Source organism: Roseobacter sp. MH60115 (assembly GCF_015644665.1).
GTDB lineage: Bacteria > Pseudomonadota > Alphaproteobacteria > Rhodobacterales > Rhodobacteraceae > Roseobacter.
Genome location: NZ_JADOBQ010000007.1, coordinates 1 through 56,912, shown reverse-complemented (window position 1 = coordinate 56,912; position 56,912 = coordinate 1). Strand labels below are relative to the sequence as shown.

Below are 56,912 nucleotides of genomic sequence, written 5' to 3'. Positions count from 1 at the left end.
CCCGTTCAGGATGGTGTGGTGACCTACATCCGGCCACTGACCCGCAGTGCCTCTGGTGCCGAAATACCAGACAAACAGGCTCATCGAATAGCGCGTCCGCGCCAGACGTTTCGGCGTCCAGCGGCGTTTTTTGTGATTGCGCAGCAGCCTGTTGTAAGTGTGACCCGAATCCGCATTGGAAACGACCACATCGGCGCCCATTTCCAGACCGGAGGCCAGCCGCACGCCGGTCACGGCACCGTCGCGCACCACGATCTCATCCACCTCCGTCTCCATCAGCAGCGTGCCGCCCTGATCCTCAATCACATCCGCCATGGCGCGTGCCATGCCCGCCAGACCGCCCATGGCATAATGCACCCCGAATTCCTTTTCGAGATAGGCCACGAGGATATACATCGACGTGACATGCATCGGGTCACCGCCAATGAACAGCGGATGGAAACTCAGCGCCATGCGCAGTTTCTCATCCTTCACGCGCCGCGCCGCATGGGCGTAAACCGACCGATCCGCGCGCAGCATCGCAAAGGTGGGCAGCACCTTGAGCAGTTCCCAGAGCTGATGCATCGACCGGCGGCCCAGATCCTCGAACCCGAACCAGTAGCGCGCGGCACTGTCTTTCAGAAAACGGTCGAACCCGGCAACATCATGGGACGCAAGCTTTGCCACCTCGGCGCGCAGTTTGTCGGTGTTCTGCTGCGCGACGAACGTCGTGCCGTCCGGCCAGCGGATTTCGTAAAAGGGATCGAGCGATGTCAGCGTCACATCCGCATCGAAATCCCGCCCACAGGCCGCCCAAAGATCACGATAAAGCTGCGGCACGGTCACGATTGTTGGGCCCAGATCGAACCGATGTCCGTCCTGCCATATGGCCGACCCCCGCCCGCCGGGCACATCTAGTTTGTCGATCACCGTGACCCGGTAGCCCTTTGCCCCCAGCCGCATCGCCGCCGCCAGCCCGCCCAGGCCCGCACCGATCACAATCGCCCGGTTTCGTCCCGCCGTGGCGGCCTCAGCAGATTCGATGGGATCAACACGTGTCATCACATTCATACAGTAGATGTGTCTAGTTAACTTGACAATTGCGTTCTTCCAATTCGCGCTTTTGCGTGTCAGACTTACTTGACACTTGGGACAAATACCGCGCGCAATGACCGACACACCCATTGTATCTTTGAGCTTTTTTCGCTTTGCACGCCCAACCGCGCGGCTCTGGGCACTTGCGATGATGGGCTTTGCACGCTTTGCCCTGCCAAAGGTGCCGGGCATCGGTTTCTGGAAGCTCTGCGGCTCCGGTACGGGCGAAGGCTTCACGCCCCTGCCCAACACCGCCGTCTACGCGATTCTGGCCAGTTGGCCGGATGAGATGACGGCCCGCACCCAGATCGAAAGCGCCCGGATCTACACGCGCTATCGCCGTCGCGCGTCGGAAAACTGGACGATATTTTTGGAAACGACGTCAGCGCGGGGTCAGTGGTCGGGAAAAACGCCCTTTCATGCCACTGCGAAAACGCCCAAAGGCCCCCTCGCCGCCCTGACCCGCGCAACAATCAAGCCCGCCATCGCGCTCAACTTCTGGCGGCGTGTGCCGGATATCAGCCGGATGATCGGGGCAGACCGGAACGTCGCCTTCAAGATCGGTATTGGCGAGGTGCCGCTGTTGCACCAGATCACTTTCTCCATCTGGCCGGATGCCAGCGCCATGGCCGGATTTGCCCGCGAAAACGGGCCCCATGCGGCGGCCATTCGCGCCGTACGGGACGGGAACTGGTTTTCCGAAGAACTCTATGCCCGTTTCGCCATTCTCGGCGAGACCGGCTCCTGGGGCGGCAAAAGCCCGCTCGACACGTTGGATCTGCATCTATGAACACCCCCTTCCCTTTCTCTGCCATCGTCGGTCAGGAGGCCATGAAACAGGCCATGGTGCTGACGGCGGTTGATCCCGGCATCGGTGGTGTTCTGGTTTTTGGCGACCGGGGCACCGGCAAATCCACCGCCGTGCGGGCCCTGGCGGCCCTGCTGCCCCCCATCCGAGCCGTTGAAAGCTGCCCCGTCAACTCCGCCAAAAGCGCCGAATGCCCCGCATGGGCCGAGTTAGGGTCGAAAAAGCTGGTCTCCCGCCCGACGCCCGTCATCGACTTGCCGCTTGGCGCCACCGAAGACCGGGTGGTCGGCGCGCTGGACATCGAACGCGCCCTGACGCGCGGCGAGAAGGCGTTTGAACCCGGCCTGCTGGCGCGCGCCAATCGCGGCTATCTCTACATCGACGAGGTCAACCTGCTGGAGGATCACATCGTCGATCTGCTGCTGGACGTCGCGCAATCCGGCGAGAACGTCGTGGAACGCGAAGGGCTGTCGATCCGCCATGCCGCGCGTTTCGTGCTGGTCGGATCCGGCAATCCCGAAGAGGGCGAATTGCGCCCGCAACTGCTCGACCGGTTTGGCCTGTCCGTCGAAGTACGGTCCCCCAATGATGTGGCCGAACGGGTCGAGGTGATCAAACGCCGCGATTCCTTCGAGACCGATCACGCCGCGTTCATGGCCCACTATGGTGCCGAGGATGCAAAAATCCGCGACACGATCCTGAAGGCCCGCAAACGGCTGCCAAAAATCGCAACCCCTGAGCCTATTCTGGAGGATTGCGCCGCCCTTTGCATCGCTCTTGGCTCCGACGGGCTGCGTGGAGAATTGACGCTGCTGCGCACCGCCCGCGCACTGGCCGCCTATCAGGGAAAGCGGAAACTGAGCCGTGACCATTTGCGGGCCGTCGCCCCCTCTGCCCTCTCCCACCGCCTGCGCCGCGATCCGCTGGATGAAGCCGGATCCGGAACCCGCGTCCTGCGCACCGTCGACGAGGTTCTGGGGTGACGCCGGACGCGGACAGCTGGGCGCGCGCGGCGCTCTGCCTGCGCCTGCTGCTGTCCGCCCCCGGATACCTGGCGGGCGCGACCATCCGTATGCGTGCCAGCCCGGATCGCGACCGACTGCTCAACATCTTACAACCGCTGAACATGCGCAGAATCCATCCCTCTATTTCCGATGAACAACTGTTTGGAGGTGTCGACCTCAGCGCAACCTTGAACTCCATTCAAGTAATTGAAAATAAAGGAATATTATCTGATCCAAGCACGATGGTTGTCGGGATGGCCGAGCGCTGCGGCAGTGATCTGGCCGCCAAGCTGGCCCATCAGGTGGATCGCGATGTCGGTCATTGCCTCATCGCGCTGGACGAGGGGGCCGAGCCGGACGAAACCCTCCCCCCTGCACTCGCCGAACGCCTGCCGTTTCACATCGCGCCAGAGGGTCGTATGCCAAAAGACTGGCGGGTTGTCCCCGCGGGGACACTGTCGGTGACGCCCGCAGCGGTGACGGCCTCCGCGGCGGATGCAGAGACGCTGACCCTGCTGGCGGCCCAGTTTGGCATCGACAGCCTGCGCGCGCCGCTGATGGCCTTGCGTGTCGCCCGCGTGCACGCCGCCACCCATAAGCGCACATGTCTGGAACAGACGGATCTGGAGGTCGCGGCCCTTCTCGTGTTCCCGCACCGGGCAACACGCCTGCCGCAAGCCGAACCGGAAAACCAGGTGCCCCCACCCCCCAATCCCGAAACGAGCCAAGAAGCTGAAAGCGACGCGTCGTCCCCCATGCCAGAAGGCGACATGCTGGTTGAAGCGGTGCGGGCGCTTCTGCCGCCGGACCTTCTGGCCGGGCTTGTCCCCGCGGGGACAGGACGGCGCATGGGCGGAGACGGCGCGGGCCAAAAGCGCAAGGGCAATCGGCGGGGACGGCCCCTGCCCTCCCGGCCCGGCAGGCTGGACGGCCGCAGCCGGATCGATCTCATAGCGACCCTGCGCGCCGCCGCGCCGTGGCAGCCGATCCGACGCAAGGCCCAGCCGGATACGCCGGGATTGCTGATCCGCCCGTCTGATATCCGGCTGAAACGCTATGTCGAGCAGTCCGACCGGCTGTTGATCTTTGCCGTGGACGCCTCCGGCTCCGCCGCCGTATCCCGCCTGAACGAAGCCAAGGGCGCCGTTGAACTGCTGCTGGCACAGGCCTATGCGGCGCGTGATCACGTGGCGCTGATCTCTTTCAGAGGAACGACCGCCGACCTGCTGTTGCCGCCCACCCGATCCCTGGTGCAGACCAAACGGCGTCTGGCCAGCCTGCCCGGCGGCGGCGGCACGCCTTTGGCCACCGGGTTGCAGCAGGCGCTGGCGCTGGCCACACAGACACGCAGCAAGGGCCTCACACCCACATTGATCGTGCTGACCGACGGGCGCGCGAATATCGCGCTGGATGGCAGCAGGAACCGCACTCAAGCGATGGAGGACGCCGAACAGATGGCCCGTGTTTTTCGTGCTCACAGCATTCAGACGCTGGTCATCGACATGTCCGCGCGCCCACAGGCAGGCCTGAAGGCCCTGGCAGGCCAATTCGACGGTCAGTACCTCCCATTGCCCCGCGCAGACGCACAGGCGCTCACAGGCGCTGTGAGCGCCACTCTGCAGGGGTAGCGACCCATGCGTTGGCCACCCCCTCCAGATTGGCCGAATGCGGCGCTGTCACGCCAGGTGCTTGCCGCACCGCACAGATGGCACATTCAGGAAACCGGCGCAGGCCCGACGATGCTGATGCTGCACGGTGCCGGGGGCAGCACCCATTCCATGCGCGGGCTGATGGCCGAGCTTCGGGAAAGCTATCATATCGTTGCGCTCGACCTGCCCGGGCAAGGGTTCACGCAGCTGGGGGCCAGACATCGGTGCGGGCTGAACCCCATGGCCGAAGACATCAAGGCACTCTGCGATCAGGAAGACTGGCACCCCGACATCATCATCGGCCATTCCGCAGGCTGCGCGCTGGCGTTGCGACTGTCGCAATTGATGCTGTCCCCGCGGGGACAACCTCTCAGAATTGCCGGCATCAATCCCGCACTGGACACATTTGACGGCATCGCTGGCGTACTCTTTCCCGCGCTCGCCAAGATGCTGGCGGCCATTCCGTTCAGCGCCAGCCTGTTCTCGGCCACCGCCGCATCACCGGCGCGGATCAAGGCTCTAATAAGGGGTACAGGCTCTGAACTGGACGCGGAGGGCCTGGATCTTTATCGCCGCCTGGTGGCAGATCGTGATCATGTCGACGCCACATTGCTCATGATGTCGCAATGGTCCCTGACCCAATTGTCGCGCGCGCTGCCTGAGATTGCGAGCCAGGTGCTGTTCCTCGCAGGCGGCAAGGATGGCGCGGTCCCGGCAAAGGTCTCTCACGAAGCAGCAAAGCGCATGCGTGACGCACGCGTGATCGACCTGCCGCGCCTCGGCCATCTCGCTCATGAAGAAGCGCCGAAAGAAGTCGTGGCACACATCAGAGATTTCCTGGAAACCTAATCCTTGAGACTGTCCAGAAACGCGCGTGCGGCAGCCTCCAGCCGACGCGGCTCGATGGATCCGAAATCGTGATCCAGCGTCACCTCGAACCGACCAGAAGACGCGGTGCATTTCGCAACCCCCTCCGGACGGTTCAGTTTGATGGTGGTTTTGGCAGACGATCTGGGCGTCGGCGCCTTGGCTTTTTTCGGCTTAGCCTGCCCGCCACTGACGGCGCTGCGCAGCAAGGAGAGTTCCAGGGCGGCATCGCGGTCCGGTTGGCTGTTCAACACCGCGCGCACCTGTCCGGCAAAGCGCTGGTTTTCCTCCAGCAGTTTCACCAGGCTCAAGCCCGTGGCCCGGGGGATTCCCTCGGGGTGTTTCAAATCACCGCCCAGCACCGTCAGCAGCTGTGCAAAATGCCGGATGTAGCTGCGTTTCTGCCGTCCGGCAGAGGCATAGAGCGCCTCGATCGCCGACGCCACGCTTTGCCCGCTCCGGTTGGCATAGGACATGGCCAGCTGCGCCATCTCCGCAAAGGAGATATCGCGCCGCACGAGGTTCTCATCGACCATGCGCCGGTAGAGGTGATCGAGCTGCGCGCCGCGCGCCTGCAGCGTCGCTGGGATCTGCGCAAAACGCGCCTCACCGGTTTCGGCAAAAAGCTCGCGGTAGGCGCTGAGACGACGAAAGCCTTGAATAAGCTCATAGCCGTCGGCAACTTCCTCCACATGGATCGGATTGGACAGGCCCACGGCCAGAATGGAGGCTTTCAACTCGTCCAGATCAGGGTCGCGATCCGCCGACCGGTCGCGGATCAGTTTCACCGTCGTGATCTGGTCCAGCGCCACCATCCCGACAATCTGGCCGTTTTTCTTGAGCGCCACGTATTCATGGGCGAGCCGATCATTCTCGGCCCGGATCTCGGCCTCTGCCGCCTGGCGCGCGCTCAGAGCATCCGCGTTCTCGGAAATCGCCGCTGCCATGGGGCCACGGCGGGCAGGGGCCTCTTCCGTCCCCGCGGGGACAGCCGCCTCGTCGAAGTCGATGTCAAAGACGCGTCGCTTGCTCATGCCTCATCCTCCAATTGATCCCAGGCCGCGCAGAGATGTCTGTGAAACTCCCCGTAGGCCTGATCGAAACTCGCCCGGGCCCGCCGCCAGGTTTCGCGTGTCATGTCGCGGTAGTCGATCTCGTAGATCGAGGACAGGAACCGGCCCGATTGCTCCACCGCGCGGGTCATCTCAATCGGGTGTTCGGCCACTCTATCGCCCCAGACCTTGATGAAGGCCTGCTGCATCGCGCGGTGCAGGTCGTTGTTGGGCTCGAACCTAGTGAGCAGGAACCGCAGGTCCAGAAACGCCTTGGGCAGGTTCATTGTCCCCGCGGGGACAAGGCCGTTGAAGCGGCTGAGATCCTCCAACGCCTCGGACAGCTGACCGATGAATGACGTGGTGCTGTCGTACTCCCAATAGCCCGGACCAGAGGGGATGTAGAGCATGTCGGCGGCGAAGACCGCGTTCATCGACTGATACCCAATGGCGGGCGGGCAGTCGAACAGCACCAGATCATAGGCATCCGCAGGCAGTTGATCAAGGAAGCGCGAGACAGCAGCAAAGAACGACCATTCGGGGTTCAGATGCCGGTATTGGGCAGAGGCAAACTCCACAAAGGCCGCATTGGCGCAGGAGGGCACGATATCGATGGTCGGCCAGTTCGTGGGCTTGATGAAATCCGCCGCACGCAGGTCGGCAAGCCCCATGTCGGTGATGCTGGCGGGCAGGCGGCGTTGGGGAAGGGCGGTGCCGCTCTCCGCCCCTTGGCTGGCACGGTTCATCCGCTCCGTCTCGCTCGCCAGATCGCGCGCCATGATGCCCCAGACGGTGTACTCCTCGGCCACATCACTGAGGCCCATCGAATGGCTGAGCGTGGCCTGCGGGTCAAAATCCACGCAGAGTACGCGGTAGCCGTCCAGGGCCGCGGCATGGGCAAAGTGCAGGGCGACAGTGGACTTGCCCGCGCCGCCTTTGAAATTCGCGATGGCGGCGCGCATCGCCCGTTTGCCGTCCGGTCGGTAAGGCATCAGAGACTTGCGGTTCACCTTGAGACGGCGGCGCAGCTCGTTGATCTCTTCGAGGCTGTACCAATGCTGGCGGCCATCGGCCTCTACCGTGCCCTGGGGCAGGGTAGGGTCTGCTGCCAGCCGCCCCCGCATCGTGGACTGGTTCACCTTGAAGATCAGCTCGGCCACTTCCCAGCTGGAAAAGCGGCGCAGGGTCTTTTCGTTCTGCGGGCTATAGGTCTGCTGCCGAATGAACCCCTGCATCTTAAGCGATTGCGCCTGCAGCCGTGCCAGATCCGTATGTGTAAACATGGAATGCCTGTTATCTTCTGTCCCCGCGGGGACGCTAATTCTTGTTTTTTCCAGATTTACGCGGATTTGGAGAAAAATGCAAAAGCGAATATGGTCACAAGAGCAGATTTCCGCAGACACGGGCAACGTGGGAACAAAGGATGATATGCACTACAGCGGTGATTCCCTGCGGGAGACACTGCCCTCCGTGATAGGACGAGATATTGGGGGACAGTTTTTATCACACCACATCCTATTGGGGGACAAAACCATGGAAATAGGGGACATACTCAACGTCCCCCAATACCTTTAAACCAGTTTTTCTTTCTGATTATAGGGGCGACATCAGCGCTCAAATTACTTCAAGCTTGACAGAATCGTTCAATCGGACGCAAATCAGGGAACCACATTGAAAAGCGGCGGGTTTTCCAGACCGAGCCGAAAAGAGGCTGACACATCAGCCCGTTTCCGAGGCAGTACCGGCCAATGGCCGTACATCACATAAAATGAGGGCAGTTCCATGCTTTCCACGAAACCGGTAGGTCGTGGGGCGTCTGCACGTAAATACGATCTGCTGACCGCGCTCGGGGCTTTTGCCCTGTCGCAGGGCAAGCATGATCAGCGCAGAGCGCTCCGACTGATGACCCTGATCACAGCGCGCTACAACTGGGCCCGCGACGAGCTTGCCGTGGGGCAGCGCGAAATCGCGCGGCTGTGGTCCGTTGATGAACGCACTGTGAAACGCGAGATGGCGCAGTTGCGCGGGCGGGGCTGGCTGGTGGTGAAACGCCAGGGCGCGCGCGGGCGTGTCACGCAATACGGATTGGGCATCGAGCAACTGTTGACGGACACCGCCATCACATGGGCCTGTGTCGGCTCTGATTTCGAAATACGCATGGGGCAGGGGGAGGTGCTGCCTCAGCAGGTCGTGCCCTTGCCGGTGCGTGGGACGGTCGCCACGCCAGACACGTCCAGCGGCACGGAATGGGCGCTTGCCCGGCTGTTGTTGCACACGGAGGATACGGGCACCTATGCCAGCTGGATCGCGGCGCTGGAGCGTGTGGAGAGGGCAGGGGGGCGATTGACCCTGCGCGCCCCGTCGAAGTTTCATGCAGGTTACGTGCAGACACATCTGCAGCGGCGTCTGTTGGCGGCCTGTCAGGATGTGGATGCCGAGGTGTCAGAGGTGCGGATCACAACCTAGCCAGCCCACGACCCTGTTTGCGGGAGGTCACAGGCCGCGCCAGATGCATTTTTTATTTCATTGTTGCGATGATTGGATAAAATCCCTCCAATTTTAATGAAGACAGGAACAGATTCATGATCATTCAATCGACACGCCCCGTGACGAGTATTGTCCAGAACAAGCGCAACATCGAAGCACTGGCCGACGGCAACACCGTCACGCTTGATGCTGCCGCGGACGTCGATGCGGAAGCGCAGGCGGTTTTTGAGAACTATCAGGAACTGGACGACGCACAGAAGGAATTTGCCCGGAAGGTCGTTGAAAAGACCGATTTCAAACTGGGCGAGAAGGAGAGTTCAGAGTTTGTCACCGCCTTCATGTCCGGGCTCGGCGGGGCGGGCATCGCTGCGGTGTCGGGACGATCTGATCTGGTGTCCCTTGTCGGCGGGTTTGCCGTGGGCGCCGCGGCAGGCTGGGGGGGTCACAAGGTCGGAACTGCAGTTTGGTCCAAGATCGATACCGTCGAGTTGGAAGTCTTCGTCGAAAGCAAGAACGGCGGGTTGCCGTCCGTCAAGGGGACGATGAAAGCGTCTTCTTAGAATTCAGACCGGGAGTGCTCCGGGCCTACGGGCCCGCGCTTCAGGATCGCGTGCTTCTGAAATTCGTGCATATGACCGTGCAGCTGCGGCATACCGTATCGTGCACCGGCCAATAAAAAAAGCCGCCGCTCAACGGGTGAGCGGCGGCTTTTTGTCACCCATGGATCAGCTCTGAGGGCCGACCGACGCGAGATAGGCCGCGACGTCCTCGCCACCTGTCTTCAGCTTGAAGGCCATGCGCGATTTCGCTTTGGAATCATCAAGATAGGTGCGCAAGAATGCGCGCGGATCCGTAGTATATTCGGCCAGGGTTGTCTCGTCCCAGACGAGACCGGCCTCACCGGCGGCAACCAGATCATCACCATAGCGGAAGTCCGCCGTGCCAGCTTGACGGCCGATAATACCATAGAGGTTCGGGCCGGTTTTGCCGCCCTTCACAATCACTTCGCCGGCATCCGTCTCGATCATGTGGCAGGATTTGCACTTGTTGAACGTCTTCTCACCGGCGGCGGCGTCACCTGTCGAATGGCCATCGGCAAAGGCGGGTGCGGCGAAGCCGAGGGCGAGAATGGCTGCAAAGGTACGTGTCATCGTTATCTCCTAAGTTGCTCGCGGTACAACGTAGGAGATATCTATCAGAGTCAACAGTCACAATGTCGCGCGTTCAGGCCACTGCGTGGGAGATCGCGCATTGTTTCCAAAGCTCTTTCAGTGCCAGCACCAGCTTTTCGATATCCTCCGTGCTGTGCAGCGGGGAGGGTGTGAACCGCAGCCGTTCCGTGCCCTTGGGGACGGTCGGATAATTGATCGGCTGCACGTAGATCCCGTATTGCTGCATCAGGTAGTCGGCGATCATCCGGCATTTCACCGGGTCCTTGATCATCACCGGGATGATGTGGCTGGGGTTGTCCATATGCGGGATCCCTTCCATGTCCAGCCGTTTGCGCAGGTACGCCACGCGTTCGCGCTGCAGCTTGCGTTCCTGGTCGGACTGCTTGAGGTGCCGGATCGAGGTTTGCGCCGCCGCCGCCACAGCCGGGGGCAGGGCGGTCGTGAAGATAAATCCGGAGGCGAAGGACCGGATAAAGTCGCATAAGGCCTCAGAGCCCGTAATATAGCCGCCCACGACGCCATAGGCCTTGCCCAGGGTGCCTTCGATCAGGGTGATGCGGTCGGCAAGGCCCTCGCGTTCCGAAATGCCACCGCCGCGCGGCCCGTAGAGGCCCACGGCATGCACCTCGTCCAGATAGGTCATCGCGCCATGTTTCTCGGCGACCTCCACGATTTCCTGCATCGGGCAGATGTCGCCGTCCATCGAATAGACGCTCTCAAAGGCCACGATCTTCGGCGCATTGGCGGGCAGGGCGGTCAGCTTGCGGTCGAGGTCTTCGGGGTCGTTATGCCGCCACAGCACCTTGTTGGCGCGGGAATGCCGGATGCCTTCGATCATCGAGGCGTGGTTCAGCTCATCGCTGAGGATAACGCAGTCTGGGATGCGCGCGCCCAGCGTGCTCAGCGCCGCCCAGTTCGACACATAGCCCGAGGTAAAGAGCAGTGCCTCCTCCTTGCCATGCAGATCGGCCAGTTCCGCCTCCAACAGCTTGTGATTGTGGTTGGTGCCGGAGATGTTGCGCGTGCCGCCCGCGCCCGCGCCGCAATTGTCGATAGCTTCTTTCATCGCATTGATCACCGAGGGGTGCTGCCCCATGCCCAGGTAGTCGTTCGAGCACCAGACCGTCACCTCATTGGGGCTCTCCGCGTCATGGCATTTCGCGGTCGGAAACGACCCCGCCTTGCGTTCCAGTTCCGCGAAGATGCGGTAGTTGCCATCGTTCTTGAGCTCATCGAGCTGTGTCTGGAACAGTGCATCAAAGTCCATGATGTCCCCCCTTGATTTTAGCTGTCGGTAGTCTTTGTGTCGTGCGTTTGGTTTTGGTCGGTGTGTCGGTCGGTATCATCCAGCGCCAGAGCTTTTCGTCCGGGATCGGCAACACCATCATCCAGTGCTCGAAAAGCGCCAAGGCGGTGATGGCGGTCAGCAGGGTAAACCCCGCCACCGCTCCGGCGGTATCGGCGGCATGGAGCCGTTCGAGCCAGCAGGCGGCGGCAAAGGTCAGCGCCGTGATCGAGACCGGAAAGAACCAGTTCATGGCGCGGTGCCGGAAGTGGCTGGGCAAATGCGACAGGGCTTGCGGCAGGAATTCGATGTTGATCTTGGGCACGCCGAAAAAGAGGTTCAGCTTGGCTGAGAGACGCGCAAAGAACAGCACCGCAAAGGTCCAGGTGGTGAATTGGTTCGACGCGGCGAGGTTCCAGTCGATCAGCACCATGGCAATGAGCGTCGCAACCAGCAGCATCTCGTGATAGGCCAGCGTGCCCCAGGCGCGAATGAACCGCTCCCATTCCGGCACGTCTTCGGGCAGTTTGTGATTGTTGGGCCCGGTGATGATGCCGGTCAGGAAGGCCAGTTCGATCCAACCCCAAATGGCCAGCGCCGAAACAAAGCCGAGGTAGGCCCCAAAGGCGGAGGTGTCGTGCAGCGAGGCCCAGAAGCCCAGGCAACCGAGACCGAGGAAGGGCAGGCCTAGCAGCACCGCGCGTTTGCGGGCGGCAAACCCGCTCCGATCTGCGGACTTCACCACCCAGAGGATGGCGCCCGTGGAAAACCACCACAAAAACAGCGCAAAAAGGGCAGGCGTCCAGAGGCTCACGGGTCACGTCTCCCGCAAGGGAGACCGGGCGCGCAGGGCCTCGTATGGCCCCAGCGCCCGCGCCCCGTTGGGGCGCCACCGGTTATGCCGTGCCCCTGTCTCAATAGGCTGGCTCCAACCGGGTGGAGGCCGGCACCTGATGCTTGTTCGCGGGGATCGTGATCAGCGAAATGAACGCCGCCGCCGCTCGCGCTTGCGCGCCAAGCTTGGCAAAGAAACGACCCTCTTCCGTGGCTTTGGCGAGATCCGCATTGGCCTTCTGCAGCTTCTCCAGCGTCGGCTGCCAGCGCGGATGCTCGATGTCCAGCGTGATCGGAAAGATCTGCTCGCTGAGCTTCGAGGTCTTGGTAAAGACCTCATGCGCGTACCAGTCCGGATCGACGCCCAGAGCCTCGTGAAACGCCGGGCGCTGGTGGTCGCGGACATACATCGTGGCGTAGACCGCCGTCAGGAAGAACTTGATCCAGTAGACGTTGAATCCGGAGGTCAGCTTGGGGTCGGTTTTCATCAGCAAGGCAAAGGCTTCGCCGTGGCTGAACTCATCATTGCACCACTCGTGGAACCACTTGAAGATCGGATGGAAGCGATGTTCAGGATGTGCCTCCAGATGCCGGAAGATGGTGATGTAACGCGCATAACCGATCTTCTCACTGAGGTAGGTGGCATAGTAGATGAACTTGGGCCGGAAGTAGGTGTATTTCTTCTTCTGCGTCAGAAAGCCAAGGTTCACCGCCACACCCGCTTCGCGCAGCGCGTCGTTGATGAACCCCGCATGCCGCGCCTCATCCCGCGCCATCAGTTGAAAGAGCTGGGTGATGTCCTTGTTGGCACCCCGGCGTTTCATTTCCTTGTAAAGCACGCAGCCCGAAAACTCGGCGGTGCAGGAGCTGATCAGGAAGTCGATGAACTCCTTCTTCAGACCGGGCTCCATGTTCTCCCAATCCACGTGGTCCCAGTCTTCGGTCTTGCGGAAATGGCCCTTGTTGGGGTCGGACACCATCTGGTCGATCAGCTTGTCCCAGTCCTCGCGGACGGAACTGACATCAATCGCATCCAGCTCATCGAAATCGGTGGTGTAAAAGCGCGGCGTCAAAAGCGTGTTGCTCATCGCCACTTCGGTGGCGGATTTGCTGTCGAACTTGGCCTGTTCCTCCTGAATGGCGAGGCCTTCCTCGACCGTGGTGGCATCAGCGGTGTGTTTGGCCGTCTTCGGTGCCACATCAGAGGCACGGGGGGTCTGGACGTTCATAGCGTGACCTCCTCGGAGAAGGAAAATTCACAGAGCTCCATCACTTCGAAATCGCCCGTCAGGCGGGTCCAGAGCTGTTCGAGCTTGCTGGCGCGGATGATCGTGGCCTCGCGCTTCTCGGTGACGATCTCACCGAAAGGGGCCATGATCTCGTCGCCATGCACCTTTACCTCGTCGCCGGGGTAGATCACGGCGCCGTTGTCAAAGCGCACATGCGCATGCAGGCTCTCGAACTTGTGGCTGATTTCGACCGTGCAGGGGGCACGTTCAAAGTCTTTCGTCAGTAGTCCCATAGGTGGCTTCCTCCTAAGGTTCAGGGTTGGTCCAGCAATCTGGCGAAGATGCGGGAGTTGGATGCGCCAAAGCCCATGAGCTCGGCGGACCATCCGGTGGCGGGGTCATAGAGCGACAGGCGGTTGCCTGCGCGCAATTGCAAAAGGACGGGGGTGGCGGGGTCGATGCCCTGCAGACCACGGTTGCGGGCCAGAACGCGCTCGACGCCCGCAACAAATCCGCCCTTGTCAGAGGGGAAATCGGCGATCAGCGTGCCGTTGGTATCAAAGACCCGCGCAGCGCCCGAGGCATCCCCAGTCAGGATGATCGCGCGCTCCGCGATGATCGGGGCAACGGGGGGCGTGTTCTGCACCGGGCGTCCGGTGAGTGTGGCGAGGCTCACGATCACCAGCACGCAGGCGACCAGCCCGAACATGATGCGCACAAGGATGCGGGGCACCAGCTCTTCGGGCTTGGCATGGATGCGGGGGTGGGTGCGGGTGCTCATATCCGCTTACTCCGCCGCAACGGCTGTGCGGGGCAGGGCGCGGCTCACCTGCGGTACAGATACGCGCGCCTCGGCGGCCTCGGCCAGCAGGCGGGCGACCTTCTCCGCCTCGGGGATGCAGCGCAGCGCGGGCTGCGTATGTTTGATGTGCCAGGGGCGGACATGCGGCCAACAGACCAGATAGCTCAGCCTGGTCTCGCCGATGGTCTCCAGCGCGATGGTGCCGGTGCCACCCTTGCGCAGATCCAGCATGGCGTTGCCGACTTGCGTGTAGGGCAGGTTGAGCGTGATGGTGAGCGCGGCGCCAATCCGCATCACGACGCGGGCGTCAGTTACCGTGTAAACGGCGGCCCGCGCCTGCACATAGGCCACCAGCATCAGCAGCCCGCAGACCACCAGACCCAGCAGGACAAAGGGCACCGCCGATCCGATCGCCCGGCCCAGCGGCATCAGGTCGACACCGGAGAGAAATCGCCAGATCGCAAGCAGGGCAAAATAGCCCGCCACCCATTTCAGGCTGAGCGCCTCGATGCTGAGTCGCCACCAGTCGGGGCGGCCCTGCCAGAGGATCTGCTCTCCTCTGGGCGGCTCCTCGGGCAGCCCTTCCACGGGCTCGATCTCGAAATCATCATGGGACATGGCGAGTATCTCCATTTGCGGGTTGATGCGCGCGGGCCCTTGGCCACCCGCGCGCAGGTGGTCAGAGTTTCGGTTCGGCGCGGTTCCCGGCAAAGAGCTTGCCGCCGCCGTAGTAGCCCGAGATCTTGTCTTCCTCGAGCAGGGTCACCTGGCGCGGGCTGGCGATGGTGGGCACGGTGGCGAAATGCTTGCCGTGCAGGGCATGCACGCTCACGCGGTTCGACCGGATGCGGGCGAAGGTGATCGGCAGCAGGCGGTTGCCAGCGCCCCATTTGGCATCGAGCTCCAGCTCCAGATAGCGCACCAGTTGTTCCGGCTCGTCCAGCCACATGTCCACGATCTTGCCAACGATCTCGCCGTCTCCGGCGACAACGGGCAACCCGCGCGGGTCACGGCCTGCAGCGACATGGAAGCCTTCGGCACCGGACATCGGCACGATTTTCGGGTGCCCATGGCCGTCCAGTTCCGGCGCATCGCGGCGCGGGGCCCAGCTGGCGGGTCCAACCCCGTCCAGCATCGGATCACCCGTCGGCTCCAGCGGATAGCCATTGCCCGGCCCGACCCGTTTCAGCGCGATATCCGCCCGCTCCGGCGTCTGACCGCTCGGTACGGTGACCTCGCCGCGCCCGTGCGGCAGTTTGAAGGTCTTGTCCTCGGGCAGGGGCCACATGCTGGGGTTGGACGACTTGTTGCCCTCGTCATCTTCCAGCGGATAGCCCTCGCGCATGTTCTCACGCTGAATCCAGATGATCAGGATCGCGAAGAACACGTAAAAGAGCCAGAGCGAAAGGCTCGCCAGATCGAATTCGCCAAAGAATGTTCCAGTCATAGTGTTTCCTCCTGAAACGGGGTCATGTCGGGAAATCGGCCAGGCCCATGGGCCGGGTGCCGCTCTCCGTCGGGGTGAGGGGGCCGCTTTGGCGCACGAGCGGTCCCAGGATCACGAGCGTGGCAAACAAGAGGCCAATCTCGGTGTGGTAGACAAATGAATATCCGGTGGCGGGGCTATTCAGCACCTCGCCCAGCTGGCCGGAGGTGGTCGCGTGGTCCACCCAGTCGCGCAGGCCCCCGCCAATGGCGATGGAGACGCCCGCCGCCGTGGCCTGCGCCGCGCCCCAGGCCCCGAGGGCAAGACCGCGGCCCGCCTTGCCGGTCGCGGGCATGGTCATGGCGGCGGTCAGCGTGGCCACAGCGAAAAGCCCGCCGCCAAAGCCGATGACGCCCGCCCCTGCAAAGAACAGGGCGTTTGAATTCATCGGCGCGGCAAAGATCACCATGGAGAAGGCCCAGATGCCCGCCACGATCCCGGCGCCCGCCAAGCGGTAGGGGTTGGAGCCACCTGACAGCCGCCGCCCGGCCAGCGCAAACCCGATCAGCGCGCCTGCGGCCCAGAGGGCGGTGAGCAAGGTGGTGGCCGAGACGGACAGCCCCAGAATTTCGCCACCGTAGGGCTCCAGCAGCACGTCTTGCATGTTGAAGGCCATGGTGCCGACAAAGACGCAGGCCAGAAGCCGTCCGGCGCGCCCGCCCGTCATGAAATCGCGCCATGCCTCCGAGAAGGCCGGGCGCGGTTCTGCGCGCTCCGCGCGGCTCATCGGGCGCACATGTTCTTGTTTCCAAAGGGCAATCAGCACCAGCGCGATGCCCACGACGGCCGCACCCTGCACCACGCGGATCAGTTTCAGCGCGGTGAAATCAGTGAGCAGCACGCCCATGATCACCGCTGAAATTCCCATGCCCACCAGGAACATGACATAGAGCAGCGCCACCACCCGGGGGCGGGTTTCATCCGTGGCCCGGTCCGAGGCCAGCGCCAGCCCGGCGGTTTGCGTCATATGCATGCCAAGGCCGGTCATCAGGAAGGCAAGCGCGGCCAGCACCTCACCCGCAAAGGGAATATCGTGCACCACATCGCCGCCCAGCACCAAAAGCGCGAAAGGCATCACCGCCAGCCCGCCAAACTGCCACAGCGACCCGAACCAGATGTAGGGGATGCGTTTCCAGCCAATCGCGGATTTATGCGTATCCGACCGGAACCCCAGCAGGGCCCGGAAGGGTGCGATCAGCACCGGCAGGGCGATCATCAGCGCCACGATCATCGCGGGTACGCTGAGCTCCACGATCATCACCCGGTTGAGCGTGCCCAGCAGCAGTACCGACGCCATCCCCACCGAGACCTGAAACAGCGACAGACGCAAAAGCTGCCCCATCGGCAGATCGGCACTGGCCGCATCGGCAAAGGGCATGGCCTTGAGCGAGAGGGACTGCAGAGGCGACGTCATGTCCGCACCTCCATCGCCTGGGAGATGTAGAAACCGGAGGAGATACGCTCCACCGGGCGGATCATGCCGCTGACCCCTTCCGCGCGGGCGGCCCGTGCCAGCGGTTGATGCGCATGCGGGATCATGACCGGGCTGCGGTCCGACCGGGGAAACAGCTTGCCCGCATACCACATCGCCATCAGCAGGCGCGTGCGCGGGGCGACGGTGAACACAATCGTGCGGTCCGTCCGCTTTTCCAGCCCGGCCAGCGCTGTGCCGATGTCCTGTGCAGTGTAGTAGATCAGGCTGTCCATCGCGATCACATGGTCGAAACGGCCCAGGGCCGTGTCCAGCATGTCGCCGGAGGTGAAGGTGACCTGCTTGCGATACTCTTCCGGCAGGCGCAGCTCTGCGATATCCACAAGCTGCGGTGATATATCAATCGCCAGCACCTCGGCTCCGCGTGCCGCGAGTTCCGCCGTCATCTGCCCGGCACCACAGCCAGCATCCAACACACGGTGCCCGGTCAGGTCGGCGGGCAGACGGCTCAGCATCAGCGCCCGCATCCGGTCGCGCCCGGCCCGGACCGTCTCGCGAATTCGAGACACAGGCGCATCCGAGGTCAGCCGTTCCCATGTCTTGGTCGCAGTCTTGTCGAAATAGGTCTCGACCCGCCCCAGGGTCGCATCATACCCGGACCGCGTCTGCAACGCGGCCTCAGGCACAGCGGCCGGTGGGGTGAAAGGGGCGACATCCCGCATCAATCAAATCCCAAAAGTTCAAAAATATCGCGGTCCGGCAGCGGGGCAGGGGCCAGCGGCTCCGTGCCGTTCCACAGCGTTTCGGCAAGGCGGATGTATTCCTTGCGCACCTGCACGATCTCTTCATCATCCGGCATCTCGAAGAGCGTCTTTTTCTTCAGCCGCGACCGGCGAATGGCGTCCAGATCCGGCATATGCGCGATCCGGTTGAACCCCACGGTCTTGCAATACCGATCCACCTCATCGGTCTCGCGGCTGCGGTTGGCCACACATCCCGCCAGCCGCACCTTGTAATTGGCCGATTTCGCCTGCACGGCGGCAATGATCCGGTTCATCGCATAGATGCTGTCGAAATCATTCGCGGTGACGATCAACGCCCGGTCCGCATGTTGCAAAGGCGCTGCAAACCCGCCGCAGACCACATCGCCCAGCACGTCAAAGATCACCACGTCCGTGTCTTCCAGCAGATGATGCTGTTTCAACAGCTTCACGGTCTGGCCAACCACATAACCGCCACACCCGGTACCTGCGGGGGGGCCGCCGGCCTCGACGCATTTCACACCGTTGAAGCCGTCAAAAACAAAATCCTCCGCCCGCAGCTCCTCGGGGTGGAAATCCACCTCCTTCAGAATATCAATGACCGTGGGCACGAGGCTGCCGGTCAACGTAAACGTGCTGTCATGCTTCGGGTCACAGCCGATCTGCAATACTCGCTTGTCCAGCATGGAAAACGCCGCTGATAGGTTCGACGAGGTGGTCGACTTCCCGATCCCGCCCTTGCCATAAACGGAAAACACCTTGGCGCCCTCGATCTTGGCACTTTCATCCTGATGCACCTGCACCGAGCCTTCGCCGTCCTGACCCCGCAACAAGGGGGGTGTCCTGTCGAGTGGACTCATGTCACACGTCCTTTCAAAGGGGCGCACTCCCCTTCATTGTTCCAAAAATATGTCCGCCGGAGGCATCCTAGGTCGATGTCGGAGATCCGGATCATTGTGCTGCGATCCCTTCCAACTGGTCTTCAAGCGCATCTGCCGCATCCTGCAGCGCGGCCAATGTGTCCGCATCAGGCGACCAGTAGTTGCGATCATTGGCCTCCAGCAAACGGTTCGCCATGCGGCTGGAAGCGGTGGGGTTCAGATCGGCCAGGCGCTGGCGCATTTCGGCGTCCAGCACAAAAGTTTCGGAAATGCGCTGGTACACCCAGTCATCGACTTGCCCGGTGGTCGCCGACCAGCCCAATGTATTGGTCACATGCGCCTCGATCTGGCGTACCCCTTCGGGCCCGTGTTTCAGCAGACCCTCAAAAAACTTCGGGTTCAGACTGCGGGCGCGGGTCTCCAGCGCCACTTGATCCTTCAGCGTGCGGACCTTGCCCGCCCCGCGCGTTTGATCGCCGATATAGATCGCGGCATCCGATCCCTTGGCCCGCTTCACCGCCCGGGCGATGCCGCCCAGCGTGTCGAAATAGTGATCCACCGTCGTCACGCCCAGCTCAACGGATTCAAGGTTCTGATAGGCCACATCGACCTCGGCGAGCGTGGCCTGCAGCAGCGCCGCATTGGCAGCGGCCTTGCCGTCAGTGCCATAAGCAAAGCTCTTCCGGGCCTCATAGGCGTCGGCCAGCTCGTCTTCATCGCCAAAGGCGGAACTGTCCACCAGCCCGTTCACATTCGATCCATACGCCCCTTCGGCATTGGAAAAGACGCGCAACGCGGCTTCTTCCATGGCGCAGCCGGTCTTCTCGGCATAGGCCAGCGCGTGGGCGCGGATGTAGTTCTGCTCCAGCGGCTCCTCGGCTTTGGCACATTTCAGCGCCGCCTCGGCCAGCATCCGGGTTTGCAGCGGCAGCAAATCACGGAAGATACCCGAAAGGGTCATGATCACGTCGATGCGCGGGCGACCGAGGTCCTCCAGAGGGATCAGATCCGCCCCGGAAATCCGCCCGAAACTGTCAAAGCGCGGCGCACAGCCCATCAAGGCCAAAGCCTGCGCGATGGGCCCGCCGTCGGATTTGATGTTGTCGCTGCCCCAAAGCACCAGCGCCACGGTGCGCGGCAGAGTTTCATGCGTATCCAGCAGCAGTTGCGCCTGTTTCGCCCCGTCCTGACAGGCAAAGGCCGTGGGCATCCGGAAGGGGTCGAAGGCGTGGATGTTCCGCCCGGTCGGCAGAATCTCGGGTGAGCGGATCAGATCGCCACCCGCCACAGGCGCGGTGAAATGCCCCGCAAGGGCGGCCATCAGCGCGTCAAGTTCCGTTTCCTGTTGCAGCAGGTGATCAATGCGGGCCCGGGTCTCATTGTCCACATCCGGCAGGATGCGCAGATACTCCGCCCGCTCGGCATCGCTCAGCGGCTGGCCGACGACATGCAGACCTTCGGGGATCAGCGCGTCTTCGGTCTCGAGCAGCTTGATCCAAAGCTTTTCGGCAGGCACCCCGGCCATATCAACTGCCGCTGCCTGTTCGTCAATCAGCGCCTCAAGCTCTGCCCGTTCGGGCGCCGCAGGGTCGGTGCCACGCCAGCGGGTCAGGCTGTCTTTCAGTTCGGCCAGCCCCTTGTAGAGCCCGGCGGTCGCCAGGGGTGGGGTCAAATGGCTGACAGTGACGGCATTGCTGCGCCGCTTGGCCAGTGTCGCCTCAGACGGGTTGTTGGCGGCATAAAGATACACATTCGGCATATCGCCGATCAGACGGTCCGGCCAATCCGCACCGCAAGGCCCGGCCTGCTTGCCGGGCATGAACTCCAGCGCGCCATGCATTCCGAAATGCAGCAACACGTCGGCTTTCAGCGTGTTCTTGAGCCACAGATAGAAGGTTGTGAAGGCGTGTGTGGGGGCAAAGCCACGCTCAAAGAGCAGGCGCATCGGGTCGCCCTCATAGCCGAAACCCGGTTGCAGCCCGACAAAGACCTTGCCGAATTGCGCACCCAGGACGAAGACCCCGCGCCCGTCCGATTGGACGCGGCCCGGGGCCGGCCCCCACTGCGCCTCGATCTCGCTGAGCCACGGGGTGTTCGCGACGATCTCGTCCGCGCTGACATGCGCCGCAACATTGGCCTCTTGCCCATACTGCTGCGCGGTGCCGTGCAGGACCGCGGCACGCAGGGCGTCGACATTATCGGGGAGTTCGACGTCATATCCTTCAGCTTTCATGCGCCGCAAGGTGTTGAAAAGGCTTTCGAAAACACTGAGATAGGCTGCTGTACCGGCAGCGCCTGCATTCGGCGGGAAGCCAAAGAGCACAATGCCGACGGTCCGGTCAAAGGTAGCTGATGTCCGCAGCCGTGCCTGCCGTTCGGTTCGCGCGACCAGCGCCTCGATCCGCTCGGGGCAGGGGGCCATGGCCTTGCCCTGATGCGCCGCGCTGCAGGTCCGCGCACAGCCAGCGCAGCCCCTCTCGCCATGGCGTCCGGCAAAGACCGTGGGTGTTGTGGCGCCATCAAGCTCGGGCAGGGCGATCAGCATCGTGGTCTCGATCGGCCCCAGTCCCTGCGCCGAGGCGGACCATTGGTCGAGCGTCTGGAACTCCAGCGGATGGGCCGCAATATAGGGCACGTCGAGCGCGTTCAGCACCTGGATGGCTGCGGCATTGTCATTGTAGGCTGGCCCGCCGACCAGCGAAAACCCGGTCAGCGAGACCAATGCGTCGATCTTGACGTCTTCGCCATCGCGGAAATAGGCATCGATGGCCGGTCGCCCGTCCAGCCCGCCCGCAAATCCCGCGAGCACGCGGACGCCGCGCGCCTCGAAGGCGCGGATCACCGCGTCGTAATGCGCGGTATCGGACGAGAGCACGTAGGAGCGCATCATCAGCAGGCCCACGGTCATCCTGGCGCCCTTTGGCGCAGGCAGGCTGGCGGCATCTGTGGTGATCCGGCCCGGCAGATCGGGGTGATAAAGACCGGCATCCGGGTATTCGATGGGGGCTGCGGCCTCGGGGGCCTGCGTCCAGCCGGTATTGGTTGCATAGCGGTTGACCAGGAACCGCACCATCGCTTCGACATTGTCGTCCGACCCGCCCAGCCAGTACTGCATGGTCAGGAACCAGGCACGCAGATCCTGGCTCTTGCCGGGGATGAATTTGAGGATCTTGGGCAGGCGGCGCAGCAGCGTCATCTTCTGCGCCCCGGACGAGCTTGAGGGTTTTGACGACCCGCGCAGGCGCTTCATCAGCTTCATCGTGCCTGATTGCGGCGCCATCATGTCGAGCGCGCCCATGCGGGTCAGCTTCACGATGGCCGCATCGGCGATCACGCCGACCATCGCATCACAATGATCACGGCGGGCCTGCAGGGCGGGCAGGATGCGCAAGATATGTTCTTCGAGGAACAGCAGATTGGCGACGACAATGTCGCCGGTCTCCACCGCCGCCTGTGCGGCCTCGAAAGCGCCGGGCGTCTCACCCCATTCGGCGGCGGCGTGCACCGAGACGGAAAGGCCGGGGTAGTCGAGGCTCAGCCGGTCCATTGCGCGCAGGGCGGGGCCAGCCGCGTGGCTGTCCAGCGTTAGGATCACGACGCGGTAACCAGGCAGACGCCCGTTTATGCCCCGGTCATCGCGCATAATGGGCCTTGGCCTCGTAAAGCGTGTCGATGCCGATCTCGGAAACGCCGCGTTCGGTTGCGAAGGTTTCGGTATTGCGCCTTGCCTTGCCGCGCACAAAGAAGGGGATTTTTTTCAACTCGCGTTCGGCGTCGTCGAGCCAGATGACATCCGCGCCCTGCTTCTTCTGGCTTGAAATATCCCGGGGGGAAAGCGCAGCTTGGGGGGCTGGCCCCCCTTCCATATCAGGTTTCGGCGCGTGACCGCCGTGGTGCGAAGGTCCTGCAGCATCATGGAACTCGAAATCGTCGCGGAACATGTGCAAAAGATGTTCCTCCAGCCCCATGACCAGCGGGTGCACCCAGGTGTCGAAGATCACATTTGCGCCTTCGATCCCCATCTGGGGAGAGTAGCGCGCAGGGAAATCCTGCACATGCACCGGCGCGGAGATGACGGCGCAGGGAATGCCAAGCCGCTTGCCGATGTGACGTTCCATCTGCGTGCCGAGGATCATCTCGGGCTGCAGCGCTTCGATCACGCGTTCGACTTCTAGATAATCATCGGTGATCAGCGCCTCGACGCCGTAGTCCTTGGCCAGCGCCCGGATGGGCCGCGCCATTTCGCGGTTGTAGCAGCCCAGGCCCACCACCTCGAAGCCCATCTCGTCCCGCGCGATGCGGGCGGCGGCGGCCACATGGGTGCCGTCGCCAAAGAGAAAGACACGCTTACCGGTAAGATACGTACTGTCGACGGATTTCGAATACCACGGCAGGCGCAGGCGGCTGTCATCCAGATAGGGTTTCACGCCGGTGATTTCGGCCACTTCCTTGACGAAATCGCGGGTGGCACCGACGCCGATGGGCACGACCTTGGTGTAGGGCTGATTGAGCTCCCGTTCCATCCAGCGCGCGGCGGAGTCGGCGGTCTCGGGGTACATCAGAACATTGAAATGCGCAGCGCCCATGCGGGCGATGTCAGCGGGACGTGCGCTCATCGGGGCTACAACGTTCACGCTGATGCCCATATCCGACAGCAGCGAGGTCATCTCGGTGATGTCGTCGCGATGGCGAAAGCCGAGCGCGGTCGGGCCGATCAGATTGCAGCTGATCTGGGCGGTACGTTCCATAGGCTTTGCCAGCCTGCGCACGATCTGGAAGAAGGTTTCATCCGCGCCAAAGTTCTCTTTGCGCTGGTAGCTTGGCAGTTCCAAAGGGATCACCGGCACGGGGATATCCATCGTTTCGGCCATGCCGCCGGGGTCGTCCTGGATGAGTTCAGCGGTGCAGGAGGCGCCGACGATCAGCGCTTCCGGTTGAAACCGTGCATAGGCGTCCTGCAGCGAACTCTTGAAAAGGTTGGCCGTGTCGGAGCCCAGATCTCGGGCCTGGAAGGTCGTGTAGGTGACCGGCGGGCGGTGGTCGCGACGTTCGATCATCGTGAAGAGCAGGTCCGCATAGGTGTCGCCCTGCGGCGCGTGCAGGACATAGTGCAGCCCGGTCATGCCCGTGGCGACGCGCATGGCACCAACGTGGGGCGGGCCCTCATATGTCCAGACGGTGAGCTTCATGGCTCGCGGTGCTTTTGCATATTTTTGGAACAATGAAGGCTCATTCGGCAGCCTCCAGTTTGAGCAGGGTGGCGCGGCGCAGCGGACGGGAGAAGAGGCCCGCGAGATCGCCCGCCTGTTCGTAGAAATGCACCGGGGTGAAGACCAACTCGATGGCCCATTTGGTGGCCAGACCGTCGGCCTCCAGCGGATTGGCGAGGCCAAGGCCGCAGACCGTGAGATCGGGGCGGGCGGTTCGGCACCGGTCGAGTTGCAGGTCGACATCCTGTCCTTCGGACAAGGTCGGGCCCTGGGCGAGCATATCCAGATCAGGGCCGACGATGCCCTTGTGAATGAAGGGCGCGCCGACTTCGATCGCCTCCATGCCGCATTCCCGGGTCAGGAAACGGGCCAATGGGATTTCCAACTGGCTGTCGGGAAAGAAGAAGATGGATTTGCCGCGCAGCGCTTCGGACGCCTGTGCGATGGCTTTGCGGGCGCGGGCGCGGGGCGCTGCGGTGACACGTTCGAAGGTTTCCGCGTCGATGTCGAATTCATCGGCGATGGCGCGCAGCCATGCGGTTGTGCCTTCCTCGCCAAAGGGGAAGGGGGCAGGCAGGTGGCGTGCTCCGCGCCGTTCGAGCGCCGCATGTGTATCGCCCAGGAACGGTTGTGTGAGGGCAAAGACCGTGTTGGTGCCGATCCCCAGATCGGTGTCGGACCGGGGGGCGGGCAGCACCTTGATCGGCTGGATCCCCATAGCAGACAGCAGGGCTACGGCTTGCTCCTCCACCACGTCGGGCAGGGCGCCCACCAGCAGGAGCTGTCGTTCATCGCAAACCGGCAGGACCGGGACCATGGAGGCGAGGCAGGCATCTTCGCCCTGGGTAAAGGTCGTTTCAATGCCCGAGCCGGAGAAATTCAGCACCCGGACCGAGGGGGCGTATTTTTCTGTCATGCGCTCGGCGGCGCGGCTGAGGTCGAGCTTGATCACCTCTGAGGGGCAGGAACCGACGAGGAACAGCTGTTTGATGTCGGTGCGGCGTGCCAGCAGCTGATCGACGACCTTGTCGAGCTCGGTCTGCGCGTCCGCGAGCCCTGCAAGGTCGGTCTCTTCGAGAATCGCCGTTCCAAACCGCGGTTCGGCAAAAATCATCACACCTGCCGCAGATTGCAGTAGATGCGCGCAGGTCCGGCTGCCGATGACGAGAAAAAAGGCATCCTGCATTTTGCGGTGCAGCCAAATGATGCCGGTCAGGCCGCAAAAGACCTCCCGCTGGCCGCGCTGTTTCAGAATCGGTTCGCTGCGGCAACCACCAGATGTCGGAAGGCGTGGGACCTCGGTCATGCGATGAGTTCCTGCGCTGGATTTTGGGAGGTCCGGGCCTGCAATCTTGCCGCCCGGAGCTTGAGCACGAACTGGGTCGCATTGATCACGTAGGCCGCATAGGCGGCCAGGGCCAGCAGCATCAGCGGGACCGGGGCCAGGGCTGCGGTAAACAGTGCCCAGAGGTAGGCCGTGTGAAGGGCGATGACGGCGAAGGAAAAGACGTCTTCCCAGAAGAACGCGGCCGCGAAAAGATACTGACCGAAAACGATTTTCTCCCAAATCGCACCGGTGATCATGATCAGGTACAAAAGGGCTGTTTTCAGCAGGATCGAGACCGTTGCAACTTCATACCCGAGGCCCGTCCAAAGATAGCGCAGGACGAGGACCAGAGAGATCAGAAAAACCATGAATTGAAGAGGTGCGAGAATGCCCTGGATCAAGGTCCATACGGTTTGGTCGCGGCGGGCGCGTTCTTCGGCAGTATAGAGCCCTGTTGGAGCGGATTTTCGAGCCTTGTGGCTGTCCATCTTGTGGATGACCTCCCTCGATTTATACCCTCAACGGTAGCGGCAATTCCGGAAAAGTGTCAACTGAAACTTACACCGTCAAATCTCGATATTTACACTGTGGATCGGCCCGTTCGTGCTGAAAATCAATGCAATGCCCAGTAACCTTTGGGGTATGAGCGCGCTGGGGCGCCCAGTTTTAGCGGTGGAGATAGGCAGAATCTGTCAATTTGATTTGACATTAAGGCGGCCACGGCAGAAGCTTGATGCAGTCAGCGACTCCACGCGGGCCTGTGTCCGTGGGCGATATGCCCGGAGTCGGCCAAGGTGGTGCCATGTCGCAGGATGATCAATCACAGACGCGTGGCCTTCAACGCAACCGACCGGAATATGCCGGGACACTTGCGACAAAGGTCATTTCCGTATTGCGCGACCGTCAGGTTGTGTGTCGCGACGGGGTGCGCCAGTTCGTGCTGGATCATCTGGTGCGCGCAATTCTATCGCGCACCGTTTTCGACGCCGGGTTGCTGCTGGACGAGATGCGCGGTCACCGGCTGAGCGTGGATGCGGTCATCGACCTCTATATCCCGCAAGCGGCTTGCGTTCTGGGTCAAAGCTGGGTCGATGATGACATCAGTTTTGCCGACGTAACGGTCGGGGCGCTGCGATTGCAATCGCTGTTGGGCGAGGCATCGCGCCAGACCCTGATCGACCTGCCGACCGATGAAACGCGTTTGCAGGTTCTGGTTGTTCTGCCGCAGGGCGAACAGCATTTCCTGGGCATAAACGTCGTCGCGGCACAACTGCGTCGCATGGGCTGCGAGGTCTCGGTATCCTTTGACGAGACGCTGGGCAGCCTCAGCGCCCGCGTCCTCAAGGAGCTTCCCGATCTCGTGATGATCTCTTGTGCGCGGCGTGAAACCCTTGAAACCGTCATGGAGACTGTGCAAGTAGTTCGGACGGCTACCAACACGGGTCCCATCATTGCGCTTGGCGGCGCCGTTCTGGACGAGGCCGATGATCTGAAGAAAGTGACGGGCGTAGATATCGTGACCAAGACTGCCAAAGACGCCGTTACCTTCTGTACCAAAAGCGGCCGGATGCCGAACAGGAAATGACAACCAGCGCCAATACGTTCTGGAGCAGTGGCGCTGTGCCGCTGATCGAGCCTGAATTCCTGAGCAGCATCCTGGGGGCGGCCTCGGATATTGCGCTGGTGGTCTCTTCCGAAGGGATCATCCTGTCGGTCGTGCTGAACACGCACAGCGAATCCTTCGGCAATCTCAAACATTGGGAAGGTCGGCCGGTTGTCCAGTTCCTGACCCGCGAGACGGCGCCGAAGTTCGAGGCAGCACATGCCGCCTATCTGGACGGAGAAGTGCCGACCAAGCCGCTTGAGCTGAACCACAGTGACAACGCGGTCTGGCAGTATCCGGTGCGCTATACGTTCCACCGGTTCGGTCAGGAGAACGCGGCCCTGTTGCTGGGCCGTGATCTGCGCCCCATCGCCGAGACGCAGCAGCAGCTGGTACAGGCGCAGATCGCGCTGGAGCAGGGGTATGAAGCGCGCCGCGAATTTGACGCGCGGTTCCGTATTCTGCTGGCCAACACCGATCAGGCAATTGCCTTCGTTTCGGTGCAGTCGGGCCGGGTGGATGACGCCAATGAAGCGGCGGCGTCTCTTCTGGGGCTGAAGCTGGACTCGCTAAAAGGCAGTGCCTTTGCGCAGCAATTCGCGGACCGTTCTACCGTAGAGCTGACCGAAAGCCTGGTGAATGCCACCCTGGCGGAAGAAGGCGGTAAGGTCACATTGCGCGCCCAGCGGGGCGGACGTGCGTTGACTGTGCGTCCCGTCATCTTCCGCGCGGGCGGTCAGCGTGTTCTGCTCTGCCGGATCGAGGAGCAGAACGAAAAGGTGAAATCTTCCGATGCGGCGGCCACACAAGCCCTGTCGCTTTTCCGGTCGGGCAGCGACGCGATGTTGTTCATGACCGGCAAGGGTGTGATCGTGTCGGTGAACGAGAGCTTTCTCAATATCATAGGGGCCGCGCATCTGTCGGATGTCGTCGGACGCAGTTTTGCGGATTTCCTGGGGCGCGGACAGATCGATCTGGGTGTCCTGACGGACCAGCCTCAGCGGTCCGGGCAGATGCGTATCTACGCCACCAAACTGATCAACGAACTGGGTACACGGCTTTCGGTCGAGATCTCCGCGTCACATCTGGAAGAGACGGGTGAGGCCGTGATCGGCTGTGTCATTCGCGACGTGAGCCATGTGGAGGCCGGGCGCCAGCCCATGGGTGGCGGGTCTGCGCAGATGCCCGCAGAGCCTGCGCGCAATGTGATGGAGCTGGTGGGCTCCGCTTCGCTCAAGGACATCGTGGCCGAGACGACGGATGTCGTTGAAAAAATGTGTATCGAGACCGCGGTCGAATTGACCAGCAACAACCGTGTAGCGGCGGCGGAAATGCTGGGCCTGTCGCGCCAGAGCCTCTACGTGAAGCTGCGGAAATACGGTCTGCTCAGCAAGAACAGCTGAGCAACAACTCTCCCACCTTGTTCCTCTTGCGCCGACTCAAAGTGTCAGCCATAGTTTACACATGTCTGTCACTCAGGTCATACAGTCGCGCCGTTTTCCTGACCCTGCAGCGACGCTGCGATTGATCAAACCCATCACGTGGTTCCCGCCGATGTGGGCCTACCTGTGCGGGGTGATCTCCTCTGGCGCCTCACCGTCCGGGCAATGGTGGCTGGTAATCCTTGGGGTGATCCTCGCGGGCCCGATTGTCTGTGGTATGAGCCAGGCGGCGAACGACTGGTGCGACCGCCATGTCGACGCCATCAACGAGCCTGACCGGCCGATCCCCTCGGGACGCATTCCGGGCCGCTGGGGCTTGTGGATCGCGCTGGCGATGTCGGTGCTGTCCCTGATCGTGGGCTGGCAGTTCGGTCCCTGGGGGTTTGGGGCCACCATCGTCGGCGTGCTTGCGGCCTGGGCCTATTCGGCTGAGCCGGTGCGGTTGAAGCGTTCCGGTATCCTGGGGCCGGGGCTGGTGGGCCTGAGCTACGAAACCCTGCCCTGGTTCACCGGTGCCGCCATTCTGAGCGCGGGGGCGCCGAGCCTTCATGTCATCAGCGTGGCCCTGCTCTATGGTATCGGGGCGCATGGGATCATGACGCTGAACGATTTCAAGGCGCTGGAAGGGGACCGGCAAACCGGGGTTAACTCCCTGCCTGTAACCCTTGGGCCCGAACGCGCGGCCAACGTCGCCTGCACCGTGATGGCGGTGCCGCAGATGGTGGTGATTGCCTTGCTGTTCCTCTGGGACAAACCGCTGCATGCGCTCGGTGTCGCCGCCGTGTTGGGCGTGCAATTCTGGGCGATGACCGTGATGTTCAAGGATCCCAAGGCCAAGGCGCCTTGGTACAACGGCACTGGTGTTCTGCTCTATGTCAGCGGCATGATGATCACCGCTTTTGCGGTCCGGGGCCTGTCATGAGGCTGAGCTGGCTTTCCATCGTGCGGTTGGGTCTGGTGCAGATGTGTCTGGGCGCGATTGTTGTGCTCACCACCTCGACCCTGAACCGCCTGATGGTGGTGGAACTGGCCTTGCCTGCGGTGATGCCGGGCCTCTTGGTCGCCTTGCACTACGGCATTCAGATCACGCGCCCGAACTGGGGGTTTCTGTCAGACACAGGTGGCAACCGGACCCGGTGGATCATCCTCGGGATGGCGGCCCTGGCGGCCGGTGCCATGCTCGCCGCATATGGGGTTGTTGTGCTGGAGGCGCAGTTTGCCCTGGGGCTGGTGCTGTCGATCCTCGCCTATGCGTTGATTGGTCTCGGCGTCGGGGCCTCGGGCACGTCTCTCTTGGCTCTGCTTGCAACAGCCACCGCGCCCACCCGGCGCGCCGCGGCGGCAACGATCACATGGCTGATGATGATCGCAGGGATCGCGGTGACCGCTGGCGTTGTGGGCGCGCAGCTTGATCCCTATTCCGCCGGGCTGCTGTTGCGGATCGTGGCCTGCGTCACCGGGGGCGCCTTTGTCCTGACGTGCCTGGCTGTCTGGGGCGTCGAAGCCCGTGTGGATGCCGCCCCCGAAGCGGCACATGTGCCCTTCCGGGAAGGGCTGGCGGAGATCTGGGCGGAGCGTAAGGCGCGCAATTTCACCTTCTTCGTCTTCCTGTCGATGACGGCCTATTTCATGCAGGAGCTGATCCTGGAACCCTATGCGGGTCTGGTTTTCGACTACAGCCCCGGTCAGTCAACCACGCTGTCCGGTGCGCAAAACGGCGGCGTGTTTCTGGGTATGGTGGTCGTGGGCGTCATGGCCACAGGGTTCAAGCTGGGCAGCCTGCGCACCTGGGTGATCGGCGGCTGCCTTGGATCGGCAGCAATGCTGGGCGCCTTGACCATGCTGGGGCAGCTCGGTGCCGGGGCGCCTTTGACGCCTGCCGTGGTGGGTCTTGGATTTTTCAACGGCGTTTTTGCCGTCGGGGCGATCGGGTCGATGATGGCTCTGGCCGGGCAGGGCCGGCACGCGCGGGAAGGCACCCGCATGGGGCTCTGGGGCGCGGCACAGGCTTTGGCCGCAGGCTTCGGTGGGCTGATGGGCGCAGCGTTGGTGGATGTGATGCGCGCCGGTCTGGGCCGGGACGCCACGGCCTTCGGCACGGTTTTTCTGATCGAGGCGGCGCTTTTCGTGGCTGCCGCATATATGGCGCTGCGGGTGATGAACCGACCCGCCGTGCGGCATGAGGTTCTGGTTCCGGGAGAATGAGCCATGTATGATGTGTTTGTCGTGGGCGGTGGGCCCTCCGGGGCGACGGCGGCGCTGGATCTGGTCAACTCTGGCCACAAGGTCGCCCTGTTGGACCGCGAAGGGCGGATCAAGCCCTGCGGCGGGGCGATCCCGCCACGTCTGATGCAGGATTTCGACATCGCAGACGACCAGCTGGTGGCCAAGGTGAACACGGCGCGGATGATCTCGCCCACGGGGCGGCATGTGGATATTCCCATCGAAAACGGCTTTGTCGGCATGGTCGACCGCAAGGACTTCGACCCGTTCCTGCGCGCGCGGGCGGCGGCGGCCGGGGCCACGCTGCTGAGCGGCACCTTTGTGCGGATCGAGCGCGAGGATGCGGGTGTATTCGTTGTTTACCGGGACCGCGCCTCGGGCGAGGAGACGCGGGTGCAGACCCGGCTGGTGATCGGGGCGGATGGCGCGCGGTCCAAGGTGGGGCGGGCGGAAGTGCCGGGCGGCGATACGATCCCCTACGTGCTGGCCTACCACGAGATCATCAAGGCCCCCGCCAAGTCGGAGCTTTACGACCCGGTGCGCTGTGATGTGATCTATGACGGCGATATCTCCCCGGATTTCTACGGCTGGATTTTCCCGCATGGCGACAGCGCCAGCGTGGGCATGGGGACCGAAATCTCTTCCGTTGATCTCAAACAGTCCACCGCAGCGTTGCGCGCCAGCGCTGGTTTGGCAGACTGCGAGACCCTGCGGCGGGAAGGCGCGCCCATCCCGCTGAAACCGCTGGACCGTTGGGATAATGGCTGCGATGTGGTGCTTGCCGGGGATGCGGCGGGGGTCGTCGCGCCGTCATCTGGCGAAGGTATTTATTACGCGATGGTCGGGGGCAGGGTGGCTGCAACGGCCTGCGCGGCAACGCTGGCCTCCGGGCGGATAAAGGATTTGCGCCTGGCGCGCAGCCTCTTCATGAAGGAGCACAAGACGGTTTTCCGGGTCCTCGGCTCCATGCAGAATGCCTATTACCGCAGTGACGAACGCCGCGAACGCTTTGTCTCGCTCTGCCACGACATCGACGTGCAGCGTCTGACCTTCGAGGCCTATATGAACAAGCGTCTGGTGCGTGCGCGGCCCCTGGCGCATCTGAAAATCGGCCTCAAGAACCTTGCGCACCTCAGCGGACTTGTGGCACCGACGCGCGTATGACGATCATGATCCCGGCCTGGGTCAATGGCACGCTCACACCAGTGGAAAAACTCGAAGCGCACGTCAAGGGGTTGCGCCACAAGGCCGTATCGGTCTTTGTGCTGAACGGCGACGCGGTGCTGATGCAGCAACGTGCCATGGGGAAGTACCACACGCCGGGGCTTTGGGCGAACACCTGTTGCACGCACCCCGAATGGGACGAAGCGCCTTTGGACTGTGCCATGCGGCGGCTGGACGAAGAGATCGGCGTGACGGGCCTTGCCCCGCAGCACCGTCATCATCTGGAATATCGCGCGGATGTCGGCAATGGCCTGACCGAGCATGAGGTGGTGGATGTCTTTGTGGCGCAGGCCCCTACTGATCTACAGGTCATACTGAACCCGGATGAGGTCATGGCGGTCTCCTGGATGCCGTTCGAGACCCTACGAGCCGAAGTCGACGAAATGCCAGAGAAATTCACCCCCTGGCTGCGGATTTACATGCGGGATCATGGCGAGACGATCTTTGGCGATCTGGCGACCGCTTCCGTGACTTAAGGTCAGGATGACCAAAGGCGGCCTCAGGGTCACGATAAAGACGGACATCAGATCTGTATTTTTCCCAAAGACAAAATGCCGAGAACATTAGACGCAATGCGCGAGACTTTCGGCAGGAAATCCGCGTCGTAAATCTTTAAATGCTGGTCCAAAAGTCGAGCTTCTCTTGCCCGGGTCGGATGCCAGAGGCATTGTCCTTGGTCGGCGGTTTTGCGGGACAAAGCGAACCCTACTTGGACGCGCTTGAAGGTCCGGTTAGGCGCGGGAAAAGCATGGGTCTGTTGGGAAGCACATAATACAAGCCCGCAGGAACGGTTGACTTGTGTCGGTCTGCACTTCAAAAACTAAGTGTGGAGCTTTGGGATTTAAGCTGTGAAACTGGTTTGGCGGCTTTTTTCAGACAGGAATTCCAGATACAGGAATGTTTCAGTAGCCCTACGTACGCTGGTATTGGTTTTTGCATTTGCCACGACCGGTTTTGCGGAGATTACAGTTGATCGTACTTCGTCTTCTGCCTGGTACTATGAGAGATACGAGCCTAGGCTTGACCAAATTGTCGATTTAGCACCAGTACCAGCGCGAGTTTTGATTTTTGAAGACGTGCATTTCGCTATACCTCTTTATTCCGATGACGGCGAAGAGACCGGACATGCGGACGGATGGCGCATGGAGGTCGAAGTGTTTTTCTCTAAGAACCAGCTTCCATCTAACCCAGTAGCAGCAGCGACTAGCGCTATTAGGAAGTTGGGTGGCAATGTCGAATGCCCACCACTCGTACTTGAAGAGCACCCACATTATGTACGCATGGCAAGTGGTTGTTAACGGGTGCTGTACTGTCAGCGGTTTTTTTGCTGCGGATCAAATCGCGGTTAAAGCGATAACTTCAATATGAATCTGACGGTTTGAGTAGTCCTTTGCTGCCTTCAATTTGCAAAATTCCAAATTTGCTTCTGAATGGCAAAGCGGTCATTGCAGCGTGTTGCGGCATCGGTCACTCTGGGCTCTGAGCCGTCATCTGACTGTTTTGGTCGGTTGTCGGCAGGCAGCCCGAAACCGACATTGGATTTGCACGCCAAAGGTCGGGATCGCGGGACAAATCCACCCTTCCGTGCGTTATTATCAAGGACTGCTCCGTGCGGTTCGCGACTGCAGTGAAAACACAAAGGTCGAGAATGTGTCGATTGCCCCCCGTTCGGGAACCCGTGCAAGCGACAGCCCCGCCTCAGCAAAGCCTACCTCACACCACGCGAGTGCGCAATGAAAGTTTCAAGTAGACGGGCACCTGATAAAATGTAAATTTCCTGCAATATTAAATTTATGATTTTTCTGGGGAGAGGATCGTTTTAATGTTGAGATCTGCATTTTTTGCGGCAGCGCTTTCATATTTGGCGGGGGCCGCACTTGCGTCGCCGATTGCTCCGACGTTTACGTCATTTGAGAATTTGCCCGGCGCGACATTCGGAGGCTCCGGTATTCCGACGGAGCCAACGGCAATCACCCGTTTCACTGCGTCGTCAGGGGACAATATAACGCTGGGGCTCGCGGCAACGCCTCGATTTGACAGTGAGCCCCTCGGAAACGATGGAAATGGGACGTATTTTGCCAAGGCTGGCAGCAAAACCGTTGGTCCCAGCAACCTTTTGGGAGCGCTTTGGAACTTTAGTTTTTACATACACAGCGACGGTGCAGGCGGCGGAACTCTAGCGGATCTGGGGCTGCGCATTTTCTATGATTTCGATCCCGGCATCGGCACGAATATTCTGGAGTTGGGCATTCTTGGCGGACCCACGCCATCTGTTTCTTTGATCGAGGGGTCGGAAAACCTGCTGTTCGGCTTTTTGAATGACGACAGCCTTGCGCCTGCTGTCATCCCGCCGCTGTTTGACTCCTTTGATCCAAATGCTGCGGGTGAATACACATTTGCAATTGAATCCACGGCCGAAGACCAGCGTGTCGCGATCAATGTTGTCGTGTCGCCGGTCCCACTGCCCGCGGGACTTCCGCTGGTGCTGGGCGGGTTTGCCGCGTTGGGTCTGTTGGGGAGACGTAGACGTCGGCGAAGTTAGCTCTCTGCCGCATAGCAAGTCGACTACGGTGAAAGGCGGCAACGCGGGCTGCGACCGCAGCATCCCACCTCATCCGCAACCGCCTGTTTCGGCGGTTCCTTGCAAACTCCAGCGGCAGCATTGTACGCGTCACTGTAGCTTTTGCGACGCGCAGCATAATTAAAATGGGCTCTTTCCGGCTATTTGCTGCAGCTTGATCCAAGCGCTGCATGGCTGACTTAGGTCAGGCAATCACTTGGAGGTCAAAATCTACCTGATGTTCAATACCGACAATGAAGTGCGTGAAGGCGATTTCTTGTCCGCCGAGAAGCGTCATCAACGTCAGGCGGGTTGCAAAGCCATGCCAGAATCCCGAAAGTCCGTGAATAATCGCGAAAACGCGTATCTGGCTCCGTAGGTCAAGCTGCAGGGCCGTTGTAAGGGACAGATCGTATGAACCGAGCCAAGGGAACGCGCTCCGGACTGATCGTGCGCACCATGCGCATCTGGTCAGGACTATTCCTGCTGATATTCGTGACCAGCCATTTGCTGAACCTCAGCCTCGGCGTGATCTCACTCGAGGCGATGGACGCGGCCCGCCCTTACCTGTCCGAGATCTGGGCATCGCTGATGTTGGGTCCGCTGCTGCTGAGCGCCCTGGTGATCCATTTCTGTCTCGGGCTGTGGGCGATTTATCGACGCCCGACCCTGCGCACGAACCCGCAGGACCTGGTGCAGCTTCTCTCCGGTGTGATCGTGGTGCCGCTGCTGGCCACCCATGCGATTGGGGTTGCCTCCCTAAAAATCAACGGCGTGACCTTTGACTACGCCGCCGCCACCCGGTTTTTCTGGCTCGCGCAGCCCCAGATTGGATTGTTGCAGGTTGTCCTGCTCTCGGTCGTCTGGGTGCATGGCTGCGCCGGTCTCTTTACCTGGCTGCGGTCCAAGGAAAGCATGCGCAACATGCTCGGCTGGATCTATCCCATCGCTGTTGCGGTCCCGGTCTTGGCGCTCCTTGGCTTTGCGGAAGCCGGGCGAGGGGTGCTGGTAGACGCGCAAGCTGCGCAAAGGGCAAGTGCGCAGGCCTATACTGCGCCGACGGCAACGGCTGAGGCCCCACAGCCCGCGGCACCCGCGGTGCAAAGGGTGGCCTATCAGACTGTGAAAACCGCAACCAGTCAGGTGATCTGGTGGTCTCTTGTTCTGGCCGCACTGACCTTTGTTGCCAGGTCCATAAGACTGGCGCTGCAGCCGACACAGCTCGTCCTGCTGAAGCATGGTGATGCGCAGCCCATCACCACTCGATCAAATCTGAGCGTTTTGGACAGTTTCAAACAGAACCATAAACCCCACGCCAGTCTGTGCGAGGGGCGCGGGCGCTGCGGCACATGTGCGGTGCGTATCGTCTCGTCGGAATTCCCCCTGCCGGAGCCCACGGCGCTGGAGATGAAAACGCTGCGCCGCATCGGTGCCGCGGAAGATGTGCGCCTTGCCTGCCAGCTGACACCCTCGGGCGGATTTCTGGAAGTCGATCCGCTGTATCCGGCAGATTACAGTTTCAAGGACCGGGATTTCGAACAACCGGACCCGGTCACCGCACCTGCAGAGGCCCCGGCATGATCGGCCTCCTGCGCATCAAGGCAGGGCTTGCGGCCCTCCTCCTGATACTCTCGACCGCGCTGGCCACCGCGCAGGACGCGGCACCCACCATCGATGCCCCCTCTGCAAACGACCTGCATGAATTCACCCGGCTTCTTGCGGATGACCGCATTCAGAACTGGATGCAGGAACAGGCAAATGACGCCGAAGCCGCCGCGCCGCAGAACATCAAATCCATTCGCGAACAGCTGGCGGAGGCCACGGACCATGTCGGCGCGCGCGTCGCCGATCTGAGCGCGGCCTGGGCCAGTTTCGGTGAGGCACCCGAGGTCATCGCACAGAAGTGGCGCGCGCAGCTGACACCGGACCGGCGGGTGCGCAGCCTGACCTTCGCGCTGATCTTCCTGTTCTTCGGGGCGGGGCTGGAATGGCTGTCCCGCCAATACACCAACCCCCTGCGACGGCGGATCGAGTTCAGCACCTTCAAACGCCCCAGAGAGCGGCTCTTTGCGGCGCTGACCCGGACGGCGCTGGCCTTTGTCGGTCTGACGATGTTTGCCATCGGCAGCATCGGGGCCTTCTCCACCATCGACTGGCCGCCACTGCTGCGCACGCTGATCCTTGCCGCGCTGGTGGGGATCCTCATCGTCCGGGCGATCAATTCGCTGACCAAGCTTTTCCTCGCCCCGCGTGTGCCACAACTGCGGCTCTTGCCCGTGGGGGATAAAATGGCGCGGGTTACCGGGCAGGCCATCATGTTCTTTTCCGCGATGGTCGTCTTTGCCGTCTCGCTGATCGACGTCTTTGATCAGCTCACAACATCGGATGTGCAGGGCGGCATGGCGCCGGAACAGGGCGGCATGGCGCCGGAAACGCTCTCTGTGGCGGTGCTCTTTGCCGTCTTGCTGCTGGCGGTCGCACTCCTGCTGATTGCAATCTGTTTTGCGCAGGCCAAGAAGCACACCGATGTCCTTTCCGACCGCGCGATGGCCCGCTGGCGTATTCATCTCAGCCTTTTGAGCGCGCTGGTCTTTGTCACATGGCTCTTTGACGTGCGGGCCTTGATGTGGACAGTGCTCAGCATCGGTCTGGCCATTCCGATCCTCAAGCTGTTGCGGGCGTGGACGGATATGACCTTTGACCAGGTCATCGCGGATTTCCGGGCAAAGGCGGAGAAGGCGACGACGCCCGCGCCATCGGAGCCTGTAGATACCGCCATCGAAGAGGACGAGCCGGTCGAGCCTGCGCCCATTGTCGACCCCTACGAAACCTACCGGCCCATAGCCCAGCGGTTGATCCGCTTTGCCATGTTCATCGCCCTCGGGCTGACGCTGGCGCTGATCTGGAATGCGGGCATCTTCGAGAATTCGGAAAACCCCACCGTTGCGCAGCGGCTGTTTTCCATCCTGATCGACAGCGCGGCGGCGGTGCTGATTGCCGATCTGATCTGGACCTGGGGCAAATCGTCGATTGATCGCCGCTTGGCCGCCTACAAGCCCCCCGAGGACGGGCAGGCCCCGGGGCCAGAGGCACGGATGGCGACCCTGCTGCCGCTGCTGCGTGTTGTGCTGATGGTCACATTGCTCAGCATGGTGGTGATGTCGGTCCTGTCCTCGATGGGGGTCAACATCGCGCCGATCCTCGCAGGCGCGAGCGTTATGGGCATCGCCATCGGCTTTGGCGCGCAGTCGCTGGTCAAGGACGTGGTGTCCGGCATCTTCTTCCTTGTCGATGATGCGTTTCGCGTCGGCGAATATGTCGAGATCGACCAGCTGCGGGGCACGGTAGAGAAAATCTCCATCCGGTCGCTGCAGATCCGGCATCACCGCGGCGCGGTGCACACGCTGCCCTTTGGTGAGCTGAAGTCCATGACCAACTATTCGCGCGACTGGGTGATCATGAAACTGGAGTTCCGCGTGCCCTTCGACACGGACCTGCAACTGGTCAAGAAGATCGTCAAGAAGGTCGGGGCCGAGCTGAAGGCCAACGAGCATTATGGCGACAGTATTCTGGACACGCTGAAATCGCAGGGTGTGCGGCGGATGGAAGAGTTCAACATGGTCGTGGGTGTGAAATTCATGACCCGGCCGGGCGAGCAATGGCTGGTGCGGCGCGATGCCTATCAGAAGGTGCGCGACGCTTTCGAGGCCAATGGCATCCGCATGGCCGAGCGCAACGTGAAGGTCGAGATCGCGGGTGACCAGCCGCTGACGGAAGAAGAGCGCAAGGCTGTCACTGCCGCCGCCCAGGATGCCATTGCCCAGCCCGTGGCACCGGGCGTTGTCCCGGATGAGCCCTAGGTGGCTTTGCAAGGTCCCTCCTTTACGGGGATGTTTGGCCGGGTAGGGGGCATCAAGGTGCGCGCCTAGTCAGGGCAGGTAAAGGATCCCATCTGCGCTTTTACGATCGGTCCGGCCCATTCCAGCGGCATGCCTATCGTATCCGCAAAACCGGCCAGCACGTTGGACAGAACATCCGTCATCTCCGCGGTGGAGGGCTGAGTGAAATCCAAAGTATCGCCCGTCGTGTGGGCGGTTTCGAGGTTCAGTCCGGTCACGCTGTCGCGGCAGCTGAAATCGATATCTCCCATCACGATGCGCCCCTGCGATGTGGTGTCGGTCAGCGTAAATTGGATGGTCTGCTCCGTCGGTGACGCCACGATCTGCCAGCGTGTCTGATCGTTTTCAACGTCCTCCAGCGCGGAAAAGCCATCCGTCGATCCGGAGTGGGTGGCGTGTGCCGCCAGGACAAATCGGTTCAGGCTGCTGCGCTCATGTGCCTTCGACACCGGCAGGGGTTTGCTGCCGCCAAACCCGTCGAACGTCGCCAGTCCGGCCAGAAGGTCGTCATAGTCCGAGTTGGTCAGTGCCGGAACGGGCATATCACGTCCCAGGTGCGCCGTCATTCCGTCACGTGTTGGTGTGAGTGCTGCCGTCGCACCGGTGGCGTCTGCAACGAAGTAGTGGATCGAGACCATCGCCTGCACGGAGGTATCTCGCGCAAGGCTTACGGCCTCTTCAACGGATGCCGCGCGGTCCAGCAGCAATTGGATCAGCTCCAGTTCATTCAGGATGTCCGTGCTCTTCGCGGCAGGAAATGCAGCGTCGTCGTTCCACATCAGCGAGACGAACAGCCCTGCGGTATTCATGCCCGCCGTCGGCATGCCAAATCCCATCTGATTGAACGTGACGCTACCATGCTCGGTGAGCCAGCGCGCCGTACTGTCTTCCATGATGGACGTGCGGGTCCCACCCCGGGGGTTCACAAAGACATAGCCCGCCCCGGTCGCCGAGGTGTCATAGCTATAGGCAATCACCCTCGATCCGGCGGGGCCGAGTGCCATGGTTGAACAGGCCAGCACCGCAGGCGCCACCACACATGTGATCGCGGCCAGCGACCAAGCGGAATGTCTCTTGCCGAGCAATTCCTGAATTCGAAAAACCATGTTACGATCCTCTGCATCTGTCGGTTGCAATCCTGTGCCCGACGGGATGACGCATCGATTGACGCACACTCAAGCGGAGTTTCGTGAAATGCCTGCAGAGTTCGCGAACAACACCCTCAGGGCGGTTTTCGCAGAGGCGGTTGCCGAGCTTTTTGGCACGCGCAGGCGGGTTTGCGTCCTGATTCTGATCGCCTTGTTGACGGGTCTTGTGGGGCCCTTCGGGACGGACATGCATTTTCTTGAGGTGCAGCGATATCTCTACTGGGCGCTGATCGTCTTTGGCACGGCGATCCCGGTACAATTGGTGTTTTTTGTCGTGGAACGGGCGCGCCGGCGCATGGGCTGGCCTGCTGTGATCTGGGTGCCCATGGCGTCCGTGGTCGCGGCCTTGCCCGCGATGACGGTCGTGAATGGCATCGCCTGTGCCTTTGGGTCCTGCATCGGCAGGGCAGGGATGGCCGAGCTATACGTGCAATGCGCCGTGGTCATCCTGTCCATCGGCACAATGATCAAACTCCTGTCGCCAGCAGATGCCACGCCGATAGCGGCGGCACCAGAGCCCATGCTGCTGCGCCGCCTGCCCGGTGCACGGCGCGGTCGGCTGATCCGCCTGGCGGCGCAGGATCACTATGTCGAAGTCATCACGGATCAGGGCCGCAGCCTTGTCGGCATGCGTTTCAAGGATGCCATTGAAGAAACCGGAGCGGAGACGGGCGTGCAAGTGCATCGCTCCCACTGGGTTGCGCGCGCGGCGGTCGTTGCCCGACGAAATGTGGATGGCAGGGCGGTGTTGGAGCTGACCGATGGCAGCCTTGTTCCCCTTGGCCGGACATTCCGCCAGAAGGCGTCAGAGGCCGGGGTTTTGTTCTGACGCCACGGCGCGGTGGTCAGATCGCTGTGAACCTGCCGTCCCAGAACTCGCTGGACGCGCGGACCCACACGGTGCCCTCCGCATCATCATAGATCACGACAGCACTGCGATCTGCCTCCAGGATACCTTCGGACAGCACGCGGTAGAGCCCGCCCTTGCGGTGTCGATGTGTCGGTGTCCAGATGGCGTCACCACCGGGTTGGTTCGTATCGGGCCATGTTGCGGCGGGGGGAGCCGTCCCCCGCCAGCCGCTCAATATCCGACCGCTGGCCTGAAGTGCGCGTCGTATCATGTTCTGCCCCATCACCTGATTACGTCGAGAGGATAGACCCCGTGACGGCATTGGGGCGGAAGGTCGTGCACCCCTTGCAGCCGCTATCATAAGCCTTCATGTAGACGTCCTTGAAGAGCTCAAAGGGCATATCTACCGGGCAATTCACGGTTTTCGAAATGCCGCTGTCCACCCAGGCCTGCGCAGCCGCCTGCATGGCCACGTGATCTGCCGGCTCAAGGTCCATCGCGGTCACGAAAGCCTCGGGCAGCGCGGCGTCCTCCCCGAAAATACGGCGGTGCAGCCAGATGGCATAGTCTTCCACCGCCTCCAGCGACTTGCTGCCATCGGGATTGCTGAACAGCCGCTGGTAGGAGGCGGAAAAGATCGGCTCGATCCCGGAGGAGACGTTGCCCGCGTACATCGATGTTGTGCCTGTGGGGGCGATCGTGGTCAGCAGGCCGTTGCGCAGCCCATTGCGCATGATCGCCTGTCGGACGTCCGGGTCAAGCTTGCGGATGTTTTCGTGTTTCTGGTGCCGCGTGCTGTCAAAGAGCGGGAAGCTGCCCCGCTCTGCCGCGAGCTTTGACGAGGCAAGGTAGGTCGCGTTTTGCAGGGTGCGCATCCACTGCGTCAGTACCTCCGCCGCCGGTTCGGACCCGTAGCGCAGGCCGAGCATCATCAGCGCGTCCGCGACCCCGGTGACGCCAATGCCGATGCGGCGTTTGGCTTGCGCTTCGCCTTTTTGCGCCTCGACCGCGAACCGCGACACATCAATCGCATTGTCCAGCATTCGCACGGCGATCTTGGCCAGGCGCTTCAACTCCTCCAGGTCCATTGTGGCCCCGGGCTGAAACGGCGATCTTACCAGTCGCGCCAGGTTGATCGAGGCCAGCGGACAGGTCCCGTTCGGCGGCAGCGGCTGTTCCGCGCAGGAGTTGGTCGAGGAGATGCTTTCAAGGTAGTTGAGCGTGTTGAGCGTGTTGATCCGATCAATGAACAGGACACCGGGTTCCGCTGTTTCATAGTTCGTTGTCAGGATCTTGTCCCAAAGTTCCCGTGCCTTTATCTGCCGCAACGTCCAGCCATTCCAGGTCAGGTTCCAGTCGTCGTTCTTACGCACGGCCTCCATGAAGTCATCGGTGATCATGACCGACAAGTTGAAGTTTCTCAGCTCTGCAGAGGCTTCCTTGGCCGAGATGAAGGCCTCGATGTCCGGGTGGTCACAGCGCAGCGTTGCCATCATCGCGCCGCGGCCCATGCCACTGACCACCATCTTGCAGACCGAATTGCAGATATCCATTGCGGCAAGCGGTCCCGCCGCAGGGCAATCCAGACCAGCGACCCCGGTGCCCTTGGGGCGCAGGGTCGAGAAATCGAACCCGATGCCGCCGCCCATCTTCATTGTCAGCGCCGCCTGTTTGGCGGTGTCCATGATGCCTTCGACTGAATCGGGAATTTCTTGCATGACAAAGGTATTGGACAGCGTCACATCGCGCGCGGTCCCGCACCCCGAAAGGATGCGCCCGCCCGGCAACAGTTTGTAGGATGCCATGGCATCGTAGAATTGCGACGCTACGGCCTGCCGGTCGGATGGCTTTTCATTCTCCGTCAGCCCGTGGGCGACCCGTTTCCATGTGTCAGAAACCGTTTGATCCACGGCGCGCCCCTGAGAGCGATACTGATACTTGGCGCTCCAGATACGATGCGCAATTGGATTTTCCGAGTTGGTGTTTTGCGGAACAAGATTTGCTTCACTTCGCATTTTTGACATCCCCTTATCTGGTGAGGACGCTTAGCGAAGAGTTTGATTCAAAGTGTTAAGATCAGGTTTAAAGTTAAAAGATGGTAAACAAGAATCTTAAAATCCGCGTGAGTTTGGGAGTGTTGCCCAATCACGCGTCACTTCCTCCAAGATCTTAACGATTTGAAGGTCGGTTGCCTATTCCAGAGCCGGATCGGGCTGATTTGCGGCGCTGCTTTCATTGACACCAGCCGGTCCTGAGGACGTGTGGTGTGAGGAAACCGGCATTGAATACGTCGGCCCTCCGCGGGGTCTTGACCGTTCTGAATTAGCCCAAATTTGAAAGACATTGTCGGGAGAAACCCCGCACCGCAAGCCTCCTGTTCAAGCTGGGTTAACGTTTGCAAAATAATGAACTCGGACGGTCGGATTCAACGATGGGTATTTTTAATGATCAAACTATATGCGTGCCTGGGGTCGGGCAATTGTTTCAAGCCCTGGCTGGCGCTGCACCAGCTTCAGACCCCGTTCGAGCTTCGTCTGGTGGACGTTCTGGCGGGTGAGCAGAAGACCGACTGGTTCCTTGAGATCAATCCAAATGGGGTGGTCCCCTATATGGTGACGGAAGATGGCCATGGTTTGGGCGAAAGCAATGCGATGCTCTGGTACGTGGCCGAGGGAACGCACCTGATGCCGCAGAACAAGGCCGAGCGTGCGCAGGCGCTGCAATGGATGTATTTCGAGCAGTCCAAACTGGAGCCCTTCATCTCACCGGCCCGCTTTTTCACGACAATCCTGCCAGAGGAACGCGAGGCCCGCGCCGCCGATATCGAAAACTGGCAGAATGCAGCGGCCCCGGGTCTTGCGCGACTGGACGAACACTTGCGTGAGTTTCAATTCATGGTGGGGTCTGGATATTCTGTCGCCGATATCGGTGTTTTTGGATACGTGCACGTCCTGGAGGAAGCAGGCCTGTCGATGCGTGACTATCCGAACATCACGCGCTGGATTGGGGATGTTTGTGCGACCAAGGGGTTCCGACCCCTTTCGAAACTCGGATTTCAGGAGGGCAAGGCCGCCTGACCCGATTTCAAAGGTAATCCCAGATGCACGCAAAGAAGGCGAAATCGGAAGAGGACATCAGCGACACTGACCACATCGCCAGTGAAGCGCATGCTGTTCTCGATCTATTTTCGGGCGCGCGGAATCTGTCGACCCCTGTCTGGGTCTATGATGTCGACAACTGCCGGGTCGTCTATGCGAATGCACAGGCCTGCCGGATGTGGCAGGCAGAGAGCGAAGAAGATCTCTGTGCGCGAGACATGTCCAAGGGCATGTCGTCCACGGTCGCCAAAAGACTGAAGCAATACCAGACAGATTTCATTGAGCGTCAGACCACGTTCCGCGAAATGTGGACGTTGTATCCTAACGGCAAACCCGTCAGTTCCAGCGTCGCTTTTCGCGGATTCCGCCTGCCGGACGGCCGCATGGCGATGCAGTGCGAAGTGCTCGAAAGGGCGGACAGCGAGCCGGACAATCTGCGCAGCGCCGAAGCGTTGTTGCATACGGACGTGAAGATTGCTCTTTTCGAACTCGACGGTCCGGCGCTCTACATGAACCCGGCGGCGCGTAACTCCATCGGCGGTCCGTCCATCAGCTTCCTGAAACTTTTTGTAAACTCAAAAGATTACCACGTGATGATGTTCGAACTGGATGGTTCCGGTGAACATCGGATGGTTGCCAAGGTAAAGACCTCGACCGGCAAGCGTTGGTTTGATCTCTCCGCCAAACTCTGCAGCGATGCTGTCACCGGCCAACCGGCCGTTTTGCTGACGGCATTCGATGTCAGCGAGCTGAAAATTGCGCGGGACAAGGCGCGCTACCTTGCTGACAGAGATCAGCTGACGGGATGCTACAACCGGGCCTTCATGCACCGGCTCATCGAAGGCCTTGCCAGCACCGAGGCAATGCAATGCACGCTGGTTTATTTCGACGTGGACCGCTTCAAGAGTGTCAATGATACCTTCGGGCACGAAGCGGGTGACAACGTGTTGAAAGAGCTTGCAGTGCGTGCGCAGGAGGCGGTTGGCCCCGAGGATATCGTGGTGCGCCTCGGCGGCGACGAGTTTGCCATTCTGCTCTATGAAGACGTAGGCTGTGTGCACCCCCATCAAAAGGCAAAGGCCCTGTTCCGCAACCTGTCGGGGCCTGTCGGGCAGGGGCCAACCAATATCGATGTCAATGTCAGCATGGGCATCACGGATTTCGCCCCGGCGCAAACCGATTTCGAATCCGCACTGCGTCAGGCCGACATCGCGCTCTATCAGTCAAAGCGCGAGGGTCGGAACAGATACACGACCTACACCGATGAAATGGGCGCTGCCGCGTTGGACCGCGCGCGCTTCAAGGCGGAGATTGAAGCGGCACTGAAGCGGCGCGAATTCGTCCTGTACTACCAGCCCAGGATCGATCTTCGGTCCGGAAATGTCGTGTCCATGGAAGGTCTGGTGCGTTGGAACCACCCTGAAAAGGGCGTCGTGGGCCCCAACAAGTTCATCCCGATCTGCGAAGAGACCGGCATGATCGACCATCTTGGGCAGCAAGTTCTGGAGCTCGGTTTCGAGCAGGCAATGAGATGGCAGGAAGCCGGGGAATACATGCATCTTTCCCTCAACATCTCGCCGCGTCAGTTCGCGGATGACCGGCTCACGGAAATGCTGGAAACCTTTGCAAAGAAACCCGGCTTCCCGACCGACAGGATAGAGTTGGAAATCACCGAGAACGTTCTGATCGGCGACCTTGACGACATCGCATCCAAGCTGAAAGAGATCACCGATATGGGGTACCGGATCGCAATTGATGATTTCGGTACCGGATACTCCAATCTATCCTACATCTCCCGAATTCCCCTAAGTTGCGTCAAGATTGATCAGTCCTTCGTGAGCCAGCTTCCAAAATCCGGCCCGATCATCCGTCTGATCCTGTCGCTGGGGAAACAGATTGGCGCCACGATCGTTGCCGAAGGCGTCGAAACCCAAGATCAATATGACTGGCTCGCCCTTCATCAGTGCGACCAGATTCAAGGGTTTTTCATTGCGCGCCCGGCGCCGCTCAACGAGGTCGGCGCGGACGCCAACTGAGACCTGCCAGAGCCGCGACTATGTCTTGCGTTTTGCTCATCGCCGCCCGGTGCCCGAGAATTGCTCCACCCTCCCGACGGCATCCGGCAAGAGGATGATCGAATGCGCCCTGAACACCCAACTAAAACCGGCCCCTTTGAAAGTCAGTGTCGCGGTACTTTAGAGACCGCGCAGATACTTCAAGCGCTCGTCCAGAAGAATTGCGCTGGAGGCCTCGTTCTCGGCAAATCTCCCCGCCATGCCCGGGCGGGACAAGACCTGTGCAGGAGATGAGGTCGCCATGGCAAAGGCCTGTTCCTTGGGAACACCCATTTTATGGACAAGTATCGAAAGCGCGCGGGACAGCTCCAGATCAGCGCCTGCGAGGGTCCCGTCTTCCAAGGTCAGCCGACCGTGCTGTCGCAATATGCGCCGACCGTTCAGTTTGAGTTCCCGAATGTCTGAGCCAACCGTCGACATGGCATCCGTCACGAGAAAAATCGTGCCGGGGCCCTGTTTGGACAAAAGGGCGACGCGCATGCTGGCCGGGTGGACGTGGATGTCGTCCGCAATCAATCCGGCTGAAACGGCCGCAGTGTCGAGGGCTGCCCCAACAAGCCCCGGCTCCCGGTTGCCCATCTGGCTCATGGCGTTAAAGAGGTGCGTGACGCAACGCGCGCCGACATCAAAAGCCGCTTCGGCCTCAGCCATGGTGCAATCGGTGTGACCCAAAGACACGATCACCCCCGCCTGGGAGAGCCGCGCGATCTGGGCCGATGTCACGTTCTCCGGGGCGACTGTCAGCATGACATTCGGCAGGCGTTGTGCCGTCTGCAAAAGAAAGGTTTCATCGGCATCTGTCATCGGGCGTATCAACGCAGGGTCATGCGCGCCTTTCCGCGCGATGGACAGATGCGGCCCCTCTAGGTGAATGCCAATAATCCCGGGTATCTTGTCCCGGATAGCGGCCTCAACAGCGTCCACTGCCGCCCGCGTGCGCGCCGGTGTATCGGTGATCAGGGTCGGCAGCAGGGCGCGCGTGCCGGTGGTTGCATGGGCCTCCGCGATGACCCTGAGGCCGTCGGGCGAGGTTTTGTCGTTGAACATCACGCCGCCGCCGCCATTGACCTGCAGATCCACAAATCCCGGCAGGATGGTGCCCCCGGGCAATGCTTCCTCTTTGAAATCTGCAGGCACGGCGTCCAGTGCGACAATCCCGCGAAAAATTCCGCCGTCCAGCAGGAGCGCCTTTCCGGTATGGAGATGTCGCCCGTCGAAAATATCCGCTCCGGTCAGCGCCCGTTTCATCACACCGTTTCCGTTACTTTCTTGAGGTGCCGCGGTTCGTCGGGATTTATCCCGCGCGACAAGGCAACCTGTTCGACCATCGCGTAGAACGACACGATCAGCGAAATCGGATCGAGCAAGGGATGCGCCGTGCGGACACAGGGCAGGCAACCGGCTTTTGACGCCTTATCGGATGTCACAAAGACCGATGCGCCTTTGCCTGCGATCTGGTCGGCCACGTCTACAAGAGAGGATTCCGCTTGGTCCGTGGCGGTCAGGGCGATGACGGGAAAACCCTGTTCCACGATGGACACCGGCCCGTGCAACACTTCGGCGGACGAGTAGGATTCCGCGTGCAGCTGACAGGTCTCCTTGAATTTCAGCGCGGCCTCGTTCGAGATGGCCAGCACCGGCCCGCGCCCCAGACAGAAAAGCGATTGCCGCGATGCGATGTCCGCGGCCAATGCGCCCCAGTCCATTTGGGCCGCACTCTCCAGCGCCTCGGGCAGGGCGTGAAGTGCCCGCAACAGGTCTGCGTCCCTTTGCCATTCCGCCAGCAGCCAGACGGCAGAGATGGCGGAGGTCACGAACGTCTTGGTCGCCGCCACGCTCAGTTCCGCTCCGGCGTGCAAATCGATGGCGTGGGTGCTCACACGTGCAAGATCACTGTCCGTGTGATTGGTGAGCGCAAGGCTCAGCGCGCCCTGAGCGGTTGCCATCCTGGCCAATTGCACAATGTCCGGGCTTTTGCCCGACTGTGAAATCGACAGGCAGGCGCAGTGTGACAGGGACAGCTCGCGCTCATAGATGGAGGACACGGACGGTCCGACCGATGCAACCGGAATACCCGCCACAAGCTCACAGGCATATTTGAAGTAGGTCGCGGCATGGTCGGAAGACCCTCGGGCAACCGAGATCATGAAGTGGGGATCAGCGGCCTGCAACGCCGCTGCCGCTGCTTCTATCGACCCTGCACCCTTGGTGAGAAGCGTATCGACGACAGCGGGGATTTCGAGAATCTCCCGTCGCATATGTGTTTGGGCAGACATGGTTATTCCTTGGATAGCCTGAGTTCGGCAACAAAATTGTAGGAATCGCCGCGATAGATCGATTGCGTGAATTCCGCGACGCGCCCGGTGGCAAGGTAGGAGGTGCGTTCAATCCGCAGACCTGCGTCGCCCGGTGAAACGGCCAGCAGTTCGGCATCCGCCAGCGCAAGATTGATCGCGGAGATTTTCTGGAGCGCCCGAACCGGCCGATGCCCGTCCTGCTCCAGCGTTTCATAGAGCGAGGTTTCGACGGCCAGCGGGTTGGGCAGGATATCCGTGGGCAGCGAGGCGCGTTCAATCGCGATGGGTTCGCCATCCGCCATCCGCAATCGCGTGATACGCGCCACGGAGTCCTCTGATGACAAGCCCAGTGAGGTCATTTCATCTGGGGACGGGATGAAGAGGCCGCGCTCCAGCCAGCGGGAGGTCGAGGCCTTGCCGCGCCGCTCCATATCTTCGGAGAAAGAGGTCAGCCGGGATAGTTTCTGCTCGATCCGCTCGGGCTTGGAAGAGATGAAAGAGCCGGAACCCTGTTTCTGAACAATGGTGCCGTCTTCTGCCAGGGATTGGATCGCCTTGCGCACGGTCACGCGTGAGAAATCCGTGATGGAGGCTATTTCGCGCTCGGGGGGCAGGGGGCTGCCCGGCGGCAGAATGCCTTTGGACACGCCTTCGCTCAGACGTTGACGCAGTTGAACGTACCTCGGCCCGCCATCGTGGCGAAACCAATCCGCGGGTTCCAGGAAGTCGGCAACGCTCATGACACCTCCCCCATGCTGTGCAGATGCTGCTGCGCCAGGTGCAGTGCGCCGTCCAGCGCGGAGCCGGCGGACGGATGAATGTGCTTTCTGAACCCAGCGTCGACATAGGGTTCGTAGTGCGGGCCGACCCCACCTGCGAGACAGAGTTTGTCGCCATACTTCAGACCCACCGTCGCGATGCAGGTGTTCAGGTACTCTGCGCCCCACTGCATAAGGGTCAGCGCGTTTGGATCACCCTGCCGGGCGGCCTCAACCACCAGAGGCGCAAAGCTGGCGTAGTCACCCGGCGCGGCGTCCTTGGTGAACTGCACAATCTCGTTGGGTGCGTCGTTGAAATGCGCCAGAAGGGCCGTTGTGAGGTCAGAATGCTTCGTGAGCCCGTCTTGCGCCAGCATCGCACGCCGCAGGGCGTTATGCCCGAGCCATCCGCCGGACGCCTGGTCCGCCAGATCATGACCCCAGCCTCCGAAATATCGCACCGCATGGCCGGATTTCGACGCAACGATGGTTCCGGTGCCGATGGCTGCCAGTATCCCGTCGTCCTCCCTCAGCGCGCCGGTGAGGGAGGTTATCCGATCATCCGTCACGGCGGTTTTTCTGAAAGACATCGCAGCGGCAACCGACGCCGCATCCGAGGCGTCCATCACGCCGGCCAGCCCCAAATGTGCAATGCAGTTCCCTTGCCACCCGTCCGCGAGCCCTGCGCTTGATCCAGCGGCCTGCAGGGCGGACAGGATGTTCCTCAGCGTTGCGTCCGGGTCGGTTGCAAAGTTTGCCGGGCCGCCGGGCGCCTCGCTTATCCGCGTGCCACCCGGATCGGCAATGACAACCCGACAGCCGGTTCCGCCGCCGTCCACGCCCACCAGAAAATGTGCAGAGAATATGCTCATGAGATACCTATATCATACCTTTTAGCAGATACAACATCCAATTAGAAACCAAATGACGCGGATAATGCCGATTTTTTAACTAATTATTAATAAGTGAAGAAATTGGTAGACAAAAGGTATTACTTAGGTATTGTATCTGGAAATCTTGGGAGTCGAACGTGCAAACTGATAGGTCTCAATGCAGTCGCAGCGCAGCAATAGATCAGTTGTCTGACCGTGATGCGATGTCTGCAATGCTCACGTCGCATATTGACGCTCTGGAGGCGGCGCGGTCGGCGATTGCCGATATCTCCGCCGCCGGTGCTCTGGTCGCGCGCGCCGTTGCCGCTGGAGGGACAGTGCACTACGCCGCCGCTGGAAGCTCAGGGCTGATGGCCCTCGCAGACGCATGCGAACTGCCGGGCACGTTTCAGATCCCGCCGGGTCAAATAGGCATCCATATGGCCGGGGGTGTGCCCACGGAGGGTATGATGCCGGGCAGTACGGAGGACGATCGCGAGGACGCAGTTCGCGCGGCCCGTGCGGTCGATGAAAATGATGTCGCGATCGTCGTGAGTGCGAGCGGCACAACGCCCTATGCGCTTGGCTTCGCCGATGCAGCACGCGCAAGGGGAGCGTCCGTCATCGGGATTGCAAATGCCGCCAATACCGCGCTGCTGCAAGCGTCAGACATTGCCATTTCGCTCAATACCGCGCCAGAGGTGGTCGAAGGCTCCACACGGCTGGCGGCAGGGACGGCGCAGAAGGCCGCCCTGAACATGATTTCTACTCAGGTGGGCGTGTTGCTGGGGCATGTGCACGATGGCCTGATGATCAATCTGAACCCCGACAACATCAAGCTTCGCCAGCGGGCTACTCACATCGTCTCCCGCATTGCCGGCGTTGCCGCCGATGATGCGGATGAGGCCCTGAGACGGACGGGGTACAATGCAAAACTTGCGACACTTGTCGCAGCCGGGGCAGACTTGAGCGAAGCGCAGGCTCTGTTGGCCCGCAACAATGGTCACCTGCGCGCATGTTTGCATCACATCATACCAAAAACAAAAAACCAGAACACGACTTCAATCCAAGGGAGAAACCAATGAAAACCAATACATTAAAGGGCGTTTTGCTGGCAGCCACGCTGCTGGGTGCCAGTGCGGCCACGGCACAACAGGCGGAGCTGACCATCGAGAGCTGGCGCAATGATGATCTCGCAATCTGGCAGGATAAGATCATTCCGGCCTTCGAGGCCGAGCACCCGGACATCAAGGTGAAATTCACGCCCTCCGCACCCGCCGAATACAATGCCGTGCTCAACTCCAAGCTGGACGCGGGCTCTGCCGGTGACATCATCACCTGCCGTCCTTTCGACGCCTCACTGGCGCTCTATGAGGCCGGTCATCTGGCCGATCTGAGCGGCATGCAGGGCATGTCGAATTTTTCCGATGTGGCGAAATCGGGCTGGTCCACGGATGATGGCAGCGCCACCTATTGCGTGCCGATGGCATCGGTGATCCACGGTTTCATCTACAACAAGGACGCCTTTGAAGAGGTTGGCGTCGCGGTGCCGCAGACCGAAGAGGAATTCTTTGCAGCCCTTGAGGCGTTCAAGGAGGATGGAAATTACATCCCGATGGCCATGGGCACGAATGACCAGTGGGAAGCGGCGACCATGGGGTACAACAACATCGGTCCGAACTACTGGAAGGGCGAAGAGGGGCGGAATGCCCTGATCGCCGGAGAGCAGAAGCTGACAGATGAAGGCTGGGTCGCGCCCTATCGCCAACTGGCCAAATGGGGCGACTATATGGGCGACGGCTATGAGGCGCAGACCTACCCAGACAGCCAGAACATCTTTACGCTGGGGCGCGCGGCGATCTATCCAGCGGGCAGTTGGGAAATCTCCGGTTTCAACGCCCAGGCGGATTTCGAGATGGGTGCCTTCAACCCACCTGTCCAGAACGCTGGTGATACCTGCTACATCTCCGATCACACGGATATCGGCATCGGTATGAACGCGGCGACGGACAGCCCCGAGGCGGCAAAAACCTTCCTCAACTGGGTTGCCTCGTCGGAGTTCTCCACCATCTTCGCCAATGCGTTGCCGGGTTTCTTCCCGCTGTCGAACGCCGCCGTAGAGCTCGAAGACCCGCTGGCACAGGAGTTCATCTCCTGGCGCGACACATGTGAAAGCTCGATCCGCTCGACCTATCAGATCCTGTCGCGCGGCACGCCGAACCTGGAAAACGAAACCTGGAATGCCTCCGTTGCGGTGATCAAGGGCGATGAAAGCCCTGAGGACGCGGGCAAACGTCTGCAGGACGGGCTGGCCAGCTGGTACGCGCCGCAGCAGTAACGCGCGCTGCCGAGAAACTCCGGGCGACATGAGTGCGCCCGGAGATGCATAGTATTCTCCCCACATCGCCCAGGAGACGGCCCATGGCTGCGCCTTCAAAGCAAAAAACCAGATGGCATATAGTCGTTTTTCTGGCGCCCGCCGTGCTGGTCTATACGGCGGTGATGATCTATCCGCTCTTTAATACCCTGCGGTTGTCGCTCTATTCCGAGATCGATCAGGAGCGCATCTGGGTCGGGCTGCAGAACTTTCGCACGCTCTTTGGGGATGCAATCTGGTCAGAGCAGTTCTGGAACGCGCTGGCCAATAACGGATGGTTCTTTCTCATCCACATGCTGGTGCAAAACCCGATCGGCATCGCGCTGGCCGCGATCCTGTCGTCACCCCGGCTGCGGTTCTCGGCGTTTTACCGTTCTGCGATCTTCATCCCGACCATCCTGTCCTTTGTCATCGTTGGTTTTGCCTGGAAACTGATCCTGTCGCCGATCTGGGGCATTGCACCCGGCATGCTGGATGCGATTGGGCTGAAGTTTCTCTACCAGCCCTGGCTGGGCAAGGAGGAATACGCGCTGACAACGCTGAGCCTGGTGTCCGTCTGGCAGTACGTGGGTATCCCGATGATGCTGATCTATGCAGCGCTTCTGTCGATCCCGGATGAAATCCTTGAGGCGGGGGAATGTGACGGGATCACCGGCATGGCGGCGTTCTGGAAGATCAAACTGCCACTCATCCTGCCCTCCATCGGGATCATTTCGGTGCTAACCTTCGTGGCGAATTTCAATGCCTTTGACCTGATCTATGCCGCGCAGGGCGCGCTGGCCGGGCCGGATTTCAGCACGGATATTCTGGGCACCTTCATGTACCGCACCTTCTTTGGGTTTCAGTTGCAGCTGGGCGATCCGCATATGGGCTCCACCATCGCCTCGGCCATGTTCGGGATCATCCTGATTGGGGTCTGCATCTACCTCTTCGGCATCCAGCGCCGCCTGCGCAACTACCAGTTCTAGGGGTGAGACGATGACCCAGACCCGACGCATCCCCGGCACCGCCATAGCGGCCCATGCCGTTCTGATCACCTACACGATCATCGCGCTGTTCCCGGTTTTCGTGATCCTGATCAACAGCTTCAAGACACGCCGCGCGATTTTTCGGGACCCGTTGGGCCTGCCGACCGAGGAGACGTTTTCGCTCATCGGCTATCAGACCGTGTTCAAGCAGGGGGATTTCTTTCTCTACTTCCAGAATTCCATGATCGTCACGGTGGTCTCTCTGACGCTGATCCTGCTGTTCGGGGCCATGGCGGCCTTTGCACTGGCGGAATATCGGTTCAAGGGCAACACGCTGATGGGCCTCTATCTGGCGCTGGGGATCATGATCCCCATCCGGATCGGGACCGTGGCCATCCTGGAGATGATGGTATCGACCGGGCTGGTGAACACCCTTGTGGCGCTGATCCTTGTCTACACGGCGCAGGGCCTGCCGCTTGCGGTCTTCATTCTCAGCGAGTTCATGAAAGGGGTCTCGGACGATCTTAAGAACGCAGGCCGTATTGATGGGCTGTCTGAATACAAAATCTTCTTCCGTCTGGTCTTGCCGCTGGTCCGCCCGGCCATGGCAACTGTGGCGGTGTTCAACATGATCCCGATCTGGAATGACCTGTGGTTCCCGCTGATCCTCGCCCCGGCGGAAGAGGTGAAAACCCTGACGCTCGGCAGCCAGGTCTTTATCGGGCAATTCGTGACGGATTGGAATGCGGTGCTGTCGGCGCTGTCGATGGCGATCCTGCCGGTGATGGTGCTCTACGTGATCTTCTCACGCCAGCTCATCCGGGGCATCACATCGGGGGCGGTCAAATGAAGGTTCTCATCGCAGGATTGGGCAATATGGGCCGCAGCCACGCGCTGGCGCATCATAATCTGGCAGGGACGGAGATCGTCGGCCTCGTGAACCGGTCCGCCATAGAGGTGCCGGATGCGCTGCAGAGGTACCCGGTCTATACCGATTTCGACAAGGCACTGACCGACACACACCCTGATCTTGTCGTCATTGCGACCTACACGGACACGCATGCGGCCTATGCGATCCGCGCCATGGAAGCGGGCGCGCATGTCTTCGTGGAAAAGCCGCTGGCGATGACCGCCGAGGAGGCGCAGCGCGTGGTGGACACGGCGCATCGGCTGAACCGCAAGCTGGGCGTGGGTTACATCCTGCGGCATCACCCCAGCTGGGTGCGGTTGATCGCGGAAGCGCGCGGCCTTGGCGGGCCGTATGTGTTCCGGCTGAACCTCAATCAACAATCGGACGGTGCGACCTGGGACACCCACAAAGCCCTGATGGAAACCACCTCGCCGCTGGTGGATTGTGGCGTGCATTACGTTGATGTGATGTGCCAGATCACCGATGCGCGCCCGGTGCAGGTGCAGGGTATCGGGCTGCGGCTGAGCGATGAAATCGCACCAGACATGTACAACTACGGGCAGCTTCAGGTTACCTTCGACGACGGTTCCGTGGGTTGGTACGAGGCGGGGTGGGGTCCGATGATGTCGGAGACCGCCTTCTTTGTAAAAGACGTGATCAGCCCGAACGGTGCGGTCTCCATCACCGATGGCAACAAGGGCGCCTCGGACGATATTGACGGGCACACCAAGGTGGGGGGGGTGCTGGTGCACCGCCCGGCGGGAGATACCCTGATCGATTTGCCCGACGAGCCCGGCCATCAGGCGCTCTGTGACGCTGAACAGGCGTGGATCGTGCATGCGATCCGAAACGACATTGATCTGACACGCCATATGAATGACGCGGTGCAATCGCTCCGCATTTGCCTGGCAGCGGATGAGAGTATCCGGACCGGCAAACCCATCTACCTCGGAGACAGCGCATGACAGCTTTGAAACTGGAAAACGTGAACAAGTTCTTTGGCTCGGTGCATGTGTTGAAAGACATCAACCTGACCGTCGAAGAGGGTGAATTTGTCGTCTTTGTCGGCCCCTCGGGATGCGGGAAATCAACCCTGTTGCGGGTGATCGCGGGGCTTGAGGATGCGTCCTCCGGCACGGTCACCATCGGCGATGATGTCGTGAATACCGTACCCCCGGCCAAGCGCGGCATCGCAATGGTCTTTCAATCCTACGCGCTCTATCCGCATCTGACGGTCAAGGACAATATGGGGCTGGGGCTGAAGCAGGAAGGCCAATCCAAAGCGGTGGTGGAAGAGCGGGTGTCCAAAGCCAGCAAGATGCTGGACCTTGAAGAATACGCCACGCGCAGACCTGCAGAACTCAGTGGGGGGCAGCGCCAGAGGGTGGCCATCGGTCGCGCGATCGTACGGGATCCGAAGCTGTTCCTGTTCGATGAGCCATTGTCCAATCTGGACGCCGCGCTGCGGATGAACACCCGCGTCGAGATTGCGGAGCTGCACCGCACGTTGTCGGCCTCCATGATCTATGTGACCCATGATCAGATCGAGGCGATGACCCTCGCTGATAAAATCGTGGTGCTGCGGGATGGGCGCGTCGAGCAGGTGGGCACCCCGATGGAGCTGTACAACAATCCCGCCAATCGGTTTGTCGCCAGTTTCCTTGGGTCACCGTCAATGAATTTCCTTGAACGCTCCGTCCCGGGGGTGCCTGACGGGCAGACCATTGGCATCCGGCCGGAGCATCTTCGCCTTGCGCCGTCGGGTCAGTTCTCGGGCGTCGTCACCCATGTCGAACGCCTTGGCGGGGACACCAATCTGCTGGTGAAGACGGACCAGGGTGAAACAGTGACCGTCCGATTGTTCGGACAGGATCCGACGGAAGTGGGCGATGTGGTGCACCTCGCCTTTGCGCCAGAGGATGCGTTTTACTTCGACGCTGCTCAGGAGCGGATTTTCGACGCGGCTGCTTAGGGCAAGTCAACTCGACCGCGGCGGTGCGATCCTTTTGAGCGGGTGACAGATCTGCCGGAGGCGTCAGGATCAACTTAATCCCTGTGCAAGGCCGCGCCACGCAGAACCGTGATGTCGCGCAAGCGTCTCGTGGCAAGGTCCACAAAGCTGCGGACCTTGGTGGCCGCATGACGACCTTCCACATGGACCAGATGGATGGGCAGGATGTCCGGCTCATATGCGTCAAGGACCGTGCGAAGGGTGCCGGCCTCTAGATCCGGGCCGATCTGATAGGAGAGCACCCGGGTCAGGCCCCAGCCACTGCGGGCCACTTCGATGGCCGCGCCGATGCTGGTGACGATCATGCGGGGCGATACGGGGGCAAACTGGCCCTTGCCCGGCGCAAACCGCCAGTCGCGCGCGGTATTCACTGGGGCCGCATCAACGATCTGGTGTTCGGCAAGATCCGCCGGTGACTGCGGCACGCCATGTTTCGCGAAATAGGACGGTGCCCCGCAGACGACCCGGCGCACCTGTCCCACGCGCACGGCAACGAGGTTTGAGGACGGCAGGGGGCCGATGCGTACCGCGACGTCGAACCCCTCTTCGATCATATTGACGACCCGATCCACCATCACCACATCGGCAGTCATTGCCGGATACATGTCGAGATATTCGGTAAGGATGGGCGATACGTAAATGCGGCCGAACTCGTTAGGGCAGGTGAGGCGCAGCCGCCCCACCGGCATGGTTGCCGTGCCTGCCGCCGTATCGTCCGCGTCCTGAAGCCGCGCAAGCGCTTCGCGTATATCGTCCAGATAGGTTCGGCCCACATCGGTCAGCCGGACCTGCCGCGTCGTCCGGGTGAAGAGGCGAACACCCAGCGATGTTTCCAGCTCGTTTACCCCGCGCGTTGCAGAGGGGGCACTCAGCCCAAGCGCGCGCGCCCCGGCGGCGAAGCTTTCAGCTTCCGCCACCGCAACGAATACCTTGAGGGCCTGAAGTCGATCCATCGCCATCATTGTTTTCTATCGTGGAATAATGAAGTTCACCAGAGGCTCATTATTCTCAAGCGGAAAATGATTTACCTAGAGCGGGAACCAAGAACCCGACGGGACCTACCAATGTCCGTCATGCAAGGAGACCGCCATGACATCCCTCAATGCCCGCGCCGCAGCACCGGTAAAACTCTATCGCAATCCAAAGTCCGGTCACTGCCACCGGGTCGAGTTGATGATGGCTCTGCTGGGCGTGCCTTACGAGCCGGTTGATCTCGATATGGCCAACGGTGCGCATA

Annotated in this window: 51 protein-coding genes (1 of these 51 running past the window's edge); 25 read left to right on the top strand and 26 right to left on the bottom strand. The window is 61.2% G+C overall.

Annotated features, from left to right (window positions below; genetic code table 11):
* On the bottom strand, positions 1–1,041 hold the 5' portion of the coding sequence (locus ISX84_RS19785; protein WP_195822138.1) for a phytoene desaturase. It extends 504 nt beyond the left edge of the window; only the first 1,041 of its 1,545 coding nucleotides appear in the window; it begins with the start codon at positions 1,039–1,041; its stop codon lies off the left edge, out of view.
* Between the two features lie 106 nt (positions 1,042–1,147).
* Here ISX84_RS19785 and crtA point away from each other — a divergent pair, with 106 nt between their 5' ends.
* Genes crtA through bchO form a run of 4 tightly spaced genes read left to right on the top strand, consistent with a single transcriptional unit; the run spans position 1,148 to position 5,384 of the window.
* Complete coding sequence (crtA, locus tag ISX84_RS19780; RefSeq protein ID WP_195822137.1) at positions 1,148–1,864, top strand: spheroidene monooxygenase; 717 nt, start codon at positions 1,148–1,150, stop codon at positions 1,862–1,864.
* Positions 1,861–2,865, top strand: a complete 1,005-nt coding sequence (gene bchI / locus ISX84_RS19775; RefSeq protein ID WP_195822136.1) for a magnesium chelatase ATPase subunit I — start codon at positions 1,861–1,863, stop codon at positions 2,863–2,865. Before crtA ends, bchI begins: the two co-directional genes overlap by 4 nt.
* Complete coding sequence (locus tag ISX84_RS19770; RefSeq protein WP_195822135.1) at positions 2,862–4,514, top strand: magnesium chelatase subunit D; 1,653 nt, start codon at positions 2,862–2,864, stop codon at positions 4,512–4,514. The genes bchI and ISX84_RS19770 overlap by 4 nt, the downstream gene beginning before the upstream one ends.
* A gap of 6 nt (positions 4,515–4,520) precedes the next feature.
* Positions 4,521–5,384 carry an alpha/beta fold hydrolase BchO gene (gene bchO / locus ISX84_RS19765; protein ID WP_195822134.1) on the top strand — a complete coding sequence of 288 codons (864 nt, stop codon included), beginning with the start codon at positions 4,521–4,523 and terminating at the stop codon, positions 5,382–5,384.
* Here bchO and ISX84_RS19760 read toward each other — a convergent pair.
* Positions 5,381–6,436, bottom strand: coding sequence for a ParB/RepB/Spo0J family partition protein (locus ISX84_RS19760; RefSeq protein ID WP_195822133.1), 1,056 nt, complete (start codon positions 6,434–6,436; stop codon positions 5,381–5,383). The two genes, bchO and ISX84_RS19760, sit on opposite strands and share 4 nt — an antisense overlap.
* Positions 6,433–7,737: an AAA family ATPase gene (locus ISX84_RS19755; RefSeq protein ID WP_195822132.1), complete on the bottom strand. Its 1,305-nt coding sequence runs from the start codon at positions 7,735–7,737 to the stop codon at positions 6,433–6,435. Before ISX84_RS19755 ends, ISX84_RS19760 begins: the two co-directional genes overlap by 4 nt.
* A 499-nt stretch (positions 7,738–8,236) precedes the next feature.
* Between ISX84_RS19755 and ISX84_RS19750 the strand changes: the two genes are divergently transcribed.
* Entirely contained in the window at positions 8,237–8,920 is a 684-nt protein-coding gene (locus ISX84_RS19750) for a hypothetical protein (RefSeq protein WP_195822131.1), read from the top strand.
* Positions 8,921–9,036: 116 nt separating this feature from the next.
* The gene (locus ISX84_RS19745) at positions 9,037–9,501 is read left to right on the top strand and encodes a hypothetical protein (RefSeq protein ID WP_195822130.1); all 465 of its coding nucleotides are present in this window, start codon (positions 9,037–9,039) and stop codon (positions 9,499–9,501) included.
* Between the two features lie 165 nt (positions 9,502–9,666).
* Here ISX84_RS19745 and ISX84_RS19740 read toward each other — a convergent pair whose 3' ends face one another.
* The 15 genes from ISX84_RS19740 to bchF all read right to left on the bottom strand — a co-directional run bounded on the left by ISX84_RS19740 (position 9,667) and on the right by bchF (position 25,848).
* Entirely contained in the window at positions 9,667–10,092 is a 426-nt protein-coding gene (locus tag ISX84_RS19740) for a c-type cytochrome (protein ID WP_195822129.1), read from the bottom strand.
* A 73-nt stretch (positions 10,093–10,165) separates the two neighbouring features.
* Positions 10,166–11,380: a 5-aminolevulinate synthase gene (gene hemA, locus ISX84_RS19735; RefSeq protein ID WP_195822128.1), complete on the bottom strand. Its 1,215-nt coding sequence runs from the start codon at positions 11,378–11,380 to the stop codon at positions 10,166–10,168.
* Entirely contained in the window at positions 11,370–12,212 is an 843-nt protein-coding gene (puhE, locus tag ISX84_RS19730; protein ID WP_195822127.1) for a putative photosynthetic complex assembly protein PuhE, read from the bottom strand. The genes hemA and puhE overlap by 11 nt, the downstream gene beginning before the upstream one ends.
* Before the next feature lie 100 nt (positions 12,213–12,312).
* The gene (gene acsF, locus ISX84_RS19725) at positions 12,313–13,461 is read right to left on the bottom strand and encodes a magnesium-protoporphyrin IX monomethyl ester (oxidative) cyclase (protein WP_195822126.1); all 1,149 of its coding nucleotides are present in this window, start codon (positions 13,459–13,461) and stop codon (positions 12,313–12,315) included.
* On the bottom strand, positions 13,458–13,754 hold the full coding sequence (locus tag ISX84_RS19720) for a hypothetical protein (protein WP_195822125.1): 297 nt from the start codon (positions 13,752–13,754) through the stop codon (positions 13,458–13,460). Before ISX84_RS19720 ends, acsF begins: the two co-directional genes overlap by 4 nt.
* Before the next feature lie 20 nt (positions 13,755–13,774).
* On the bottom strand, positions 13,775–14,242 hold the full coding sequence (puhC, locus tag ISX84_RS19715; RefSeq protein WP_195822124.1) for a photosynthetic complex assembly protein PuhC: 468 nt from the start codon (positions 14,240–14,242) through the stop codon (positions 13,775–13,777).
* 6 nt (positions 14,243–14,248) lie between these two features.
* Positions 14,249–14,881 carry a photosynthetic complex putative assembly protein PuhB gene (gene puhB, locus ISX84_RS19710; protein ID WP_195822123.1) on the bottom strand — a complete coding sequence of 211 codons (633 nt, stop codon included), beginning with the start codon at positions 14,879–14,881 and terminating at the stop codon, positions 14,249–14,251.
* A 61-nt stretch (positions 14,882–14,942) separates the two neighbouring features.
* Entirely contained in the window at positions 14,943–15,710 is a 768-nt protein-coding gene (gene puhA / locus ISX84_RS19705) for a photosynthetic reaction center subunit H (RefSeq protein WP_195822122.1), read from the bottom strand.
* Positions 15,711–15,732: 22 nt separating this feature from the next.
* Positions 15,733–17,163 (bottom strand): PucC family protein, encoded by a 1,431-nt coding sequence (locus ISX84_RS19700; RefSeq protein ID WP_195822121.1) that lies wholly within the window; start codon positions 17,161–17,163, stop codon positions 15,733–15,735.
* Positions 17,160–17,903 (bottom strand): magnesium protoporphyrin IX methyltransferase, encoded by a 744-nt coding sequence (gene bchM, locus ISX84_RS19695; RefSeq protein WP_195822120.1) that lies wholly within the window; start codon positions 17,901–17,903, stop codon positions 17,160–17,162. Before bchM ends, ISX84_RS19700 begins: the two co-directional genes overlap by 4 nt.
* Positions 17,903–18,802 (bottom strand): ferredoxin:protochlorophyllide reductase (ATP-dependent) iron-sulfur ATP-binding protein, encoded by a 900-nt coding sequence (gene bchL / locus ISX84_RS19690; protein WP_195822119.1) that lies wholly within the window; start codon positions 18,800–18,802, stop codon positions 17,903–17,905. Before bchL ends, bchM begins: the two co-directional genes overlap by 1 nt.
* 91 nt (positions 18,803–18,893) lie before the next feature.
* A complete protein-coding gene (locus ISX84_RS19685; RefSeq protein ID WP_195822118.1) occupies positions 18,894–22,466 on the bottom strand; it encodes a magnesium chelatase subunit H in 3,573 nt (1,190 codons plus the stop codon).
* Positions 22,456–24,012, bottom strand: a complete 1,557-nt coding sequence (gene bchB, locus ISX84_RS19680; RefSeq protein ID WP_195822117.1) for a ferredoxin:protochlorophyllide reductase (ATP-dependent) subunit B — start codon at positions 24,010–24,012, stop codon at positions 22,456–22,458. The genes ISX84_RS19685 and bchB overlap by 11 nt, the downstream gene beginning before the upstream one ends.
* 40 nt (positions 24,013–24,052) lie before the next feature.
* Positions 24,053–25,339: a ferredoxin:protochlorophyllide reductase (ATP-dependent) subunit N gene (locus tag ISX84_RS19675; protein ID WP_195822116.1), complete on the bottom strand. Its 1,287-nt coding sequence runs from the start codon at positions 25,337–25,339 to the stop codon at positions 24,053–24,055.
* Entirely contained in the window at positions 25,336–25,848 is a 513-nt protein-coding gene (gene bchF, locus ISX84_RS19670; RefSeq protein ID WP_195822115.1) for a 2-vinyl bacteriochlorophyllide hydratase, read from the bottom strand. Before bchF ends, ISX84_RS19675 begins: the two co-directional genes overlap by 4 nt.
* A gap of 314 nt (positions 25,849–26,162) precedes the next feature.
* Here bchF and ISX84_RS19665 point away from each other — a divergent pair, with 314 nt between their 5' ends.
* The 10 genes from ISX84_RS19665 (at position 26,163) to ISX84_RS19620 (ending at position 38,272) form a co-directional block, all read left to right on the top strand.
* Positions 26,163–26,945, top strand: coding sequence for a cobalamin B12-binding domain-containing protein (locus ISX84_RS19665; protein ID WP_195822114.1), 783 nt, complete (start codon positions 26,163–26,165; stop codon positions 26,943–26,945).
* On the top strand, positions 26,942–28,366 hold the full coding sequence (gene ppsR / locus ISX84_RS19660; RefSeq protein WP_195822113.1) for a transcriptional regulator PpsR: 1,425 nt from the start codon (positions 26,942–26,944) through the stop codon (positions 28,364–28,366). The genes ISX84_RS19665 and ppsR overlap by 4 nt, the downstream gene beginning before the upstream one ends.
* Before the next feature lie 61 nt (positions 28,367–28,427).
* Positions 28,428–29,327 carry a chlorophyll synthase ChlG gene (gene chlG / locus ISX84_RS19655; RefSeq protein ID WP_195822112.1) on the top strand — a complete coding sequence of 300 codons (900 nt, stop codon included), beginning with the start codon at positions 28,428–28,430 and terminating at the stop codon, positions 29,325–29,327.
* Positions 29,324–30,610 carry a BCD family MFS transporter gene (locus ISX84_RS19650; RefSeq protein ID WP_195822111.1) on the top strand — a complete coding sequence of 429 codons (1,287 nt, stop codon included), beginning with the start codon at positions 29,324–29,326 and terminating at the stop codon, positions 30,608–30,610. The genes chlG and ISX84_RS19650 overlap by 4 nt, the downstream gene beginning before the upstream one ends.
* Before the next feature lie 3 nt (positions 30,611–30,613).
* Positions 30,614–31,792 carry a geranylgeranyl diphosphate reductase gene (locus tag ISX84_RS19645; protein ID WP_195822110.1) on the top strand — a complete coding sequence of 393 codons (1,179 nt, stop codon included), beginning with the start codon at positions 30,614–30,616 and terminating at the stop codon, positions 31,790–31,792.
* Positions 31,789–32,328 carry an isopentenyl-diphosphate delta-isomerase gene (gene idi / locus ISX84_RS19640; protein ID WP_195822109.1) on the top strand — a complete coding sequence of 180 codons (540 nt, stop codon included), beginning with the start codon at positions 31,789–31,791 and terminating at the stop codon, positions 32,326–32,328. The genes ISX84_RS19645 and idi overlap by 4 nt, the downstream gene beginning before the upstream one ends.
* A 372-nt stretch (positions 32,329–32,700) precedes the next feature.
* Positions 32,701–33,150 carry a hypothetical protein gene (locus ISX84_RS19635; RefSeq protein ID WP_195822108.1) on the top strand — a complete coding sequence of 150 codons (450 nt, stop codon included), beginning with the start codon at positions 32,701–32,703 and terminating at the stop codon, positions 33,148–33,150.
* A 524-nt stretch (positions 33,151–33,674) separates the two neighbouring features.
* On the top strand, positions 33,675–34,394 hold the full coding sequence (locus ISX84_RS19630) for a hypothetical protein (protein WP_195822107.1): 720 nt from the start codon (positions 33,675–33,677) through the stop codon (positions 34,392–34,394).
* A gap of 432 nt (positions 34,395–34,826) precedes the next feature.
* Positions 34,827–35,993, top strand: a complete 1,167-nt coding sequence (locus ISX84_RS19625) for a 2Fe-2S iron-sulfur cluster-binding protein (protein ID WP_195822106.1) — start codon at positions 34,827–34,829, stop codon at positions 35,991–35,993.
* Positions 35,990–38,272, top strand: a complete 2,283-nt coding sequence (locus ISX84_RS19620) for a mechanosensitive ion channel family protein (protein WP_195822105.1) — start codon at positions 35,990–35,992, stop codon at positions 38,270–38,272. The genes ISX84_RS19625 and ISX84_RS19620 overlap by 4 nt, the downstream gene beginning before the upstream one ends.
* A 65-nt stretch (positions 38,273–38,337) precedes the next feature.
* Here the strand turns inward: ISX84_RS19620 and ISX84_RS19615 are convergent, their stop codons facing one another.
* Positions 38,338–39,417, bottom strand: coding sequence for a carcinine hydrolase/isopenicillin-N N-acyltransferase family protein (locus tag ISX84_RS19615; RefSeq protein WP_195822104.1), 1,080 nt, complete (start codon positions 39,415–39,417; stop codon positions 38,338–38,340).
* An 88-nt stretch (positions 39,418–39,505) separates the two neighbouring features.
* Here ISX84_RS19615 and ISX84_RS19610 point away from each other — a divergent pair, with 88 nt between their 5' ends.
* Positions 39,506–40,288: a LytTR family DNA-binding domain-containing protein gene (locus tag ISX84_RS19610; protein ID WP_195822103.1), complete on the top strand. Its 783-nt coding sequence runs from the start codon at positions 39,506–39,508 to the stop codon at positions 40,286–40,288.
* A 16-nt stretch (positions 40,289–40,304) separates the two neighbouring features.
* Here the strand turns inward: ISX84_RS19610 and ISX84_RS19605 are convergent, their stop codons facing one another.
* A complete protein-coding gene (locus ISX84_RS19605) occupies positions 40,305–40,580 on the bottom strand; it encodes a DUF1653 domain-containing protein (protein ID WP_195822102.1) in 276 nt (91 codons plus the stop codon).
* A gap of 19 nt (positions 40,581–40,599) precedes the next feature.
* A complete protein-coding gene (locus tag ISX84_RS19600; protein WP_195822101.1) occupies positions 40,600–42,324 on the bottom strand; it encodes an adenosylcobalamin-dependent ribonucleoside-diphosphate reductase in 1,725 nt (574 codons plus the stop codon).
* A gap of 429 nt (positions 42,325–42,753) precedes the next feature.
* Here ISX84_RS19600 and ISX84_RS19595 point away from each other — a divergent pair, with 429 nt between their 5' ends.
* Positions 42,754–43,386 (top strand): glutathione S-transferase family protein, encoded by a 633-nt coding sequence (locus ISX84_RS19595; protein ID WP_195822100.1) that lies wholly within the window; start codon positions 42,754–42,756, stop codon positions 43,384–43,386.
* A gap of 23 nt (positions 43,387–43,409) precedes the next feature.
* Positions 43,410–45,443 (top strand): putative bifunctional diguanylate cyclase/phosphodiesterase, encoded by a 2,034-nt coding sequence (locus ISX84_RS19590; RefSeq protein WP_195822099.1) that lies wholly within the window; start codon positions 43,410–43,412, stop codon positions 45,441–45,443.
* A gap of 159 nt (positions 45,444–45,602) precedes the next feature.
* On the opposite strand, the gene nagA is transcribed toward ISX84_RS19590, so the two are convergent.
* Genes nagA through ISX84_RS19570 form a run of 4 tightly spaced genes read right to left on the bottom strand, consistent with a single transcriptional unit; the run spans position 45,603 to position 49,409 of the window.
* Entirely contained in the window at positions 45,603–46,730 is a 1,128-nt protein-coding gene (nagA, locus tag ISX84_RS19585; protein WP_195822098.1) for an N-acetylglucosamine-6-phosphate deacetylase, read from the bottom strand.
* Complete coding sequence (locus ISX84_RS19580) at positions 46,730–47,758, bottom strand: SIS domain-containing protein (RefSeq protein WP_195822097.1); 1,029 nt, start codon at positions 47,756–47,758, stop codon at positions 46,730–46,732. The genes nagA and ISX84_RS19580 overlap by 1 nt, the downstream gene beginning before the upstream one ends.
* 2 nt (positions 47,759–47,760) lie before the next feature.
* Positions 47,761–48,519, bottom strand: a complete 759-nt coding sequence (locus tag ISX84_RS19575) for a GntR family transcriptional regulator (RefSeq protein WP_195822096.1) — start codon at positions 48,517–48,519, stop codon at positions 47,761–47,763.
* Entirely contained in the window at positions 48,516–49,409 is an 894-nt protein-coding gene (locus ISX84_RS19570) for a BadF/BadG/BcrA/BcrD ATPase family protein (protein ID WP_195822095.1), read from the bottom strand. The genes ISX84_RS19575 and ISX84_RS19570 overlap by 4 nt, the downstream gene beginning before the upstream one ends.
* A gap of 158 nt (positions 49,410–49,567) precedes the next feature.
* Here ISX84_RS19570 and ISX84_RS19565 point away from each other — a divergent pair, with 158 nt between their 5' ends.
* The 6 genes from ISX84_RS19565 (at position 49,568) to ISX84_RS19540 (ending at position 55,636) form a co-directional block, all read left to right on the top strand.
* Complete coding sequence (locus tag ISX84_RS19565) at positions 49,568–50,494, top strand: N-acetylmuramic acid 6-phosphate etherase (protein ID WP_195822094.1); 927 nt, start codon at positions 49,568–49,570, stop codon at positions 50,492–50,494.
* Positions 50,491–51,747, top strand: a complete 1,257-nt coding sequence (locus ISX84_RS19560; protein WP_195822093.1) for an ABC transporter substrate-binding protein — start codon at positions 50,491–50,493, stop codon at positions 51,745–51,747. Before ISX84_RS19565 ends, ISX84_RS19560 begins: the two co-directional genes overlap by 4 nt.
* 83 nt (positions 51,748–51,830) lie before the next feature.
* Complete coding sequence (locus ISX84_RS19555) at positions 51,831–52,754, top strand: carbohydrate ABC transporter permease (RefSeq protein WP_195822092.1); 924 nt, start codon at positions 51,831–51,833, stop codon at positions 52,752–52,754.
* Positions 52,755–52,764: 10 nt separating this feature from the next.
* The gene (locus ISX84_RS19550) at positions 52,765–53,604 is read left to right on the top strand and encodes a carbohydrate ABC transporter permease (protein ID WP_195822091.1); all 840 of its coding nucleotides are present in this window, start codon (positions 52,765–52,767) and stop codon (positions 53,602–53,604) included.
* On the top strand, positions 53,601–54,629 hold the full coding sequence (locus tag ISX84_RS19545) for a Gfo/Idh/MocA family protein (RefSeq protein ID WP_195822090.1): 1,029 nt from the start codon (positions 53,601–53,603) through the stop codon (positions 54,627–54,629). Before ISX84_RS19550 ends, ISX84_RS19545 begins: the two co-directional genes overlap by 4 nt.
* Positions 54,626–55,636, top strand: coding sequence for an ABC transporter ATP-binding protein (locus tag ISX84_RS19540; protein ID WP_195822089.1), 1,011 nt, complete (start codon positions 54,626–54,628; stop codon positions 55,634–55,636). Before ISX84_RS19545 ends, ISX84_RS19540 begins: the two co-directional genes overlap by 4 nt.
* 74 nt (positions 55,637–55,710) lie before the next feature.
* Here the strand turns inward: ISX84_RS19540 and ISX84_RS19535 are convergent, their stop codons facing one another.
* Positions 55,711–56,634, bottom strand: a complete 924-nt coding sequence (locus ISX84_RS19535) for a LysR family transcriptional regulator (protein WP_442800631.1) — start codon at positions 56,632–56,634, stop codon at positions 55,711–55,713.
* Positions 56,635–56,912: the final 278 nt, after the last annotated feature.

What these genes read in the sequence shown, in the direction of transcription:
- crtA (WP_195822137.1), top strand. Translation starts at nt 1,148, where the DNA reads ATGACCGACACACCCATTGTATCTTTGAGCTTTTTTCGCTTTGCACGC.
- bchI (WP_195822136.1), top strand. Translation starts at nt 1,861, where the DNA reads ATGAACACCCCCTTCCCTTTCTCTGCCATCGTCGGTCAGGAGGCCATG.
- bchO (WP_195822134.1), top strand. Translation starts at nt 4,521, where the DNA reads ATGCGTTGGCCACCCCCTCCAGATTGGCCGAATGCGGCGCTGTCACGC.
- ISX84_RS19760 (WP_195822133.1), bottom strand. Translation starts at nt 6,436, where the DNA reads ATGAGCAAGCGACGCGTCTTTGACATCGACTTCGACGAGGCGGCTGTC.
- ISX84_RS19755 (WP_195822132.1), bottom strand. Translation starts at nt 7,737, where the DNA reads ATGTTTACACATACGGATCTGGCACGGCTGCAGGCGCAATCGCTTAAG.
- ISX84_RS19750 (WP_195822131.1), top strand. Translation starts at nt 8,237, where the DNA reads ATGCTTTCCACGAAACCGGTAGGTCGTGGGGCGTCTGCACGTAAATAC.
- ISX84_RS19745 (WP_195822130.1), top strand. Translation starts at nt 9,037, where the DNA reads ATGATCATTCAATCGACACGCCCCGTGACGAGTATTGTCCAGAACAAG.
- ISX84_RS19740 (WP_195822129.1), bottom strand. Translation starts at nt 10,092, where the DNA reads ATGACACGTACCTTTGCAGCCATTCTCGCCCTCGGCTTCGCCGCACCC.
- hemA (WP_195822128.1), bottom strand. Translation starts at nt 11,380, where the DNA reads ATGGACTTTGATGCACTGTTCCAGACACAGCTCGATGAGCTCAAGAAC.
- acsF (WP_195822126.1), bottom strand. Translation starts at nt 13,461, where the DNA reads ATGAACGTCCAGACCCCCCGTGCCTCTGATGTGGCACCGAAGACGGCC.
- ISX84_RS19720 (WP_195822125.1), bottom strand. Translation starts at nt 13,754, where the DNA reads ATGGGACTACTGACGAAAGACTTTGAACGTGCCCCCTGCACGGTCGAA.
- puhC (WP_195822124.1), bottom strand. Translation starts at nt 14,242, where the DNA reads ATGAGCACCCGCACCCACCCCCGCATCCATGCCAAGCCCGAAGAGCTG.
- puhB (WP_195822123.1), bottom strand. Translation starts at nt 14,881, where the DNA reads ATGTCCCATGATGATTTCGAGATCGAGCCCGTGGAAGGGCTGCCCGAG.
- puhA (WP_195822122.1), bottom strand. Translation starts at nt 15,710, where the DNA reads ATGACTGGAACATTCTTTGGCGAATTCGATCTGGCGAGCCTTTCGCTC.
- ISX84_RS19700 (WP_195822121.1), bottom strand. Translation starts at nt 17,163, where the DNA reads ATGACGTCGCCTCTGCAGTCCCTCTCGCTCAAGGCCATGCCCTTTGCC.
- bchM (WP_195822120.1), bottom strand. Translation starts at nt 17,903, where the DNA reads ATGCGGGATGTCGCCCCTTTCACCCCACCGGCCGCTGTGCCTGAGGCC.
- bchL (WP_195822119.1), bottom strand. Translation starts at nt 18,802, where the DNA reads ATGAGTCCACTCGACAGGACACCCCCCTTGTTGCGGGGTCAGGACGGC.
- ISX84_RS19685 (WP_195822118.1), bottom strand. Translation starts at nt 22,466, where the DNA reads ATGCGCGATGACCGGGGCATAAACGGGCGTCTGCCTGGTTACCGCGTC.
- bchB (WP_195822117.1), bottom strand. Translation starts at nt 24,012, where the DNA reads ATGAAGCTCACCGTCTGGACATATGAGGGCCCGCCCCACGTTGGTGCC.
- ISX84_RS19675 (WP_195822116.1), bottom strand. Translation starts at nt 25,339, where the DNA reads ATGACCGAGGTCCCACGCCTTCCGACATCTGGTGGTTGCCGCAGCGAA.
- bchF (WP_195822115.1), bottom strand. Translation starts at nt 25,848, where the DNA reads ATGGACAGCCACAAGGCTCGAAAATCCGCTCCAACAGGGCTCTATACT.
- ISX84_RS19665 (WP_195822114.1), top strand. Translation starts at nt 26,163, where the DNA reads ATGTCGCAGGATGATCAATCACAGACGCGTGGCCTTCAACGCAACCGA.
- ppsR (WP_195822113.1), top strand. Translation starts at nt 26,942, where the DNA reads ATGACAACCAGCGCCAATACGTTCTGGAGCAGTGGCGCTGTGCCGCTG.
- chlG (WP_195822112.1), top strand. Translation starts at nt 28,428, where the DNA reads ATGTCTGTCACTCAGGTCATACAGTCGCGCCGTTTTCCTGACCCTGCA.
- ISX84_RS19650 (WP_195822111.1), top strand. Translation starts at nt 29,324, where the DNA reads ATGAGGCTGAGCTGGCTTTCCATCGTGCGGTTGGGTCTGGTGCAGATG.
- ISX84_RS19645 (WP_195822110.1), top strand. Translation starts at nt 30,614, where the DNA reads ATGTATGATGTGTTTGTCGTGGGCGGTGGGCCCTCCGGGGCGACGGCG.
- idi (WP_195822109.1), top strand. Translation starts at nt 31,789, where the DNA reads ATGACGATCATGATCCCGGCCTGGGTCAATGGCACGCTCACACCAGTG.
- ISX84_RS19630 (WP_195822107.1), top strand. Translation starts at nt 33,675, where the DNA reads ATGTTGAGATCTGCATTTTTTGCGGCAGCGCTTTCATATTTGGCGGGG.
- ISX84_RS19625 (WP_195822106.1), top strand. Translation starts at nt 34,827, where the DNA reads ATGAACCGAGCCAAGGGAACGCGCTCCGGACTGATCGTGCGCACCATG.
- ISX84_RS19620 (WP_195822105.1), top strand. Translation starts at nt 35,990, where the DNA reads ATGATCGGCCTCCTGCGCATCAAGGCAGGGCTTGCGGCCCTCCTCCTG.
- ISX84_RS19615 (WP_195822104.1), bottom strand. Translation starts at nt 39,417, where the DNA reads ATGGTTTTTCGAATTCAGGAATTGCTCGGCAAGAGACATTCCGCTTGG.
- ISX84_RS19610 (WP_195822103.1), top strand. Translation starts at nt 39,506, where the DNA reads ATGCCTGCAGAGTTCGCGAACAACACCCTCAGGGCGGTTTTCGCAGAG.
- ISX84_RS19605 (WP_195822102.1), bottom strand. Translation starts at nt 40,580, where the DNA reads ATGATACGACGCGCACTTCAGGCCAGCGGTCGGATATTGAGCGGCTGG.
- ISX84_RS19600 (WP_195822101.1), bottom strand. Translation starts at nt 42,324, where the DNA reads ATGCGAAGTGAAGCAAATCTTGTTCCGCAAAACACCAACTCGGAAAAT.
- ISX84_RS19595 (WP_195822100.1), top strand. Translation starts at nt 42,754, where the DNA reads ATGATCAAACTATATGCGTGCCTGGGGTCGGGCAATTGTTTCAAGCCC.
- ISX84_RS19590 (WP_195822099.1), top strand. Translation starts at nt 43,410, where the DNA reads ATGCACGCAAAGAAGGCGAAATCGGAAGAGGACATCAGCGACACTGAC.
- nagA (WP_195822098.1), bottom strand. Translation starts at nt 46,730, where the DNA reads ATGAAACGGGCGCTGACCGGAGCGGATATTTTCGACGGGCGACATCTC.
- ISX84_RS19580 (WP_195822097.1), bottom strand. Translation starts at nt 47,758, where the DNA reads ATGTCTGCCCAAACACATATGCGACGGGAGATTCTCGAAATCCCCGCT.
- ISX84_RS19575 (WP_195822096.1), bottom strand. Translation starts at nt 48,519, where the DNA reads ATGAGCGTTGCCGACTTCCTGGAACCCGCGGATTGGTTTCGCCACGAT.
- ISX84_RS19570 (WP_195822095.1), bottom strand. Translation starts at nt 49,409, where the DNA reads ATGAGCATATTCTCTGCACATTTTCTGGTGGGCGTGGACGGCGGCGGA.
- ISX84_RS19560 (WP_195822093.1), top strand. Translation starts at nt 50,491, where the DNA reads ATGAAAACCAATACATTAAAGGGCGTTTTGCTGGCAGCCACGCTGCTG.
- ISX84_RS19555 (WP_195822092.1), top strand. Translation starts at nt 51,831, where the DNA reads ATGGCTGCGCCTTCAAAGCAAAAAACCAGATGGCATATAGTCGTTTTT.
- ISX84_RS19550 (WP_195822091.1), top strand. Translation starts at nt 52,765, where the DNA reads ATGACCCAGACCCGACGCATCCCCGGCACCGCCATAGCGGCCCATGCC.
- ISX84_RS19545 (WP_195822090.1), top strand. Translation starts at nt 53,601, where the DNA reads ATGAAGGTTCTCATCGCAGGATTGGGCAATATGGGCCGCAGCCACGCG.
- ISX84_RS19540 (WP_195822089.1), top strand. Translation starts at nt 54,626, where the DNA reads ATGACAGCTTTGAAACTGGAAAACGTGAACAAGTTCTTTGGCTCGGTG.
- ISX84_RS19535 (WP_442800631.1), bottom strand. Translation starts at nt 56,634, where the DNA reads ATGGCGATGGATCGACTTCAGGCCCTCAAGGTATTCGTTGCGGTGGCG.